The sequence below is a fragment of the Hamadaea sp. NPDC051192 genome (genome assembly GCF_040682475.1).
Lineage (GTDB): Bacteria > Actinomycetota > Actinomycetes > Mycobacteriales > Micromonosporaceae > Hamadaea > Hamadaea flava.
In genome coordinates this window covers 1-48191 of sequence record NZ_JBFBAZ010000058.1, presented here as the reverse complement: position 1 = coordinate 48191, position 48191 = coordinate 1, and the positions used below count along the sequence as shown (strand labels likewise).

The following is a 48191-nucleotide window of genomic DNA, read 5'->3' as shown; positions in this document are numbered from 1 at the left end:
GTCAACCTGTCCACCGAGGTACGCAACGGCACCTGGAACCTGCGCGTCCAGGACGCCGCCAGCGCCGACACCGGCTACATCAACAGCTGGACGCTGACCCTCTAAAGATTTCCACCGGCGGAAGGGAACCGTCTCATGTCGTCGTACGTCGATGGCTGATAGACGGGACCTTTCCTCCCCGCCGGACAGGGCGGGCACGCCACCGCGATCGCCCGCCCTGTCTTACTCGATCCACCCCTTCTTCACCGCGATCACCCCGGCCTGGAAGCGGTTGGCCGCGCCGAGCAGGTCATGCAGGCGGCTGATGCGTCGCCGCATCGTGCGGACGGACCAGCCGAGCTGGCGCGCGATCGCCTCGTCCTTCAGCCCGCTGACCAGCAACGTCAGGAGGGCGCGATCGTCCTCGGCGAGACTGTCGTCGGCCGGGGCGTCCAGCGGGACCGCCTGCCGCCAGGCCAGTTCCCAGTAGTCGACCAGCGCGTCGAGCAACGTCGACGGCCGGATCACCGCCGCGCGTACGCGGGTCAGGTCGAGCGACAGCGGCATCAGGGCCAGCCGCCGGTCGGCGATGGCGACCTTCACCCGCAGTCCTGGCAGCACCCGGGCCTGTTCGCCATGCCGGATCAGTTCGCGGATGTCGCCCAGGACGCCGGGCCACTCCAACGCCTCGGGCGCGTAGATCGCCCGGTACTGCACGCCCCGGGCCATCGCGGTCTTCTCCACCGGGTTGGAGGTCGTCAAGGCGTACGGGGGCCGGTCCAGGGTGATGATCTCCTCGCGCGCCTCCTGTTGCAGCTGGACGAACCAGCGGCCCAGCGCCTCACTGCCGTCGGCGATCTCGATCTCCTCGCCGCGTCCGGCGTGGGCGGAGGCGAACAGCGCCGAGAGCCGGGCGGCCGCCGCCTGCACCTGATCCAGCTCCGCCGCCCGCGTACGCACCAACGCCGTCACCGCGGCCTGCGGCTCGATCGCGGCGTACCGGCGGCGGGAGCCGGACAGCCGCCCGACCAGACCCTGCTCCCGCAGCCGGTCGAGGGCGCGCGCGATCCGGTCGGCCGAATGCCCCAGATCCGTCGCGAGTTCGGCCGGGGAAGCCTGATGCCGAGTGAGGATCGCCCGATAGACCTCCTCGTCGAAGGGGTCGACCCCGGCCGCGGTCAGCTCTCCAGACATGGGCAAGATCTTGGCCCACGTGTGCCACCGGCAGCAATGGGCCAGGGCGAGATCTTGCCCGGCCACCCCGCTCGTCGGTAGGCACAACACCCATGAGGTCCACCCCACCCCGATCCCTCGCCGTCGCCGTGAGCGCGGTCTTGGCGTTCGGCGGGCTGTCGGCGTACGCGCCGACGGGTTCCGCCGCCGCGCCCGACCCCCTGCGACGGGTCATCGTCACACTGGACGGAGCGGCCGCCGCGACCGCGGCCCCGGCCGGCTCGCTGCGCAACGCGCGTGGCGCCGGTGCCGACCAGGTCGGCCAGGCTCGCCGCGCCCTGTCGGACCGGCAGAGCTCGTTCCTGGACACCGCGCGCGGCAAGGGCGTGCATCCGAAGGCCGAGCACCGGTTCACCCTGCTGGTCAACGCCGTCGCCATGACCGTGCCGGCGTCCGAGGTCGCGACGCTGTCCAAGGTGCCGGGCGTCACCGGCGTCTACGACAACCTGCGCGTCCGGGCGTACACCGACGTCAGCGTGCCGCTGATCGGCGCGACCGACGTCTGGCGGCAGCCCGACCCGACCGGTACGCCCGCGACCGGAACCGGAGTCACCGTCGCCGTCATCGACACCGGGGTGGACTACTCGCACCCGGACCTCGGCGGCGGCTTCGGCTCCGGGCACAAGGTCGTCGGCGGGTACGACTTCGTCAACGACGACGCCGATCCCATGGACGACAACGGTCACGGCACGCACGTCGCCGGCATCATCGCCGGCAAGGCCGCCCAGCCCGGTGGGATCACGGGTGTCGCACCCGGTGCGCAGCTCATGGCGTACAAGGTGATGAACGATCAGGGCTTCGGCGAGACCGAGGACATCGTCGCGGCGATCGAGGCCGCGAGCGACCCGGCGAACCCGCACCGCGCGGACGTGATCAACATGAGCCTCGGCGGGTACGCGGACGGCTTGGACCCGCTGGGCCTGGCGGCCTCGGCGGCCAGCGCGGCCGGGATCGTCGTGGTGGCCGCGGCCGGCAACGACGGACCCGGCGCGATGTCGGTCGGCAGCCCGGCGGCGGCCGACGGGGTCATCGCGGTGGGCGCCTCGGTGAGCAACCTTCGGCTGCCCGTGATCTATCGCGACGGCGTCAAGGTGCAGACCTACCGGGGGCAGATCTCGGCGAACCCGTCGGCGAGCCCGGTGACCGCGCCGGTCGTGAGCATCGGGTACGGCACGCCGGAGGAGATCGCCGCGGCCGGTGATCTGCACGGCAAGATCGCGTTGCTCAACGGCTATGTCGCGCACGACTTCAACGACCTGTGGCAGGAGCAGATCGACCTCGCCAAGGACCTGGAGAAGCGCGGGGCCTTGGCCTTGCTCGGCGGCCAGGACCCGACCGGCGGACCGGTGCTGGCCGCGACCTCCGGCGTGCCGGCGACCGCCTCCACCGGGAAGATCACGGCACGGCCTGGCGTGACCGAGTCCGGCGACCTCTACCGGATGGACTCGCTGGTCGTGCTGGGGATGGACGAGACGCAGTACCCCGAACTGGCCCGGCTGCTGGCGGCCGGACCGCTGAGCCTGCAGATTCGCGGCGAGGACGCGACCGACCGGATCGCGTCGTTCTCCTCGCGGGGACCGTCGCTGCGCTGGGGCCTGAAGCCGGACATCGTCGCGCCCGGGTTCGAGATCCGCTCGACCGTCCCCACCAGCCTGTTCGGCCCCGGGCAGTACCGGCTGTCGGGCAGCTCGATGGCCGCGCCGCACGTGGCCGGTGCGGCGGCGCTCTTGCGCCAACTGCACCCGGACCAGCCCGCGTCCGAACTCTCGGCGTCGCTGATCGGTACGGCCGCTCCGCTGAAGGAGTCGCCCACGACGGCGGGCGCGGGCCGGTTGGACGTGGCGGCCGCGGCTCGGACCGTGCTGTCCGCGACCCCGTCGACCCTCTCCTACGGACTCGCCGACCTGGCGTCCGGCACCGTCGGCGGAACCCGCACCGTGGCGCTCCGCAACGGATCGTCGAAGCCGGTGGCCGTGCGGCTCGCCGCGAGCAGCCGTGACGTCTCCGTCAAGCCGGACCGGGTCGCCATTCCGGCGAACGGCACGGCCACGGTGACCGTGACGCTGAAGGCCAAGCGGCCGACGGCGGACACGGAGATCTCCGGGTTCGTCACCGCCACCGCCGCGACCGGCAAGATCACCATCCCGTATCTGCTGGTGGTGCACCCGCTGGTAGTGCAGGCCTCGCCCGATCCCAGCGACGGGCACACCACCGTCTGGGTGCAGTCCTGGGCCGGCCTGAGCGGGCCGCCGGTGATCACTGTGGACCGTCCGCGCGGCCGGTCGTACACGGTGACCACGCGGCCGAGTCCGGCCGGGGGCTACGTCGCGACGCTGGACGAGCCGGCTGACGGCGCGTACGCGGTGACGGCGCAGGCCACGGCGGTCTCCGGCCAGCGGCTCGTCGGCTGGGGCGGTTTCGAGGTGACGCCGGAGTCCACGCGCGGCGCGGCTTGGCAGCCGATCGGGCCCTACAGCGGCGGCGGGTTCCTCGCGACCGGCCCGTCCGGGACCGGCATCCTCGCGACGGAGGACACCACGTCGCCGTGGGTCTCCGGCGACCAGGGCACGACCTGGAAGCAGTCCGCGCGGCTGCCGATCAGCGGCGCGGCCGGTCTCCTGGAGCCGGTCGCGGACGCGACCGACGCCGACCGCATGTGGTACCCCGTCAACGATCCGATGACAGGTGGGCGGATTCTGCGTACGGACGATCGCGGGAAGACCTGGGACGCGGTGCCACTGCCCGCCGACGGCTGGATCGAGCAGCTCGTCTCGGACACCCAGACCAAGGTGCTCGTCGCGCTCGTCGGCGACAGCCGGCTGCAGGTCAGCTGGAACGGCGGCGACAGCTGGACGGCGTACGACACGGGGGTGGCCGACCCGGTCACCAAGATCGGCCTCAGCCAGGGCGATCTCTACCTCGGCACGGCGAGCGGGGTCTGGAAGCGGCCCGGCATCGTCGACGCGGCGGTAAGCGTCTACTCGAACAGCCGGTACGTCTCGCAGCTCGTCGCCGACGACGGCGTGGTCGCGGTCCTGGTCGGGCAGACCGGCGTGGTCGGCTCGCACGACGGCGGCAAGACCTGGAACACCTTGTACGCCAAGTCGTTCGGCCCGTACGAGCTGCGCCAGTCCGGCGGCGACCTCTACGTCATCACCTACATCGGGGCGGGCTTGATCGGGCACGACCACGGGCGTACCTGGGAGACGATCGAACCGCCGTCGGGTGCGGCCATCGACCGGGACTTCGACCACTGGGGACAGTCGACCGTCGTCACCAACACCGCCGGGGTGTACGCCCGGACCGGTTCGGGCTACCAGCGGCTGGGTGTGCAGTCGGCGTCCGTCACCGATCTGGCCGTCGCCGGAACCGAGCTGATCGCCGGGACCAGCAACGGGATCTACCGGACCGCGACGTCGGCGACCACGCCCGAATGGGGTGCGGCCGACGGCGAGGGATACGTCGGGGCGGGCGTACCGCTCGTCGCCGTCTCCCCGCAGGACCCGAAGGTCGTGTGGAAGGTCCGGACCGACGCCTTCGGCGGCTTCGACGTCTCGGTCAGCCGAGACGGCGGTCAGACCTGGGAGCAGAAGGCCCACCAGAACGGCATCCCGCTCGCACTGCTCGTGCACCCGGCCGACCCCGACCGGATCTCGATCAGCTGGGGCCGCATCGACGCCGTGGCCACGTTCAGCACCGTCGACGGCGGTCAGACCTGGAAGAACCTCTACCAGGACCGGTACGCCACGGCGCTGGTCGGTGACCCGGCGAAGCCGAACCGCATGTGGTTCGGTACGCCGGAGGGCCTCTACCGCTCCGACGACGGGGGCGTGACCTCGACGAAGGTGCTCGACGGGCAGATCAACGCGATCTCGTTCGAGGGTCGCCGGATGGTCGTCGGCGGTGCCCAGCTCTGGTCGAGCACCGACGGCGGGCGTACCTTCCGCGCCGGCGACGCCGGGCCGCTGGACCTGTGGGTCTCCGACATCGTCCAGGTCGGCGGCGTCTATTACGCGGCGACGACGAGCTACTCGGCGTACGGGGTGCTCAAGGGCGGTCGCGGCGTGCTGCGGAGCACCGACGGCGGGCGTACGTGGCACAACGTGTCCACCGCGCTGCAGAACCTCGACGTGCTGTCGCTGGCGGTCAGCGCCGACGGTCGGACGCTGTTCGCCGGTACCCAGAACGGCGGCGTCCACCGGCTGCCGCTCCGCTGAGCCTTCCGGCCCTCGGGCGCTAGCCTTCCGGCTTTGGGCGCTGGATCAGGGATATGCATGCCTTCCCGAGCTTGGGAAGCATGCATATCCCTGATCCGCGGCCGGCTAGAGGAGAGCGGCGTACGCGCCGTCCGACCGCACGAGCGATTCGTGCGTACCGGCTTCGACGATCTGCCCGTCGCGCATCACCACGATGCGGTCGGCGGTGCGGATCGTCGACAGGCGGTGTGCCACCACGAAGACCGTACGCCCGCGCACCAGCCGCTCCAGGGCCTGCTGGATGAGGCGTTCGGAGTGGGTGTCCAACGCCGAGGTCGCCTCGTCGAGGACGAGGATGCGGGGGTCGCGGATCAGCGCGCGGGCGATGGCCAGCCGCTGCCGCTGGCCGCCGGACAGCCGCGCCCCGCGTTCGCCGACGACCGTGTCGACCCCGTCGGGCAGGGCGTCGATGAAGTCGAGCGCGTTGGCGTCGGCCAGCGCCTGGCGTACGCGGTCCAGGGAGACGTCGGGCAGTCCGTAGGCGACGTTCTCCCGGATGGTGCCCTCGAACAGGATCGGCTCCTGCGGCACCACCGAGACGAAGGTCCGGTAGGAGCGCAGGTCGAGATCCTGCATGTCCCGGCCGTCCAGCAGAATCCGGCCGGAGGTCGGCCGCAGGAAGCCGATGACGAGGTTGAGCACGGTCGACTTGCCCGCGCCGGAGGCTCCGACGAAGGCGATCCGTTCACCGGCCGACACCGTGAGGGTGAAGTCCCGGACCGCCGTGCCCGATCCACCCGCGTACGCGTACCCGACGGATTCGAAGGCGACCTCGCCCCGCACCTCGGTGACCTTGGCCTTGGTCTCGTTGGTCTCCAGGTCGGGCTCTTGCAGCACCTCGCCGACGGACCGGACCGATTCGAGGCCCCGGACGAAGACCGGGCCGAGGCTCATGAGCCCGGTGGTGGCGCTGGTCAGCGTGGCGAAGAAGGCGCTGAGCATGACGACGTCGCCGGGCGTGATCCAGCCGGAGTACGCCGCGAGCGCCGCCCCGGTGAGGCAGCCCGCGCCGAGGACGTTGAGCGTCGTCCAGGCGAGCGCGCCGAATCGACCGTTGAGCACGTCGACCCGCAGGCCGGCCTCGAAGACCCGCCACAACGTGCCGTCGACCCGGCGCAAGGCGGCCCGTTCGAGGCCGTGCGCTCGGGTGATCGGGATGAGCGTGGTCATCTCGGAGACGCGGGTCGACAACTGCTCGACTTCGCGGCGGAACCGTTCGTTGTCGGTACGCATCCGCCCGCGCAGCTTCGTCGCCAGCAACGCGGCGCACGGCACGATGACGAGGAAGACCGGCAGGAACGCGGGCGCCCGGAAGGCGATCACGATCAGCCCGCCGAGCAGCATCATCACGGCGCCGAGCCCGGTGTCGCCGGTCTGCTGCACCATCTGCTCGACGCTCTCGACGTCGCGGATCACCTTGTTCTGCAACGCCCCGGCGCTCATCCGGGAGTAGTAGCCGATGGACAGCTGCTGCATCCGGTGGCACAGCGCGGACCGCAGCCGCGTGCCCATCCGGCGTACGGTCCCCGCCCAGCAGCGGACGTAGAGGACGTGGAACGGGTAGTTCAGGCTCAGCGACGCGATGAGCAGGCCGGCCGACAGCCACAGTTCGGAGAGCGGCCGATGCTGGACGACGACGTCGATGAGGTTGGCGGTCACGAGCGGCAACAACCAGGTGGGGCTGTGCTTGAGGGCGAAGGCGAGGATGCCGAGCACCAGGCGGCGGCGGTCCTCCCTCAGCAGGTACGCCACACTGCGTACGGGGTGTTCGCCGGAGTAACGATGGTCAAGGGGGTCGGCGTGTGCGGACACGACGTCGATCTTCACCCGAAGCCGGTGGTCCAGGACAAGAGCGGCCGGGTGTTTCCGGACACAGGGACTACAGCGAGTTCGCCAGCTGGTCGATGAGGGTGATGAGCCGTTCGGCCGTGGCGGTGTCGAGCTGACCGTCCTCGGCGAAGTCGGTCACCTTCTTCCGGAGGTCGTCGATCTTGCCGCCCGCCTCCTCCGGCTCCTCGTCCAGCTTCTCGCGGATGTCGTCGATCCGGCGGTTGAGGTCCCGCGCCCGGTTGTTCGGCAGCCCGGCCGACTCGACGACGGCCGCGATCTCGTCGAGGAGGTCCTCCGGCGCCTTTGATTCCTCAGTAGACGGAGACGGGCTGGGCTCGCCCGCCGAGGTGGTGGCCGTCGTGGGCGTCCCGGCCCCCTGGGGCGGACCCTTCGGCGACCGGTCCGAGAAGCTGTAGATCAGCATGATCGCCAACAGGATCGCCAGCGCGCCGCCGGTGATGAGGAACGCCGGGAGCAGCCGCGAGCGCCGGGCCGGTTCGGGCGGCAGGGCCGCCACCATGGTCGGCGGCGACGCCGGGGCCGGTCGGGCCACCCCGGCCGCGTAGGTCCCCGGGATCGGGCCGGCGGCGGTCGCGCCGGCGGAGAGCGAGCCGGCCAACGCGGACGCGGCCGGTCGGCGGTTCGGGTCGGCGGACAGACAGGCCATCGTCAGCGCCGCCAGCTTCGGCGGCACCCCCGGCCGGTCGATCGGTGCGACGTCCGCGATCGGGATGGCGAGCGCCTGCTGCCAGTCCGCGTACGCCCGCGGCGGCCGGCCGGTCAGCATCTCGTAGAGCACCACGCCGAGGGAGTAGACGTCGCCCGCCGGGGTCGTCGCGCCGCCCCGCTGCATCCGTTCCGGTGCGGCGTACGTGGGCGTGCCGATGAGCCGCCCGCCGTCGGAGTCCGGGCCGTGCGCCAGGGTCGCGATGCCGAAGTCCAGGATCTTCACACCGGCCGGGGTCAGCATGATGTTGCCCGGCTTCACGTCGCGGTGCACCACCCCGAGCCGGTGCGCCTCGGCCAACCCGGCCGCGACCTGGGCGGCGATCGTCGCGGCCTCGGCCGGCGGCAGGGGACCGGAGCGCAGCCGCTCGGCCAGCGTCACGCCCTCGACGTACTCCATGACCAGGTAGGGCACGTGCCCGGACGGCGTCGGCACCTCGCCGTAGTCGTGGACCTGGGCGACGTTCGGATGCGCGATGCGGGCGATCGCGCGGGCCTCCCGCAGGGTCGCCTGCCACAGCGTCGGGTCCGCGGCCAGCGAGGAGTCGAGCGCCTTCACCGCCACCGGGCGGCCGAGCACGCCGTCGGTGGCCCGCCAGACCTCGGCCATCCCGCCCCGGCCGATCAGCTCCCGCAGGGTGAATCGGTCGTGAATCCGTTGGCCTGGGCTGAACGCGGACATGCCGGACAGTCTGCCCGGCTCGCCGCCGTCCGCGCCACTCGGGCCGTCACAAGGTAAGCGCGGTCTCGACGGCCCAGTCCACCGCCGCGGCGATATCGACCACGGGATACCGCACCGCCCGGATCGTCCGGTCGCCGTCGACGATCAGGATCAGCCGCTTCAGCCGGTGTCGCTCGCCCGCGCGGAACACCGGCAGCCGCAAGGCCGCGGCCAGCCCCAGCTCCACGTCGCTCAGCAGGCTGAACGGGATGCTCTCGGCCGTGGCGAAGACCTGCTGCTCGTCCGGCCGCTGCGTGCTCACCCCCCGCAGCGCGATCCCCGCCGTCTTCAACCGGGGATACGCCGTGCGGAACAGCCGGTTCTCGAGAGTGCAGCCCACCGCACCGGGTATCTCCGCCCACCCGGACGGCAGGGGAGCGGTGGTGCCCGTCGCGGGATAGGCGAACACGACGGCCGGTCCGGCCAGGGCGTCGACCACGTCACCGGCGGCGCTCGGCAGCCGCACCTCCGGCGCCGGCTGACCGACCAGATCGCGTACGCGATGAGCGGTCGCGGACTCGTCGGCGTCGGCGGCGGTGAGCGAGCCGTCGCCGAGCCGCCAACGGTCGCCCCAGTCCTGCAGGGCGACGATCACCCCGAGCAGATCGCGCCCGGACTCGGTCAGCTCGTACGCGTACCGCACCGGCCCGGTCTGGTAGGGCTCGCGCCGGAGGACCCCGTCGTCGATGAGCCCGGCGAGGCGTTCGGCGAGCACCTTCCGGGAGATGCCCAACTCGGTCACGAGGTCGTCGAACCGCTGATGGCCCCGGGCGACGTCGCGCAGGATCAGCACGCTCCACCCGTCGCCCAGGACACCGACCGTTTGGGCGACCCCACAGGACGGATCGGGCGACCAGGTGTTCCGCGGCATGTCACCTCCCGGTGGGACGAGTGGGTTCCTTCGGGGAACCTACCGCACGCGCCGGGGTCGGCGACAGCGCGCGCTCGGTCTGACGCCTACTGACCGGGGCGGACGGCATGTGTAACGGTCGTGTGACGATCGACCAGGGCTGACAACTGACCCAGGATTCAGCCGCTTTCCACTGTAGGCATCCATCTGTCCTGCGCAGACGGTGCGTGAACCTAGTCATCGATCAGCGGTGCCCCCTGAACGTTCAGTGATGACCACGAGATCATTAATCAGCTGATTCGTGATTGATCCGTTACTCAAAACTCCGAAGCTGAGCGTTAGCTTTGCGCAAGAACGCGGGGGGCGCGGCTGTCAACGGGATTTCCCGTGGTCGCTGGCTGCACATCGGCTGGAGGTACTCCGTGGAACCAGTGATCACTGGGACCGAAACGCTTGTCGAACCCGCGACCGGGGACACGTCCCCGGCGAAGCCGGGTTCGGGAGTGAGCAGGTCGCCGACCCGGATCGCGCTGGAGCGGCTGCGCCGAGACAAGGTCGCCATGACCTGCTTCGGCATCTTCGTCTTCTTCGTGCTGCTGGCCATCTTCGCGCCGCTGCTGGCGAAGCTGGAAGGCCAGGACCCGACCACGTATCACTTCGACCTGATCGACAAGCGCACGACGTTCCCGTTCTCGGGCGCCAGCAGCGACCACTGGTTCGGCGTCGAGCCGCGGATCGGCCGCGACCTGTTCGCGCGCTGGGTCTACGGCGCTCGCCCGTCGCTGCTGGTCGCCGGGCTGGTCACCCTGGTCACCACCGTCGTCGGCGTCGTGATCGGGCTGCTGTCGGGCTTCTTCGGCGGCTGGGTCGACCGGGTGTTCTCGTGGATCATCGACTTCATCCTCAGCCTGCCCTACCTGATCTTCGCCATCGCGTTCCCGGCCGTGATCATCTCGGTCGTCTACGGCGGATCCGAGGGAACCACCCCCGAGCAGGTCGCCCGGGTCAGATTCATCTCGCTCATCGTCGTGCTGTCCTTCTTCGGCTGGGCCGGCCTGGCGCGACTCATCCGGGGCCAGGTCCTGTCGCTGCGCGAGCGCGAGTTCATCGCCGCCGCCCGGGTGCTGGGCATCCCCACCCGCCGGGTCCTGTTCCGGGAGCTGCTGCCGAACCTGATCGCCCCCATCGTCGTCTCCGCGTCGCTCGCGCTGCCCGGTTACATCGTGGCTGAAGCGGGTCTCACCTTCCTCGGCGTCGGGTTGATGGACCCCACGCCGTCCTGGGGCGTGACCATCGCCTCCGCGCAGAACTACTACGACACGTACCCGCTCTACCTGTGGGTGCCCGTGCTCGGCATCACCATCCTGGTCCTCGCTCTGAGCCTGCTCGGCGACGCCGTACGTGATGCGTTCGACCCCAAGACCCGCCGCTAGTCCGGGTCTGGCCAACAAAGAAGATAAGAGGTGACAACTCGTGAGGCGACTCAGGACAACCGTCGTCGTCGGCGCGGTCATCGCGCTTGCCGCGGTGGGCTGTAGCCCGTCGAAGAGCGGGTCCGGCGGCACCAACCCGACGAGCGGTATCGGCCAGGCGCAGACCGCGGTCGACCCGGACGCCAAGGGCCCGGCGCCCGAGGTCTCCGGCGCGAAGAAGGGCGGGACCATCACGGTCTACTCCCAGTCGACGCCGAACACGTTCGACCCGACCGACGTCTACTACGTCGACGCGAACGAGATCGGCAAGCTCATGTGGCGTACGCCGACCCAGATCGCGCTGCGCAACGGCAAGGCGGTCCTCGTTCCGGACCTGACCGACCTGGGCACGCCGTCGGCTGACGGCCTGACCTGGACCTTCAAGATGAAGGGCTCGTTCAAGTACGAGGACGGCAGCGAGGTCAAGGTCGAGGACCTGGCGTACTCGATCAAGCGGTCCTTCGCGCACGACCTGTTCGCCAACGGCCCGACGTACCAGCTGACCTACTTCAAGGACGGCGACAAGTACAAGGGCCCGTGGGCCAGCGGCGACACCTACGCCGGCGTCGAGACCCAGGGCACCGACACCCTCATCGTCCACCTGGCCAAGCCGTTCGCGGACCTCGCCTGGTACATGACCTTCCCGATGTTCACCCCCATCCCGAAGGCCAAGGACACCAAGGACAACTACAAGAACAAGTGGATCTCGACCGGCCCGTACATGCTCGACGCGTACACGCCGGGGACGCAGCTGAAGCTGAAGAAGAACCCGAACTGGGACGCCAACAGCGACGCGGTGCGTCACCAGTACGTCGACAACTGGGACTTCAAGTGGGGCGCTGAGGACGTCGCGAACCAGAAGCAGGTTCTGGCGAGCGCCGGTGGCGACGCGACCGCGCTGAACTACTCCAACATCGACGCCTCGCTGATCCCCGACATCGAGGCCGGCAAGAAGAGCCAGCTCGTCCAGGGCGACAGCCCCTGCACCATCGTGCTGCAGCTCGACACCCGGAAGATCCCGCTCGAGGTCCGCAAGGCGATCGCCAAGGCGTACCCGTCGGACCAGATCTGGCAGGCCGCCGGTCTCAACGACTACGTGGCCGAGCCGGCGACGACGATCATGCCGCCGTCGGTGGCCGGGTACAAGAAGTACCCGCCGGTCGCCGACCTGACCGGCGAGGGCAAGGGTGACCCCGCGGAGGCCAAGAAGCTGCTGGAGGCCGCCGGCAAGGTCGGCTTCGAGCTGAGCTGGTACTACGACAACACCAAGCCGATCTCGCAGCAGACCACCGCCATCCGCAAGGAGGCTCTGGAGAAGGCCGGCTTCACCGTCAAGCCCGTCGGTGTCACCACCGCCGAGCTGCGCAGCAAGACGTCGGACTACGACGCTCCGGTCAACATGGGTCAGTCGCCCGCCGGCTGGTGCTCGGACTGGCCGACCGGTTCCAGCTGGTTCCCGGTGCTGTTCCAGACGCACAGCATCGCCGACGGCACGAGCTGGGGCATGCTGCAGGACACGGCGCTGGACGCGGAGATCGACGCCGTCGCGAAGCTGCCGGCTGCCGAGGCGACCTCGAAGTGGGCCGACCTGGACCAGAAGATCATGGGCCAGTACATCGCCATCCCGCGTTACTACGACAAGCTCGCTTTCGTCATGGGCACCGGCATCGGCGGCGCCGAGGGCGACGGCACCATGGGCATGCCGTTCTTCCTGAACATGTACGTCAAGTAAGCGTTCCACCACCCGGCCGGCGTCTCACGGCGCCGGCCGGGTGCCCCGAAACTCTGCTCAATCGCCAACTCAACGGCACATGGAGGCTCCGGTGCTCCTCTACATCCTGCGGCGGCTCGCCAGCGCGATCTCGGTCATCATCGTGACCCTGGTGGCGAGCTTCGGGCTGTTCTATCTGGCGCCCACCGATCCCGCCGGCGTCATCTGCGGCACCCGCTGCACACCCGCCCGCTACGAGGAGATCTACAAGAGCCTCCACCTGGACCAGCCGGTCTGGCAGCAGATGCTGGACTACCTCCAAGGGCTCGTGGTCGGCCGGACCTACACGTCGGGCGGGATCACCATCAATTGCTCGGCGCCCTGCCTGGGGTACTCGTACGGGCAAGGCCAGCCGGTGACGACGCTGCTCGCCAACGCCCTCCCGGTCACCATCTCGATCGTCTTCGGCTCCGCCATCGCGTACCTGCTGATCGGGGTGGCCGCGGGCACGTTCGCGGCCCGCCGTCGCGGTACCGCCCTCGACCGCGTCATGGTCGGCGGCACGCTGACGATCGGCTCCATCCCCTACTTCGTCGTAGCCCTGGTCGCGTCCCTCTACATCCCGCTGTACCTGGGCTTCATCCCGGACGCCGGCTGGACGCCGCTGACCGACAACCCGTTGAAGTGGTTCAGCGGACTGCTGCTGCCCTGGATCATCCTCGGCATCGTGAACTCCGCCTCGTACACACGATATTCGCGTGCTTCGATGATCGAGTCGCTCAGCGAGGACTACGTGCGTACGGCGCGGTCCAAGGGCATCAGCGAACGACGGGTGATCTACCGGCACGGTCTGCGGGCGGCGATGACGCCGATCGCCACGATCTTCGGCCTCGACGTCGCGTTCGCACTGACCGGCGCGCTGTTCACCGAGAGCATCTTCGGCCTGCCGGGCCTGGGCCTGGTGACGCTGCGCGCGTTCCAGAAGTACGACCTGCCCGTGCTCATGGGCGGCGTACTCGTCGGCGTGGTGGTGCTGGTCCTGATGAACTTGCTGGTCGACCTTCTTTACACGGTCCTCGATCCCCGGGTGAGGCTCGCATGAGCGAAATGTGGGGCGACGCGGTCGACGCGTCCGCAATCTCGGCCGGCTCCGGCACCGGTCCCGTTACCCCGCCGCAGCCGCGTGGCCCGCAGACGGTCGTCCGCGGCCCGCGGGCACAGCGGACGGCCGGCCCCGGTGAGAACGAGCCCTATCTGGAGATCCGCGACCTCACCGTCGCGTTCCCCACCGCCGACGGCGTCGTCCGGGCGGTCCAAGGGCTGACCTACTCGCTGGAGCTGGGCAAGACGCTGGCCGTCGTCGGCGAGTCCGGCTCGGGCAAGTCGGTGTCCAGCATGGCGATCATGGGCCTGCACGACCCGAAGAGCACCCGGATGACGGGCTCGATCCGGCTCGGCGGCCGGGAGATCGTCGGCCTGCCGGCGGACGAGCTGAAGCACGTCCGGGGCAAGGCGTCCGCGATGATCTTCCAGGATCCGCAGTCGTCGCTGCACCCGTTCTTCAAGATCGGCGATCAGATCGTCGAGGCGTACCAGGCGCACAACAACGTGTCCAGGCGTGCGGCGCGCAAGCGGGCCGCCGACATGCTGGGCCGGGTGGGCATCCCCAACCCGGCGCGCCGGCTGGACGACTACCCGCACCAGTTCTCCGGCGGCATGCGCCAGCGCGTGATGATCGCGATGGCGCTGGTCAACGACCCGAAGCTGCTGATCGCGGACGAGCCCACGACAGCCCTGGACGTGACGGTGCAGGCGCAGATCCTGGACCTGATCGCCGACCTGCAGCAGGACTTCGGATCGGCCGTCCTGTTCATCACGCACGACCTGGGTGTGGTCGCCGAGATCGCCGACGACGTGCTCGTGATGTACGGCGGCCGCGCGGTCGAACACGGCACGGTCAAGGACATCCTGGGCGCGCCGCTGCACCCCTACACCTGGGGCCTGCTGGAGAGCATCCCGGCGGTGTCCGGCGAGTCGTCCCGGCTGCACCCCATCCCCGGTACGCCGCCGAGCCTGCTGAACCTGCCGACCGGCTGCTCGTTCCATCCCCGGTGCGAGTTCCGTTCGCAGGTGACCGATGACCTGTGCGCGAAGGAGCTGCCTGACCTGGTGGCCCGGACGGATCAGGCGGGCCGGGCGTCGCGCTGCCACCTGGCCCACCCGGATCTGATCTTCGCCGACGAGATCCTGCCCCGGCTGCCGTGAAGGGAACCCGATGACCACGACTGTCGAACCCCAGACAGGACCGGCCGCGGTCGCCCCGGTCAAGGGCGCGCCGCTGCTGGAGTTGCGCGACGTCGTCATGCACTTCAACGTGCGCGGCGACGGCGTACTCGGGGCGAAGGAGAAGGTGCGCGCCGTCGACGGCGTGTCGCTGACCCTGCACGAGGGCGAGACGCTGGGCCTGGTCGGCGAGTCGGGCTGTGGCAAGTCCACGACCGGCCGGCTGATCACGCGGCTGCTGACCCCGACGTCGGGCCAGATCCTCTACAAGGGACACGACATCGCCCGCCTGAAGGAGAAGGAGCTGCGCCCGTACCGCCGGGAGCTGCAGCTCATCTTCCAGGATCCGTACTCGTCGCTGAACCCGCGGCACACGGTCGGCGCGATCGTCGGCGCGCCGTTGCGCGTCCACAACATCGTGCCCAAGGGCAAGGAGCTGAACCGGGTCCAGGAACTGCTGGAGGTCGTCGGTCTCAACCCGGAGCACTACAACCGGTACCCGCACGAGTTCTCCGGCGGTCAGCGGCAGCGCATCGGCATCGCCCGCGCGCTGGCCATGCAGCCCAAGGTGATCGTGGCCGACGAGCCGGTGTCGGCGCTCGACGTGTCGATCCAGGCGCAGGTCATGAACCTGCTGGAGGATCTGCGCAAGGAGTTCGGCATCGCGTTCGTCTTCATCGCGCACGACCTCGGCGTGGTACGCCACTTCTGCGACCGGGTGGCGGTCATGTACCTGGGCCGCATCGCCGAAGAGGGCCGGCGTGACGAGGTGTACGGCGCGCCGCATCACCCGTACACGCAGGCGCTGCTGTCGGCCGTGCCGGACCTCGGCGTCGTACGCGGAACGCCGCCGAAGGCGCGGATCCGGCTCACCGGCGACGTGCCGAGCCCGATCAATCCGCCGTCGGGCTGCCGGTTCCGGACCCGATGCTGGAAGGCCGAGGACATCTGCGCGACCGAGGAACCGCCGCTGGTCGAGAAGGCGCCGGGGCTGGCCGCCGCGTGCCACTTCGCGGCTGCGCCGGAGCGGTCGATCGTCGCCGAGATTCCGCAGGACTGAAACACCCGACGCGCCCGTCCCTTTTGCCGCTGATCTGCCATTTTGCGGGATAAACACCCGCCAGATTGGTTCAATGGGGCAGAGGGAAGGGAGCGGGGGATGTCCCACGAAGTCACGATCGGCGACCTGCGGGCCAGCCGCTGGAACGTACCCGATTTCGACACGGTCTGGCGCGGGCTGAATCCCGCCCAGGTCGACCGGTTCATCCGCGAGATCCATGCCGACGTGGCCCAGGCGATCTCCGCGTACGAGACGGCGCTGGCGGTCGCGGACGAGGAGCGGCAGCGGCTGGAGTCCGAGGTTCTCCGGCTGCGTGGCCCGTCGGTGGCGGCCGCCGATTACGCGGAGTCGACCGGGGTCGCCGTCGAGCCGGCGGCCGTCGACCCGACCGCCGAGGCCGAGCCCGGTACGCCGGAGGCCGAGCCGGCCGCGCCGCCGGTTCGCGGTCGCCGGGCGAAAACCGCGGTAGCCACGGCCTGACGCGTTCGCCACGGCCTGACACGGTCGTCGCAGCCTGACGCGGTCAGGGGCGGAACAAGCCGACTGCGCCGGATCTCAGAGTCGAGATCCGGCGCAGTTCGCTGTGCTGGGTTCCGGCGGGCTACGAGTTGCCGCCCATCTTGTCGATGCCGGACTTGGCGGCGTCCGCGCCGCCGTCGACCTTGTCGGAGAACTTGCCGCCGGTGGCGTTGTCGGCCGCGTCCGCTGCCTTGTCGACACCGGCCTTGGCCTGGTCGGTCATTCCGCCCGCAGCGTCCTTCGCCTTGTCGGTCAGGCTGCCGCCGGCGTCGCTCGCCTTGTCCTTGGCGTCGTCGGCCGCGTTCTGCGTGTCGTCGCCGTCCATGCCGAGCATTTCCTTGGCCTTGTCGAGAATGCCCATCGTTGCCTGCCCCCTCCAGTGGCGTCGCCGCTCACTCGGCGCTTGCTAAGGGTGACAGTACGTCGCGCGAATCGCTCTCATACCCGCATCTCGGGAAAAACCGGCGGGACAATGACGCCTCATCAGGCATGAACCTCGCAGACGATCGCGTACGCCGTTGCCACGGCGGCTCGGCGGGAGCAGTGATCACCGAACCTCCTTCAGGCGGGGCGTTCATATCGGCATCCGTCAAAACCGCAGCTCACCGGCGGTTCCGCTGGCTACGCTCCAAACATGACGCGGCAGACCGAACCCGGCGACGGGTACGAGGACGACGGACTGTTCCGGACGGTGATGTTCGGCTACGACCGCGCCCAGGTGGACGATTACGTGAACGCGATCTGCGACGAGCTGCAGGTGCTCTCGGTCGCCGTGAAGCGGCTCGCTCCGGTCGAGGAGGAGCTGGCGGCGGCGCACGTCGAGCTGCGGCGACTACAGGGCCAGGTCTCGGCGACCACGCCCAGCGCGACGGCCAGCGCCCGGATCACGCACATGCTGCGGATCGCCGAGGAAGAGGCGGCCGCGCTGCGGGGCGAGGCCGACGAGACGCTGACCAAGGCCCGCCAGGACGCCGACGTGATCCGCCGGGACGCGGAACTGGACACCGAGCACGTGGCGGCGGCACGCCGCCGGGAGAACCAGCGTGCTCGGGAGGACATCATCGCCGGAGCGCGCGCCGAGGCGGCCCGAATACTGTCCGACGCGAACGTGCGCGGCGGGAATCTCGCCGTCAGCGCGATCATCGCCACCAACGGGCACAACGGCTCCGTCAACGGTTCAGTGAACGGCTCGGCCGGCGGTAGCCCGCCCAAGAGCCCGTCGAAGGCCGGCTCGCCCAACGCCGGGCCGATGAGTGCGGGGCCGGTGAGCGCCGTGCCCGCGGACGGTTCCGCCAACGGACCGGTGCATGGCGTCGCCAAGATGCCGGCGAAGAAGAACGCGGCGAAGAGGCGTACGGAGTCGCCGTAGCGCGCTTCGGCATTCCGGCCCCGGTGGTCAGGCGAACACGTACATTCGCTGCATGAGCACCACGCTGCTGGATCTCAAGCTGGACAGGGCGTTCGGGCACCTGGACGTCAACGCCAACGGCCACATCGAACACGACGACGTCGTGGCCCTGGTCGCCCGGCTGGTCGCCGGCTTCCGGGAGACGCCGGCGAGCCCGAAGGCGAAGGCGGTGGCCGACGGCTTCGAGGAGTTCTGGCAGTCGCTGCTGGTCGCGGTGGACGCCGACGGAGATCGGCGGCTGACGCCAGAGGAGTGGAACACCGGGATGGTCCAGGCCTTCGTCGACGCCGACAGCGGATTCGACCGTCATTTCCGGCCCGCCGTCGAAGCGGCCCTGCGCCTCGCCGACACCGACGACGACGAGAAACTCGGCATTGACGAATTTCAGACAATGCAGAAGGCGTTCGGCACTCGGCCGGCGGATGCTCAGGCGGCTTTCGACCATCTCGACGCCGACGGTGACGGCGCGCTGACAGTCGAGGAATTGATAACGGCCGCCCGTCGTTATTACACGGGTCAGGGCGGGGCGGCCGGGGACTGGCTGTTCGGAAAGATCGGCTGATCCCGTTTCCGGCAACGACGCCGGGGGTACGGAGCCGCGCATGTCCGAGCCGCGCAACGCGAGGAGCGCGCTGAACCTGCGGCTGGTGCTGGCCAGTTTCGGGCTCATCTTCACGTTGCCGCTGGCAGTCTGGACGGCGTTGGCGGGTTACCCAGTTCCGGCTATTCTGCTAGGCGCGCTGGCGGTGATCGCCTTCGTCGACCTGATCGTGATTCAGGCGCGCCGCCGCCGACGGCACCGCGAGGAGCCGCCCGGCACGCATCACTCGCTGTTCGAATAGCGGGGTCCGGCGTGGCGCGACGGGGATCACAGAAATCCGAGCACCAGTACGCCAAGATCGGGGAACATACCCGTCGGCGACTTTGTTCGTTAAGCCACCCAGACCATGTGGGGAGGAGGACAAGCAAATGGCCACAGTGACTGATTACGACGCCCCTCGGCGTTCCCTCGGTGAGGTCGAGGAGGACAGCCTGGAGGAACTCAAGTCGCGTCGCACGTCGGCCCAGTCGCCGTCGGTGGATGTCGACGAGACGGAGGCGGCGGAGGGCTTCGAGCTTCCGGGGGCGGACCTCTCGGACGAGGAGCTGACCGTGACGGTCGTCCCGATGCGGACGGACGAGTTCCGCTGCTCGCGGTGCTTCTTGGTGCACCACCGCAGCCAGCTCGCCAAGCAGAAGGGCGACGAGCTCATCTGCTCCGAGTGCGCCTGATCACAGCGGAGTGACGGCCCCCGGCCGACGACGACCGCGCGGCGGCGATCAGGGCGATGACGATCAGGCGTGCAGGACCGCGACACCGTCGACGCGGTCCTCCGCCAGATCCGTCAACGCCCGATCCGCTCGGCTCAACGCGTACCCGATGGTGTGGACGCGGAGCCGGTGCCGCGCCGCGAGGGAGAGGAACTCGCGGCCGTCGTCCCGGGTGTTCGCCGTGACGCTGCGCAGCGTGCGCTCGTAGAAGAGGTGCTGCTCGTAGCCCAACGGCGGGATGTCGCTGAGATGGATGCCGGCGACGGCGAGGGTGCCACCGCGATCGAGCGCCGCCAGGGCGACGGGGACCAGATCTCCGACCGGGGCGAAGAGGATCGCGGAGTCCAGCCGTTCCGGCGGCCGTTCGCCGGCGCCGGTGGCGGACGCGGCACCGAGCGAGAGCGCGAGTTCCTGAGCGGCCTTGGACCGCGTCATGACGTGTACGCGCGCGCCGAGCGCGATGGCGAGTTGAGCGGTGAGATGCGCCGACCCGCCGAACCCATAGACCCCCAGTACGCCGCCCGGCGGCAGATCACTCGACCGCAGCGCCCGGTAGCCGATGATCCCGGCGCACAGCAGCGGCGCGACCTCGTCGTCCGGATAGTTCTCCGGCAGGTGGTACGCGTAGTCGGCCGGAGCGACCGCGTACTGCGCGTATCCGCCGTCGGCGTCCCAGCCGGTGTAGCGGGAGTTGGGGCACAGATTCTCCACACCCCGCCGGCAGTACGCGCATTCGCCACAGGTGTGGCGCAGCCAGGCGACCCCGGCTCGATCGCCGACCGCGAACCCGCGAGCTTCCGATCCCAGTCCGACCACTTCGCCGACGATCTCGTGCCCCGGCACCACCGGGGTCCGGTGCGGCGGCAGGTCTCCCTCGGTGACGTGCAGATCGGTCCGGCACACTGCGCAGACGCTGACCCGGATGAGCAGCTCACCCGGGCCGGGCTCGGGAATCGGGTGCTCGGTCAGCCGCAGCGGTCCGGTACGCATCGGCCCCGGCCGCGCGACCTCCCAGGCGGTCATCGACTCCATGACCCCATCCTGGCCCTCAGACGGGACGCCGGCCCGGGAATCCGCAGTCGACCCGGTGGTACCACTCGATGTCGTCGTCGCCTTCGAGCCAGCACCACAGGACCGCCCGGCCGTCGCGTACGCCCGGGAAGTCGAGCAGCACCGGGGCGTAGCCCTTGACCTGGATGTCCTGCTCGGCGATCTCCTCCAGCAGGGCGTGCAGGCGGGCCTCCAGTGCCTTCGCCTCGGCGCGTCCGCCCAGCGGACTCGCACCGTCGGCGGCGAGGTCGGCGGTCAGCTCGGCCAGGTCGGCTCGGGCGTCGATCAGCTCGTCGATGCGCGGACGGACCTCGGCGTACCGGCGACGGGCCTCCTCCAGCGTGAACACGCTCTCATTATGGGTCACAGCGGCGTGTAGAGGCCGCGTGCGTGGTCGGCTACCGCCGCGCCGGTGATCGTCGCCTCGATCGGCAGCACGTCGAGGCACAGCCGCAGCGCCTCGGTCAGCCTCGCCAGCGGCACCCGCATGGACAGTGTGCAGTGTGGAACCCAGCGGCCCGGCCGGTACAGCTCGGAGGTCTCGATCCCGGCCGCGGTCAGCCGCTCGTGGACCGCGGCGTGGTGCGCCAGCAGCTCCGGCGTGGGCACCGGGCCGAGCCATAGCACCCGGCCCAGAAACTGTCCGATGTAGTCCAGGCTCACGCGCAGCGGCGGCGCCGCGGTCAGCCCGCCCAGTGCGGCCACGACCGCGTCCGCGTCCAGCCGGTCCGCGCCGGTCAGGGAGAGGTGCGGGCGATGCTTGCGGTGGGTCAAGTCCCGCAGCGTCGGCACGCCGGCGGCTTCCAGGGCATCCCACACATTTCGTACGCGCTGGGTCGCGACCGGGTCCAGATACAGCTCGAGCGCGGCGACCATGATCCGGGAGCGTACTCCGGGCGCCCTTCTTTCGGGTGACCCCGGCGTGGCGGTGCGTACCTGGCAAATCCGGCAATTGTTGGGACTTACCCTCCAATCCTGAGAAGCCAGAACAATCAGGACGGTAAGTAGTGCGTACACCATGGATCGGTCGCGGTGCGGCGACCGTTGCAGCGGGCCTCATCTTCTTCTTCGGCAACGCCCCGGCGGCGATGGCGGCCGCCACGATCGAGATCAACGCGGGCAACGTCCCGATCACGGCGCAAGCCGCCACCCGCGGCTGTGACTTCGGCGGCGGGCCGTTCGCGAACCAGGACGTGTGGATCTTCGTCCTGCCCATGCCGAACGTCCAGGGCGACTTCACCTCCCTGACGCTGACCTTCACCGACGCGAGCAACGCTCAGCACGTGCTGAGCATCCCGGCCGACGGCGGCGCGATCGTCGACGACAACGGCACGAGCAAGGCGTACCTGGCGACCCCGGCCGGCTGGACCCTGGTCAACGGCAGCGCCGACATCACGGGCACCGACCCGGAGAACGCCAAGTTCAACCTGACCCATGCCTGCCCGGCGACCGGCTCGCCCAGTGCCAGCCCGAGCGCGAGCAGCAGTCCCAGTACGCCGCCGACGGCCAGCCCGTCGCCGTTCGGCGGAGGCGAGTCGCCGTCCACATCGGCCTCCGGCTCGGCGTCGACCACCCCGGCGGAGAGCGAATCGCCGACGCCTGGCGAATCGACGTCCGTCGCCGGCAGCGGTACGCCGGTGCCGAGCGGCTCGGTCAACACCGGCGGCGGTGGCAGCGCCATGAGCCTGAGCAGCGTCTTCCTCGGTGGCGGGGCGCTGCTGGGCGCGGTCGCGGGCATCGGGTTCCTCGTGCTGGCCCGCCAGCGCCGTGACCTGGCCTAGCCGACCCGGCGGACCGGGGACCGGGCGGCCGCGACCCGGTCCCCGATCCGGCACCGCCTTCCGGATCGGCTGGTGGCTGGCCTGCGTCGGGCTCGTCGGACTCGGCGGCTGGGGCGCCGGCCTGCTGATCGGCGCGGCCGACAAGCCGGGTACGCCGCCGCCGCTCCCGGCCCAGGTGCTCGCGCTGCCGTCGGGCGGCCTCGCGCCACCCGACCGCGGGCCGGCCCCGCTGACCCGGTCGACCCCACGAAAGATCATCATCCCCAAGATCGGGCTGCGCGCCTGGATCGAGGAGATCGGGTTACGCCCGGACGGAGCGATCGAGACACCCTCGTTCGAGCGGGCCAACCACGCCTCCTGGTACAGGCTCGGGCCCAGCCCGGGCGAGGCGGGTGCGGCGGTCGTGATCGGCCACGTCGACTCCCGCAAGAGCGTGGCGGTCTTCTACTACCTGACCCGGCTGCGCCCGGGGGAGGAGATCGAGATCGAACGGGCCGACCGCACGACGGCGATCTTCACGATCGAGGTCATGCAGTCCTTCCCCAAGGCCGACTTCCCGACCGACCGCGTGTACGCCGGCGGCCCCGCGCCCGAGCTGCGGCTCATCACCTGCGGCGGCCACTACGACGCCAAGTCCCACTCGTACTCCGACAACATCGTGGTCTTCGCCCGGCTGACCGGCGTACGCCCACCCCCTCCACCCCAAGTCTGATTCGTGTTCGTGAATGATAACTCTACTTTTAAAAGATTGAGTTATCATTTCCTCCGTGACTCTGGAGAAGCCGGACTATCTGCACGGCCGGGATCGGGAATGGGCGACGTTGAGCGCGTTCGCGACCGATCCGGCGATAGGCGCTCGGCTGGCCCTCGTCTACGGCCGTCGCCGGCAGGGCAAGACGATGCTGCTCGAAGCGTTGGCGCGTGCCGGCGGCGGTTTCGTCTTCACCGGACTGCCGCTGACCGCCCGGCAGAACCTCGTGCGCCTCAGCCGGGCGTACGCAGCGTTCACCGGCGAGGTGGCCACCGCGTTCGCCGATTGGGAACAGGCAGTGGACGCTCTCATGCGACTCGGCGAACGCTCCGACCAGCCCTGCCTGGTCGTCCTTGATGAGTTCCAGTACCTCATGGACGGCGAACCCGCGTTGCCGGGCTTCATCCAACTAGCCCTGGAACCGTTGGGCCGGGCGCAGACCCGCAGCCGGACGCGGCTGGTCCTCTGCGGCAGCGCGCTGCACGTCATGCGAGGTCTTCTCGGCGGCTCGGCGCCCCTGCGCGGCAGGGCCAGCCGGGAGGTCATGATCCGGCCGTTCGGATTCCGCGACACGGCTGACTTCTGGGGTCTGAGTGCTGATCCGCAGCTGGCCTTTCAGGCGCATGCCCTGCTCGGTGGTACACCGGCGTACCGGGGAATGGCGGGAGCGGCCCCGTCTTCGGTCGAGGATTTCGGGCGGTGGGTCGCCGAGGCTCCGCTGGCCGACACGTCGGCGTTGTTCCGCGAGGGCGCGGTCATCCTCCACGAAGACCCGGAACTGTCCGACGTCGGTCTCTACTACGCCGTGTTAGGCGCCATCGCGCGTGGCTCGTGCCGTCGCGGCGAGATTGCCGCCGCCTTGGGGCGTAGCGACCAGTCCCTCGCGCATCCGCTCACTGTGCTCGAACACACGCAGCTCATCGAGCGGGTGGACGACGCGTTCCGGCAGCGCCGTCCGGTGTATCGGATCACCGAACCGGTCATCAGGCTGCATCAACTCCTGATCGCGCCGCACGAGCCTGAGCTAGTGGGTGGGGCGGCGCAACAGGTCTGGGAGGAGAACGCCGACACGGTCACGTCGAAGATCTACGGGCCTCACTTCGAGGAAATCGCGCGGCAGTGGACGTTGTGGCACGCCTCGCCGGAGACGCTCGGCGCCCGGGCCAGCGGCGTCCTCTCCGCCACCCTCGCCTGCCGGCTCCATCAGCAGGGGCACGAACTCGACGTCGTCGCGATCCGCCGCCAGCCTTATGGCCGGGACGCCGTGCTGGCGATCGGGGAGGTCAAGAGCACGGCGAAACCAGTCGGCGACGGCGACCTCGAACGGCTTGACCACTTGCGCGAGCTGATCCCTGCCGACCGGTACGAGGAGCCGCCCCGGTTGCTCCTCTTCGCTCGGCACGGATTCACCCGTGAACTGCGGCAATCCGCAGCGTCGCGGCGGGACGTCGAGCTGGTCGACGTGGCGAGGCTCTACACCGGAGGGTGATTCGGGCTTGACCCGGCGGGGCCGATCACCAACTATCGGCACAACGGATCAATCCGGACAATTCATTCGAGGTGATCGGGCATGATGAAGGTGTCCCGGCGAGCCGCCCTCGGCGGTGGGCTCGCGCTCGTGGCCGCGCCGTTCCTGTCGGCCGGGTTCCCGGCGGCGGCGTCGCGACCGCGTACGGAGTCGGGCATGCAGGGACCGGTACGCCTCGGCGTCCTCACGCATTCGGCCGGGCCGCTGGCCGCGTACGCCCAACGGCAACTGCTCGGCGTGCGTACGCGGGCGGATCAGGTCAACGCCGCCGGGGGGCACGGGTCGGCTCCCGAGATCGAGTTGCTCGTACGCGAAGCGGGCGCGGACGAGAAGGCGGCCGCCGCGGCGGCATCGGCGTTGCTGGACGAGGGCGTGCACGCCGTCATCGTCGCGACCGCGCCCTGGTTGGCGGACGCGGTCGGCGGTCAGTGCACGCTCGGCTGCGTACCGGTGCTGACTCCGGCGACCGGGATCGTCCCGACCAGCCCCTACGCCTTCCAATCCGCGCCTTCGGCGGCACAGGTTCTGCGTACGCTGATGGGCGCGGCCAAGAAGGCGGGGTTGACCAAGCTCGGCCACCTCGCGACGGACAAGCTGGCGCCGCCGCCGGTCGTCGACCTCGTCCAGACCGAGGCGGCCAACCAGGGGCTGAGCATCGCCGGATTCGAGCCCGTGCCCGTCGAGGCGACCGATCTGAAGGACGCCGTGGGCAAGCTCGTCGCCGCCAAGCCGGACGCGTTGGTGATCAGCGCACTCCCACCGCAGAGCGGGGCGGCTGTCCGGGACGCGCGCGCGGCGGGTTGGACCGGCCCGATCCTGCTCACGCCGGAAGGCGTGCACCCCGTGTTCCACTCGACCGCGGGGGACGCTGCTGACGGCGTACAAGCTGTGAGTCCATGGCTGCCTGCCGCGGATTCGGCGCCGGACAGCGTGTCGAATCTCGCCACGGTCCGGCGGTTCGCCGAGGCGTTCGCGCCGAACGGGCCCGCGAACCCGGCGGCCGGATTCGGCGCGGATGCCGTGGCGCTGACGCACCAGGCGTTCCTCGGGCATCGCGACCGGAAGATGGCCCGCGAGCAGTTGGAGAACGCCTGCTGCGTGGGGGTTTGTGGGGTCTACAACCTGACCGCCGCCGATCACAGCGGGCTGGCCGACGACGCCCTGACGGTTCTCACCTCGAAAGCGGGGAAGTGGACCATCTGACATCAGGGTCTGGCGCCGCTGCAACAAACGCGTTAAAGTCTCCGACAACGCTCGTCCGGACGGTTTCCCCCGTGATCGCCCGGACGGGCGTTCCATCGTTCTACAGCTCGTTGCGAACGGCCCAGAGATCGGGAAACGGCCGGTCATGGACCGTTTTCGCGAGCCAGCTCGCGCCGGCCGAACCACCGCTGCCGGGCTTGTCGCCCATGACCCGCCAGACCGCGGTGAGATGCAACTGACGCCAGCGGATGAAGCGTTCGGCGATCTCCATCAGCACCTCGCCCAGCTCGTAGAGATCGGGCTGCTCCGATCCACTGTAGATCTCGAGCCAGCTCGTGCCGCGGCGGGCGACCGCGGCCTTCGCGGCGTCGTCGAGGCTGGGCTCGGCCAGCTGCTTCTCCAGGTCGGTGACGACCGACGGCATCTCCGCGTGCGGGCAGACCATCCCGGACCGCTTGTTGCCGAGCAGGAACTCCAGGTGCCGGTAGCCGTAGGACTGGAAACCGGACGCCTCGCCGAAGGCGTCCCGGAACTCCCCGAACTCGTTCGGCGTCAGCGTGGCGAGCAGCTGCCAGGAACTGATCAGCACGTCCTGGGCGCCGACCGACCGGCGCAACGTCCTCGTCGCAGCGCGCACGTCGTCCGCGTCCAGTTGGGTGCGCGCCGTCTCCCACTCGTGGCGCAGCAGCGTGAACAGCAGCTCCATCACCTGGGTCGCGACGATGAAGGAGTACTCCGCCGGGCTCTGCGTCCGCGGGGTCTGGAGGGAGAGCAGCGTCTCGATGTGGGTGTAGTCCGCGTAGGGGGTGGTTCCCTCGAACTCCACCTTGGGGCCGCTACCTCGTCTGCCGTAGACCATGACTTCATCAAACCGCTCCTCCGGGCCCTCGTTGAAGGGCCGTCGCGGCTCGTTACGGCGGTTTGATCTTGCATTCGGCAGGCGTTCGGCGAACCCGGGTTTACGATCGTCAAGTGGACGCAGTGGATTGGCATATTCTGGACGAACTGCAGCGTGACGCCCGGCTCTCGTTCAACGAACTGTCCCGGCGGGTGAACCTCTCCTCGCCCGCCGTCGCCGAGCGCGTACGCCGTCTGCAGGAGACCGGGGTGATCACCGGCTACCACGCCCACGTCGACCTCGCCAAGGCCGGACGGCAGGCCACGGCGCTCATCCGGATGCACTGCTACGGGCCGACCTGCCTGCTCCGCGAACCTGCCGTCGCCGACTGGCCCGAGGTCCTCCAGATGCATCGGGTCAGCGGCGACGCCTGCTGCGCGCTCAAGGTCTCGGTGGCGTCGATGGCCGACCTCGAACACTTCATCGACCGGCTCGCCGGTTACGGGCGCCCCTCCACCGCGATGATCCTGTCCAGCCCGATCACCTGGCGACCAGTCACGCCACTGTGATGGATGCAGATCACGGTTCTGCAGGCATCCTCGGGCGAAGGATGCCTGCGTAACCGTGATCTGCATGTTCCACCAGCGGTCAGGTGATGCGGGACCGGGTGAGAGGGAAGGCAAGGTGGGCGGAGGCGGCCACGATCGTCCGCAGCCGGGCGAACGCCTCGTACACCTCGGCGAAGGTCGTGTAGAGCGGAGCGAAACCGATCCGGAGCCGGTCGGGCGTACGGAAGTCGGGGATCACGCCAGCGGCCTTCCAGGCCTGACAGATCTGCCAGGCCGCCTCGTGATGCAGCGTCACGTGGGCCCCACGCCGGGCCGGGTCGCGGGGACTCGCCAACCGCAGGCCCAGCGGTGCCAGCCACTCGTCGAACAGCTCGATCGCGTACTGGCCGAGCTGCGCGCCCTTCGCCGCGATCCGGTCGACGCCCGCCTCGGCGGTCAGCTTCGCGCCCTCCCAGGCGGCGTACCCGCCCATCACCGGGGTCGAGCTGACCAGGAAACGCTCCACAGTGGGCACGGGGTCGTAGTCGAAGCCCATGTCGAACTGGTTGGCCTGCCCGAACCAGCCCCAGATCGGCTGGCGCAGCGACTCCTGGAGATCGCGCCGGACGTACAGGAAGCCGGGGGCGCCAGGACCGCCGTTGAGATGCTTATACGTGCAACCGATGGCCAGGTCCGCGCCCGACTCCCGCAGCGGCGTCGGCACCGCGCCGGCCGCGTGGCACAGGTCCCAGAGCATGATCGCGCCCCCGTCGTGCGCGGCCCGCGTGATCGCGGCCATATCCGCGATCGCTCCTGAGCGGTACGCCACATGCTGCAGGCTGATCAACGCGACGTCGTCGGCGGGGCAGGCGGCGATCGCCGCGCGTACCTGGTCGGCGGTGACGCCGAGGTCGAGATCGGTCTTGATCACCTCCAGCCGCATCCCCCGCGCCGCCGCGACGCCCTGGAGCACGTACTGGTCCGACGGGAAGTTGTCGTCGTCGGTGATGATCACCGAGCGGCCGGGCCGGGCCTCGCAAGCGGCGACGGCCAGCTTGTAGAGGTTGACGCTGGCGGTGTCGCACAGCAGCACCTCGCCCGGCTCGACGCCCAGTACGCCGGTCGCCAGCGTGTCTCCGGCGTCGCGCGCCAAGGTGATCCAGCGATCCCAGCCGCGGACCAGGTCGGCGCCCCACTCCTCGTCGAGCAACTTGATCAGCCGCTCCCGGGTGGCCAGCGGCGGGCGGCCGAGCGAGTTGCCGTCGAGGTAGATCAGGTCGGGCTCTTGCTCGGGGTAGAAGAATCGTGCGCGGTACTCGGCCAGCGGGTCGGCGGCGTCGAGGGCCTGGGCACGGGTCAGGAGGTCATCCACGCCGCCGACTCTAGCTGCGCCTATTGAGCTTGGCTCTTTCCCGGCGGATCAGGGATCCAAGTCGAATCTTGACCCAAGATTCGACCCAGATCCCTGATCCGATGCGAGGAGGTCAGCGGACGTAGGCGGCGGTGAGGTTGGGGCGTCCGCTGGTCGGGCTGAGGAACACGCCGCCCAGCCCCGGCCCGCGCAGCAGGAAGGCGCTGGCCGACACGGTCGGGATGAGTGGGGCGTACCGGGACATGATGTCGTGGTCGAGGCGGCCGTAGAGCGGCGCGGCGGCCGCCCGGTCCGTCATCGCGGCCAATTCGTCGAGCCGGGCGTTGACGCAGGGCTGGTCGAACTTCGCGAAGTTCACGCTCCACCCGGCGGCGAGACTGCCGCCGTGGAGCAGCGTGCCGAGGGTGCTCTGCGCGTCGGGGAAGTCGGCCACCCAGGCGCTGTACATCAGGTCGCAGGTCGAATCGGTCGCGCCGATGAGACCCCAGTAGTCACCCGCGTTCAGCGGCGTCGGAGTGATCCGGAAGCCCGCCCGCTGCAACCCCGTCCGCACGACGGCCGCCCCCGTGGCGTCGTCGGGGGTTTCCGGATAGCAGTAGGTGAGCGTGGGCTTCCGCCCGTGCAGGAGCTGCTTGGCGTGGCTGACGTCGCCGTGCCCCGCACTCGGGTACGCGTCGTAGCCGAGCCACCCCGGCATGGTCGGCGAGAGAACGGTGGTCAGCGGCGTGCCGACAGCGGTGCCGCCCTGCGCCTGGAGCAAGGCGCCTCGGTCGAACGCCCAGTTGAGCGCCTTGCGTACGGAGACGTCGGTGATCCGCCGGGTGTTGATGCTGAGGTACTTCGCGAGCCCGGTCGGACCGGCGAGCGTACGGGTCGACAGCGTCGCATCGCCTTGCACGACGGGGATCTGGTCGGCCGCCACGTTCGCGGTCATGATCGCCGCCGCGTCCGTCCCCGTCCCCGCCAGCAGGCGCTGGGTCTGCGCCGCCCGGTCCACCGTCCATTCGATGTGGACGGTGTCGGCGTACTGGTGGCGCAGCGGGTCGGAAGCCGGATCCCAGGCGGGATTGCGGCCCAGCGTCAGCGATACGCCGGGGACCTCGGCGATCCGTCGGTACGGGCCGGTCGCCAGGAAGGTCCGGTCGTAGTCGGCCCGCGTGTCCTGGGCCGCCGGCACCGGCGTGGTCGTCGGGAACGCCACGAGATACGGCAACTCCGGATGCGGCTGCGCGAAGGTGAAGACCAGCGTCCGATCGTCGGGCAGGCTGACGCCCGGCGGCACCGGCGATCCGGCGTACGGGCCGGGGTAGCTCCCGGACGGGTCCAGCGCAGGCTGGAGATAGTGCGGCCCGAACGCGCCCTGCTCGCTGAACGACCGCGCGATCCCGTACGCGATGTCGTGCGAGGTGATCGGGCTGCCGTCGGAGAAAGCGATGCCGGGCCGGAGGTGATAGGTCCAGACGCGGCCGCCGTCACTGGACTCCCCGGCGTTGGTCGCGAGGTCGCCGACCAGCCGGGTCGGCCCGCCGGCCGGATCTTCGAGGTACCCGGTCAGCGTGCGGTGGAAGAGCTGGGTGGACAGCTCGATGACGTCGTAGATCTGCTGCGGGTCGAGGTGGGCCGGGGGAGCGTCCTGCAGCCAGGTCACCTGACCGCCGGTACGCGCACCGGCCACCGCCGGAGCCGGAGCCGGCGTGGTTCCGGCGAAGTCGAGCACGATCTCCGGAGTCGCCGCCGCCGCGGGTGTGCTGTGGCTGACGACCAGCCCGGTCGCCACCAGCGCTAAGGCAAGAAAGCGTCGCATGGCGCGCACCGTATGGCCGGCAGCGGCCGCATCCGGCGTCGCTTAAGCCACGGCTGAAATGAACGGCCCCCGCGCGGGTGCGCGGGGGCCGTCGGACGTGCGGTCAGGCGGACTTCGTCAGGGGCGAGCCCAGGACGAGTCCTCCGACGGCAGGTCGGTGAAACCGTTCTTCTGTGCCGGCGGCTCCAGCAGGTTGGGGCCGGGCGTGGGCTCGGCCTCGGGCAGCTTCTCCGCCGGGGTGCCGAGCTTGCGCGCCCGCTTGGCCGCCTTCCGCTCCTTCCGGCCCTCCACCATGGTGTAGAGGGTCGGCACCAGGATCAGCGTGAGGACGGTCGAGCTGAGCAGACCGCCGATCACCACGACCGCCAGCGGCTGCGAGATGAAGCCGCCCTGACCGGTGATCCCCAGCGCCATCGGCAACAGCGCGAAGATCGTCGCGACCGCCGTCATCAGGATCGGGCGCAGCCGTCGCCGGCCGCCCTCGACCACCGCGTCGACCACGCTCGCGCCCTGGGCCCGGTACTGGTTGACGAGATCCAGCAGCACGATCGCGTTGGTCACCACGATGCCGATGAGCATCAGCATGCCGATCAACGCCGGTACGCCGAGCGCGGTGTCCGTCACGAGCAGGGCCAGGATCGCCCCGGTGGCCGCGAACGGCACCGAGACCAGCAGGATCAGCGGCTGCACCAGGCTCTTGAAGGTAGCCGCCATGATCAGGAAGACGATCGCGATCGCGGCGAGCAGGGCCAGCCCGAGGTTGCCGAAGGCGTCCGCCTGGTCGGCGCTCGCGCCGCCGACGGTGTAGCTGGCGCCGGCCGGCAGCTGGAGTGCCTTGAGCTTGGTGTCCAGGTCCTTGGTCGTCTGGCCGAGGTTGCTGCCGGTCGCCGTGCCGCTCACCGTGACGCTGCGGTCGCCGTCGATCCGGGTGATCTGGGTCGGGCCGTCCACGGTGGCCACCGTGGCGACCTGGTCCAGCGTCAGCGGACCGGCGATGGGCAGCTTCTTGAGCTGGTCGAGCGAGGTCGGCGAGGCCGCCCCGAAGGTCAGCACGACCTGCTGCTGCCGGCCGTCCAGGGCGTACTGCCCGAGCGGAGCGCCGCGGAACACCGCGCCGACCGCCTGGGCCACCTGGGCCTCGGTCAGCCCGACCGCCGCCGCCTTCTGCCGATCCACCGTCACCTGGACCCGCGGCGCGCTCGTCGAGAGGTCGCTGGCGACGTCGGTGACGTCGGCCACCTCGGACATCGCCTGGCGTACCTGGTCACTGGCGGTCTTCAGGGCCGCCTCGTCGTCGGCCTGCACGATGACCTGCAGGGTGCTCGCCGAGAAGCCGCCGCCGCCGTTGCCGGCGTCGACCTTGACCTCGCCGACGTCGGTCAGCTTGGCCATCTCGGCGCGCAGCTTCTCCTGCACGTCGTACGCCTTGGCGTCCTTCTTCAGCGTGATGCTGACCGTCGAGGAGTTGCTGCCCCCGGCGCCCAGGCCGAAGGTGCCCCCGGAACCGACTGTGGCCTGGTAGGTCTCGACGCCCTCGGTGTTCGCCACGACGGACTCGATCTTCTTCGCCGCCGCGTCGGTCACCGCCAGGCTGGTGCCCTTCGGCATCTCCTGGGAGACCGTCAGGGTCGTCTCGCCGGACTGGTCGAGGAAGTTCGTCTTCAGCAGGCTCGCCATCCCCATGGTGAGGAAGAAGACGAGGATCGCCGCCGTCACCGTGAGCCAGCGACGCTTGGTCGCGAACCGGATGATCGGCACGTACGCCCGCTGCAGGATGCTCCGGCGTTCCTTCGCCTCGGCCGCCTCCCGAATCGCCGCGCCGTCCGCCGAGCCGTTGGCCGGCTTGAGGAACCAGTACGCGAGCACCGGGATGATCGTCAGCGACACCGCCAGCGAGGCGAGCAGCGCCACCGTGATCGTGATCGCGAAGCTGGAGAACAGCTGCCCGACCAGGCCGCCGACCAGGGCGATCGGCGAGAACACGGCGACCGTCGTCAGGGTCGACGCCGTGACCGCGCCCGCGACCTCCTTGACCGCGCCGAGGACCGCGTGCTGCTTGTCCTCCCCGTACGCCAGGTGCCGCTTGATGTTCTCGAGGACCACGATCGAGTCGTCGACGACTCGTCCGATCGCGATCGTCAGCGCGCCCAGGGTCAGGATGTTGAGCGAGTAGTCGCCGACCTTCAACGCGATCAACGCGATGATCACCGAGAGCGGGATGGACACCGCGGTGACGATCGTCGACCGGATCGACAGCAGGAAGACCAGGATCACGATGATCGCCATGGCCAGACCGAGGGCACCCTCGGTGGTCAGCCCCTCGATCGACTTCTCGACGTAGGGCGCCTGGTCGAAGACCGCGGTCAGCTGGGCGTCCCCGCCCAGCTTCGACTTCAGATCGGGCAGCATGTCGGAGATCTCGTGCGAGATGCCCACCGCGTTGCCGTCCGGCGCGGCGAACACCATGATGCCGAGGCTCTCCTTGCCGTTCGTCCGGGTGATGGACGTGGCCGGGGCGAGCTGCTCGGTGATGGTCGCGACGTCGCCCAGCTTGACCGGGACGACGACGGTGCCCGGGGCCGCCGAACTCGGCCGCAGGTACAGGTTCTTCAGGTCGTCGATCTTGGTCAGCGGCGTGCCGACCGAGACGGTCAGCGTCTTGTCGCCGTCGGGCAGGGTGCCGGCCGGCATCGCGATGCCGTTGACCTTCAGCACGTTCATCAGGTCGGTGACGGACAGACCCGCCCCGGCCAGCTTCGCCGGGTTCGGCGCGATGACCAGCTGCGCCTGGCGCTGGCCGGTCAGCTGCGCCTCGCGTACGCCCTCGATGCCCTGGATGGCGGGGATGACGTCCTTGGTGATCTTCTCGGCGAGCTGGCGTTCGTCGCCGCCGTTGCTCGCGCTGAGCAGGACCACGGGGAAGTTGTCCGTGCTGAAGGCGAAGACCTGCGGGTCCACGCCGTCGGGCAGGGTGGCCGAGATGCGGTTCAGCGACGACTGCATCTTGGTCGTCGAGTCGTCGAGGTCGGTGCCGAAGTCGAACTCGACCTGCACCGTTGAGACGCCCTCGGAGGAGGTGGAGGTGACCCGCTTGAGGCCCGGCGTCCCCTGCAGGGCGTTCTCGATCGGCTCGGTCACCTGGCTGGCGACCACCTCGGGGGCGGCGCCGGGGTAGGTCGCCGAGACGAAGGCGGCTGGAAAGTCGAGGGAGGGGAAGAGCTGTTGCTTCAGCTGAGGGATCACCATCAAGCCGAACGCGGTGACGATCACCGCGACCAGCGCGGTGAGCCCGCGGTTGGCGAGGCTGAGCCTCGAGAAGAACGACATTTTCAACTCCGGGGGTCCGGTGGGCCCAACCCGTTTAGTTTGCCTGAAGCTAATATTTAGCGTTTCACCGGGTTACTGTTACGCTGCTGTTGCGCGGGGGCCGACCAGCACAGGAGTAGCGGTGACCAGCAAAGACGCGGCGATCGCGCGGATCATGGCCGGTCAGCGGCAGTTCCAGCTGGCGATGGCGCGAGATCGAACCAACCCGTTCTTCGCGGTCAACCTGACGATGTCCCAGCTCAAGATCCTCTTCGCGCTGCGGCTGCACGGCGGCCAAGGCGGGCACGAGCTCGCCCAGAAGATGGGGGTCAGCCCCGCCACCATGACGGGCATCGTCGACCGCCTCGTCGCCGGGCGCTACGTCAGCCGCCGCGAAGACCCCCACGACCGGCGCGTACGCCTCGTCGAGCTGACCGAGCGCGGCACCACGATCGTCGACGACATCATGACCGTCGGCGAGGAGCACTCCCGGCGCATCCTGGCGCGCCTCAGCGTCGACGAACTCAGCGTGGTCGCCGACGCGATGGACATCCTCGGCCGGGCCCTCGTCGAGGACCAGGACCTCGTCCACCACCCCGACGAGTAGCGGAGTCTGGCGAGGCCCGCCCTTGTCGGATGGCCGACTCAAGTCGCCGCCCGAGGTGGACTTCTGTCCGTAGATCCGCGCGTAATCTCCGCTGGTGCTGCTCAGCTACGTCGACGAGAGTTACACCAACGGCAAAGCCTGGTACTACATGGCGGCCGTCCTGGTCCCGGATCGGCAAGCCGTCTCGCTCACCGAGGCGCTGGATCAGGTGGTGTTGAGCGCGGCGGCCAGATTCGGCGTCTCCAGCGCCGCCGAGCTGCACGGACATGAGCTGTTTCAGGCCAACCGGGACTGGGAGCCGCTCGCGAAGATGATCCGAGCCCGGATCGGTGTGTACGCGGCCGCCTTCCGTGCCATCGAGGCCCATGGCGTCCAGATCATCCTCCGCGGTGTGCGGGCCGAGGATCTGAAGCTTCGCTATTCGAGCCCGATGGATCCGCATTCGATCGTCCTGGGGCACGTTCTTGAGCGCATCAACGCCCACGCGGCGGAGCAGGATGAGTTCGCGCTGGTCATCGCCGACGAGGTGGATCAAGCGGCCAAGCACCGTGCTGATGTGTCGAGCTATAAGGCGGGCGGGACGCTCGGGTACCGCTCGTCGACGCTTCGCTCCATCGTCGACACGATCCATTTCGCCCCGTCGAGCGCGAGCCGGCTGGTCCAGGCGGCGGACATGGTCGCCTTCCTCTACAACCGGACCCAGCAGGTGACGAAGGGCGACTCGCGTGCGCTGAAAGCCAGCGCGGAGCTCTGGCGGATCATTCAGCCGAAGATCATTCATCAACATTGCTGGTTGCCGGTCAGCCGGAGCTAGGCGGTCCGGTGCGCTGGGTGCAATAATGTGAGCAGGAGGCCCTCGGGCCTACCGATCCGCCTTAGGCCCCGCGAGGGGCCTTTGTGCTGTGTGGGGCCGTGGCGTCGGGCGATTCGGCGCGGGATCGGGCGGCGGGGTGTGAGCATGATCCAGTGACCTCGTCAACCCTGTTCACGCTGCTGTTGATCACGATCGCGGCGGTCGCTTCGCCGATCGTGGTGGATCGGCTGTCCCGGTGGATCGTGATCCCGGCCATCGTCGTCGAGCTGATCCTCGGGGTCCTGGTCGGACCGTACGTGCTGCACTGGGCGCAGGTTGACGACATCATCAGCGCGCTGTCCAGTCTCGGCCTGGCCGTGCTCATGTTCATGGCCGGCTACGAGATCGACTTCGGCCGGCTTCGGGGGCGGCCGTTGACTCTCGCGGTCGTCGGCTGGCTGTGTTCGCTCGCGCTCGGGCTCGGGCTGGTCGCGCTGCGTACCGGGTTCAGTTTGAAGACGATCGTGATCGGGCTCGCCCTGACCACCACCGCGCTCGGCACGCTGCTGCCGATTCTGCGGGATCGGGGCATGCTCGGTACGCCGTTCGGCAACCGGGTGATGGCAGTGGGCGCGATCGGGGAGTTCGCGCCGATCGTCGCCATCTCGGTCGTGCTGACGACGGACAATCCGGTGCACTCGATGATCCTGCTGGCGGTCTTCGCCGTCGTGGCGATCGTGGCCGCCCACCTGGCCCGGCAGCCTCCGTCGCCGCGGATGTCGCGGCTGGTGGTCCGGACTCTGCATACGTCGGCTCAGCTGGCGATCCGGCTCATTCTGCTGGTCCTGGTCACGATGGTCTGGCTGGCCTATCGGTTCGAGCTGGACACGCTGCTCGGCTCGTTCGCGGCCGGCATCGTCGTACGCCTCGCGATGCGGCCCGCGTCCGAGCACATGACCGAGCAGGTCGAGGCCAAGCTGGACGCGATCGGCTTCGGTTTCCTGATCCCGATCTTCTTCGTGGTGAGCGGGATCAACCTGAACCTCGGCGCGCTCTCCTCGGTCGAGGGGCTGCTGGCGACCGCCCTCTTCGTGGTGGCGTTGCTGGTCGTCCGGGGCGGCCCGATCTTCCTGCTGCACCGGCGGGACCTGCCAGGCGTACGCGATCGGCTGTCGCTGGCCTTGTTCGGGGCGTCGGCGCTGCCGTTGATCGTGGTCATCACCACCATCGGCACGCAGGACGGCGTACTGACGACTCCGCTCGACGCGTCGCTGGTGGCGGCGGGTGCGCTGTCCATTCTGATCTTCCCCCAGGTCGCGATGCGTCTCCTCCGCAGCGATACGCAGGAAACCGGCGCGTCCACGAAGGACACGCCGGTCACCCTGCCCGCCGAGCCGGAGGCTCTCTAGCTCGCCGGAAGTCACCCTGCTGGATCAGGGTTCTCGGTCGAATCTTGCGCCAAGATTCGACTGGGAACCCTGATCCAGCGCCGAAAGAGGGCTGCCGAGAGGGGCTACTGGGTCAGGTCGTAGACGGTGGTGCCGCCGACGGTCTGCGCGGTGAAGTTCTCCGCGACCCAGCTCGCGATCTGCTGCGCCGAGTTGCTGCCGCCGTTCGACATGCCGCCGAATCCGCTGCTGCCGAGGAAGTAGTGGACCTTCTTCTGCTCGACGAGCTGCTGGAAGTCGGCCAGCGAGATCGACGGGTCGCTGCCGTTGAAGCCGCCCAGGCTCATCACCGGTTCGCCACTGCCGAGCTGGTAGCCCGCCGCGTTCTGCGAGCCCACCGCCGCTCCGGCCCAGGCGTACTGGTCGGCGTCGGTCTGCAGCAGCTTGACCAGGGCGCTGTTCGGGGTCGACGCGGAGAGCAGACCGCCTGCGCCGCCGCCTCCGCCCATCCGGCCGCCGCCGTCGGAGCGCGTGCCGGTACCCGGGAACCCGTTCTGGCCGTTGCCCGGCTGGGTCGCGCCGTTCTGCGTACCCATATTCGGCGGGGCCTGCATGCCCCCGTTGCCGAAGCCGCCCCGCTGACCGCCACCGCCCATCCGGCCGCCGCCGAAGCCCGAGCCTTGCACGGACGGACCGGCCGTGGGAATCGAGCCGGTGTGCGCGGTCGCGGCCGTGTCCAGCGCGTAGGCCGCGGGGCCTGCCAGGCCGGTCGCGATGCTCGCGACCGCGACCACAGTGGCCACTCGGCGCCACCGCAACCAGGGCAACGCGAGGAGCGCGGCGGCCGCGAGCAGGCCTACCACGACCACACTGGTACGCAGCCAGGGCACGAAGTCGGCGCTGCGACCGAGCAGCACGCTCGACCAGACGGCGGTGATCGCCAGCGCGACCGCCAGGATCGAGCGGGCCACGATGTGGGCCCGATGCTGCCAGAGCGAGACGGCGCCGATGCCGATGAGCGCGCCGATCGCGGGCGCCAGCGCCACCGTGTAGTACGCGTGGAAGATGCCGGCCATGAAGCTGAACGTGCCGGCGGTGACCAGCAGCCAGCCGCCCCAGAGGATCAGCCCGGCCCGCATCCGGGAGGTACGCGCGGCGCGGGCGCTCAACGCCAGCCCGCCGACCAGGAAGATCAGCGCGGCGGGCAGCAACCAGGCGACCTGGCCGCCGATCTCGCCGTCGAACAGGCGGGTGAGCCCGGTGGAGCCCCACATGCCGCCGTTGCCGCCGCCTCCGCCGCCGACGCTGCCGACCTCCTCGCCGGTCAGCCGGCCGAAGCCGTTGTAGCCGAGGGTCAGTTCCAGGATGCTGTTGGACTGCGAGCCGCCGATGTACGGGCGGGACGAGGCGGGCCACAGCGACACGATCGCGATCCACCAGCCGGCGCCGGCGATCATCGCGCCGAGCGCGGCCAGCAGCTGCCAGATCCGCTTCCAGAAGCCCACCGGGGCCGCGATCAGGTAGACCAGGCCGAACGCCGGGACGACCAGGAGCGCTTGCAGCATCTTGGCCAGGTACGCGAAGCCGACGAGCCCGCCCGCCAGCAACAGCCACTTCGTCTTGCCCTGCTCGACCGCGCGGGTCACGGCGTACGCGCCCGCCACGAGCAGCAGCACCAGCAGCGCGTCGGGGTTGTTGAACCGGAACATCAGCACGGCGACCGGGGTCAACGCCATCACGCCACCCGCGAGCAGTCCGGCCGCCGGACCGAACCAGCGGCGTACGGCGGCGTAGAGCAGGCCGACGGCGGCCACTCCTTCGAGCGCCTGCGGAACGAGGATGCTCCACGAGTTGACGCCGAAAATGCGCGCGGAGAGTGACATCGCCCACAGCGACGCCGGCGTCTTGTCCACGGTGATGAAGTTCGACGAGTCGAACGAGCCGAAGAACATCGCCTTCCAGCTCTGCGAGCCGGCCTGCGCCGCGGCCGAGTAGTACGCGTTGGCCCAGCCGGACTTGCCCAGGCCCCAGATGTAGAGGACGCCGGTCGCGACCAGGAGAGCCAGCAGCGCGGGACGCTCCCATCTCCGACGGTTCGGCCCCGTCGCCGGCTTTGCGGCCGTCGCGGGCTCCAGAGCGGTGACAGGCGTGTCCTGGACGCGGTCTTCTGCGATGGTCATGCCCCCAGGCTGGGCTGATCGGATGGGCGTCTCGTCGGACCGGTCTGTGTGGCGCCTGTGAAACTCTGGAGTTTTATGGAAAAGAAACCTTACTGATGCGAACGAATCGCGCTCATCGGCGCGTTCTGTCGACATGCGTAAATCTGTGCTGATCTTGTCCTTGCTGGTGGCGCTGGCGGGCTGCGGGAACGCCGGTACGCCGTCCTCATCCCCGTCGGCGTCCGACCCGAGCGCGGCGGCCCGGGAGATGCGGGTGCAGTCGGCCAACGCCGTCTGCGTCGCCGACCAGAACCGGGCCCGCCTCGTGACCTACCCGAGCGCGGGCGGCGAGCTGGGCGCGGGCTACCTCACCGGCACCGGCGACACCGCGGTCGTCCTGTTGCACCAGGCCGGCGGCGGGCTGTGCCAATGGCTCGGCTACGCCGACGCGTACGCCGCCAGGGGGATGCGCGGCTTCGCGGTCGACATCCGGAACGAGTCCCGGGTCGACGACACCGTCGCGGCGGTCGCGTACCTGCGGTCGTCGGGCGTACGGAAGGTCTTCCTCGTCGGTGCGTCGATGGGCGGCACGACGGCGTTGGCCGCCGCCACGTCGATCCAGCCCCCGGTCGACGGCATCGTCAGCCTCTCGGGCCCGGCGATCTACGCCGGGGCGGACGCCGCCTCGGCCGTGCAGAAGCTGGCGATGCCGGTCGTGTTCGCCGCCGGTACCAACGACGGGAACTTCGCCACCGACGCCCAGTCGCTGTATCAGGACTGCGCCTCGAAGCAGAAGAAGCTGATCCTGCTGCCCGCCAGCGATCACGGCGTCCTGCTGATGTCGCGGGGCATGGGCGACTTCGTGCTCGCCTTCGTCGCCGACCCCGTCGCCGCCCTCTCGCTCACCGTCTGACCCTTATGGGTGCAGAGCACGGTCGTGCAGGCTTCCCACCGAGGTTTCGGCCTGCGTAACCGTGATCTGCACCCAGATGAAGGTGCAGGGCTACTTGTTGAGGGCGCGGAGGAAGGATTCAGCCAGGGGGACCGCGGACGAGGTGGAGTCGCCGCCGTTCTCGACGAACACGGCGAACGCGATGTCGCCCTGCCAGCCCACGAACCAGGCATGCGTGTGCGCCGGGTTCGCGTCGTACTCCGCGGTGCCGGTCTTACCGCTGACCGCACCGCCGGGGACGTCCGCGAGCGCCTTGCCGGTGCCGCTCGTGACCACCTCACGCAGCGCCGGGCGCAGCTGGTTCAGGGTGCTCGTCTTCAGCGTCGGGCCGTCGGGGGCGACGGCGGCCGGGGCCGGGTCCAGCAGCACGATCGGCTGCTTCCACTGGCCCCGGGCGACGGCGGCGATCGCGCCCACCATGGCGACCGGGGAGACGATCGTGGTGCCCTGACCGAACGAGGCCGCGGCCCGCTCGGCGGCGGAGCCGCCGGAGGAGACCGCACCGGTGAAGCAGTCGACGCCCATGTCCCACTTGGTGCCGAGGCCGAGCGCGGTGCCCGCGGCGGCCAGCCCGTCGGGGCCGAGCTTCGGAGCCAGCGACGCGAACGCGGTGTTGCACGACTTCGCGATGTCGGTGTGGAACGGGACCGCGCCGAGTTCGAAATCGTGCGAGTTCTTGAACGTACGCCCGTCGACCGTGAACGTCTTCGGACAGTTGACCACGGTGTTCGACGTGATCGAGCCGTTGTCCAGCACCCCGTACGCCGTGACGACCTTGAACGTGGAGCCCGGCGGCACCTGGGCGACGAAGGCCAGGTTGTCGCCGCCGCCGTCCGGTCCGTTCGCCACCGCGATGACGTGCCCGTCGCTGATGCGCATCGCCACGATCGCCGTACGCCGGTCGGTCTTGGTGGCGAGGGCGGCGTCGGCGGCGTTCTGCGCCTTGGTCTCCAGGGTCACCTTCAGCGGCTGCCCGTTGACCGCGTCGGTGTCGTAGACCTGCTGTTCCCGGGTCGTGCCCGCGGACGTCTTGCTGGTGATGAAGACCTGGAAGCCGTCGGTGCCGCGCAGCCGTTCGTCGTACTTCTTCTCCAGCCCGAACAGCCCGACCTGGTCGCCGGCCTGGTACTTGCCCGGGTTGGCGTCCATGATCTCCTTGGTCGCCTCGCCGACCGAGCCGAACAGGGCGCGGCCGAAGACGCGGTTCGGGGCCAGCTCCCGGGTCTCCTCCCGGAAGACGGTGCCGTCGAGGTCGCGGATGTCCTTCCGGATCTGGTCGTACGCCTCCCGCCGCAGCGTCACGAGTTCGACGAAGGAGTCCGGCTTGGCCTCCTTCACCCGGGCGGCCAGGTCGCCGAGGTCCACCCCGACCTTGATCGACTTGAACGCGGCGTCGAGCAGGGCGGTCAGCGCGGGCAGGTTGGTGATCTTCTGCGGCTCGACGCCGACCACGACGACCTGCCGCGACGAGACCAGCGGCTCGCCCTTGGCGTCGACGATGCCGCCCCGCTGGGCCTTGACCTGCTTGGTCGCCAGCGACGCCCCGGGCTGCAGGTCGGGATGGACCACCTGCGGCTGCCAGACGATGTTCCAGGCGTCCTCGCCGCCGACCTTGCCCTTGGCGAGCTTGACGTCCGTCGAGTACTCCCAATGGGCGCCGTCCGGCAGCGTCCAGTTCAGGTGCAGCTTCCCGGCCGCGGAATCCTTGGTGACCGTGGGCTTGCCCTCGACCTTCACCGTCGGCGGCGTGAGCGTGCCCGCGTACGCCTTGAGCTGCGCGGCGACGTCTGTGCCCGAAACAGTCTTGCTGTCCGGGTCGACGAAGGTGACCTTGCCGTCCCAGGAGCCGGACTCCATGCCCGGCCAGCCGGCGGCGAACGCGTCGAGTGCGGAGCCCGGCTCGGGTTCCTTCGTGCAGGCGGCGAGCGAGGTGGCCGCGAGGAGCGCGGCGAGAGTGGCGGTGAGCAGGCGGCGCGAGGGGGCGTACATGCCGACCATTCTGCGCGAAGAGCACCAACTCGCGCAGCCGCGTATGCCCGGGGTGCCGATGTCGCCCTCGTTGTGCGGCCCTGGGCGCCCCTGGAGCGTTGTAATCACTGCACTCCTGGCGGCTCGCCCGTGGGGCTCCCCGGCTAGGGTGGAAGTGACGGACGAGCCCACAGCGTGGTGGGTGAGGGGAGCGGTTGTGATGTCACCAGACGGTGGCCTGCTGAGCGGCGAGAGCGTGGACGCTGACGCCGATTCCATGGAAGAGGTCGTGGACGACTCCGCCGACCTCGACGACGATCTGCCCAATGCCGAGCGCCTGGTGGCCACCGCGGTCGCGCTGGCCGGCGAGGACCTCGACACCGCCCAGCTGGTGAGCCGCTACTGGCGGTTCGCGCCGGACGAGGAACTGGTGGGGCAGACCCCCAGCGCGATGCTCGCCGCGGTGCGCGCGCACCGCGAGCTGGCGAGCAGTCGCGTCGCCGGGGAACTCAAGCTGCGCATCGCGCTCACTCCCGACGGCCATCACACGGCCATCGAGATCGTCACCGACGACATGCCCTTCCTCGTCGACTCCATCACCGCGGCCCTGTCGGCCCGCAACCTCGACGTGCACATGCTGGTCCATCCACTTCTAGTGGTACGCAGAGAGCCGCTGGGCGAGTTGGTGGAGGCCTGCGCCGACGTCGAGCCCGACGACGCGATCGCCGGCGACCAGATCGAGAGCTGGATGCGGATCGAGACCGATCCGATCCGCGACGCGGCCGAGACCGAGCAGGTCGGCGAGGAACTGCGCCGCGTGCTGACCGACGTCCGGGAAGCCGTCGAGGACTGGCCGTCGATGCGCGCCCGCGCCCTGGAACTGGCCGACGACCTGGCCACCGCCGAGCTGCCGGTGCCGGACAAGGACATCACCGACTCGGTCGAGCTGCTGCGCTGGCTGGCCGACAACCACTTCACCTTCCTCGGCTTCCGCGAGTACAAGCTGGTCGAGGGGCACCTGCTGACCGCCGTCCCGGGCACCGGCCTGGGCATCCTGCGCAACGATCAGGCGCACCCGCGCGAGCTGGCCTCGATGACGCCGGAGGCGTACCGCAAGGCGCTGGAGAAGCGGCTGCTCATCATCACCAAGGCGAACTCGCGGGCGACCGTCCACCGGTCGGCGTACCTGGACTACATCGGCTTCAAGACCTTCAACGCCGAGGGTCAGGTCGACGGCGAGATCCGGTTCCTCGGTCTGTTCAGTTCGGCCGCCTACCGGGGCAGCGTCCGGGATCTGCCGGTGGTCCGCCGCAAGGTCGCCGAGGTGCTCGACCGGTCCGGGCTGAGCCCGCGCAGCCACTCCGGCAAGGACCTGCTGGAGATCCTGGAGAGCTACCCGCGCGACGAGCTGTTCCAGATCAGCACCGAGGACCTCTACCAGGCGTCGGTGGGTGTGCTGCGGATGGCCGGCCGCCGGCAGTTGCGCGCGTTCCTGCGGCGCGACGCGTACGGGCGGTTCATCTCGTGCCTGGTCTACCTGCCCCGCGACCGGTTCACCACCCAACACCGGCTGGCCATGCAGGAGATCCTGCTCCAGGAGCTGCACGGCGTCGGGCTCGACTACACGACCAAGGTCACCGAGGGTCCGCTGGCCCGGGTGCACTTCATCGTCCGGGTCGACCCGACCGCGCCGCCAGGGGCGATCGACGCCGACGCGCTCGCGGAGAAGCTCGCCGACGCCACCCGGGCCTGGGACGACGACTTCAAGCTCGTGCTCGCCCGCAAACTCGGCGACGAGCAGGCCAAGTTCCTGTTCGGCCGGTACGCCGACGCGCTGCCGGAGACGTACAAGGACGGCTACAACGCGTACGAGGCGATGCAGGACCTCGCCAAGCTGGAGCTGCTGGAGGAACCGGGCCAGCTCGAACTGCACCTGTTCCGCCGCCGGAAGGACGACCGGGACGTCCGGTTCAAGATCTTCCGCTTCGGGGAGCCGATGGTGCTCTCCGCCGTCCTGCCGGTGCTGCACTCGCTCGGCGTGAGCGTCACCGACGAGCGGCCCTACGAGCTGCATCGGGACGACGGCCGGGTCTTCGTCTACGACTTCGGTCTCCAGCTGCCCGAGAACTCCCGGGAGATGGCCGAGGTCCGGGCCCATGTCGAGAACGCCTTCGCCGCCGCCTGGCGGGGCGAGGCGGAGATCGACGGGTTCAACGAGCTGGTGCTGCGGGCCGGGCTCACCTGGCGGCAGGTCATCGTGCTCCGGGCGTACGCGAAATATCTGCGGCAGACCGGGACGGTCTACACGCAGGAGTCGATGGAGCAGACCTTCATCGCGTACCCGCAGCTGGCCGCCGCGCTGGTCGCGCTGTTCGAGACGCGGTGCGACCCGCAGCTGAAGCTGGCCGACGAGGACCGGTCGTTGCAGGGCAAGGAGCTGATCGCGTCGATCAACCGGCAACTGGACGCGGTGACCAGCCTCGACCAGGACCGGATCCTGCGCCACTACCTGACGCTGATCCAGGCCACCCTGCGGACGTCGTTCTTCCAGAAGGGCATCGACGGCCGGCCGAAGTCGTACGTGGCGTTCAAGCTGGACCCGCGCGCGATCCCCGAGCTGCCCGCGCCCCGGCCGAAGTACGAGATCTTCGTGTACTCGCCCCGGTTCGAGGGCGTGCACCTGCGCTTCGGCGCGGTCGCCCGCGGTGGTCTGCGCTGGTCCGACCGCCGCGACGACTTCCGGACCGAGATCCTCGGCCTGGTCAAGGCGCAGATGGTGAAGAACGCCGTCATCGTGCCGGTCGGTGCGAAGGGCGGCTTCGTCCTCAAGCAGGCGCCCGCGCCGACCGACCGCGACGCGTTCATGGCCGAAGGCGTGGCCTGCTACCGGCTGTTCATCTCGGCCCTGCTCGACGTCACGGACAACCTCGACGCAGGCAAGGTCGTGCCCCCGGTCGACGTCGTCCGCCACGACAGCGACGACACGTACCTCGTGGTGGCGGCGGACAAGGGCACGGCGACGTTCTCCGACATCGCCAACGAGATCTCGCTGAGCTACGGATTCTGGCTCGGCGACGCCTTCGCCTCCGGTGGCTCGGCCGGATACGACCACAAGAAGATGGGCATCACCGCCCGGGGCGCGTGGGAGTCGGTCAAGCGGCACTTCCGTGATCTGGGTAAGGACATCCAGAACGAGGACTTCACGGTCGTCGGCGTCGGTGACATGTCCGGCGACGTGTTCGGCAACGGAATGCTGCTGTCGCAACACATCCGGCTGGTCGGTGCGTTCGACCACCGGCACATCTTCGTCGACCCGAACCCGGACTCGGCCACCTCGTGGGCCGAACGCAAGCGGCTGTTCGACCTGCCGCGTTCGTCCTGGGCCGACTACGACGCCTCGCTCATCTCCGCCGGCGGCGGCGTGTTCCCGCGTACGGCGAAGTCGATCGAGGTGTCCCCGCAGATGCGGGAGGTCCTCGGGCTGGCCGACACGGTCACCTCGATGAGCCCGACCGAACTGATGAAGGCGATCCTGCTCGCGCCGGTGGAACTGTTCTGGAACGGCGGCATCGGCACCTACGTCAAGGCGACCACCGAATCGCACGCGGAGGTCGGCGACAAGGCGAACGACGCCATCCGGGTCAACGGCGGCCACCTGCGCGTGACCGTCGTCGGCGAGGGCGGCAACCTCGGCTGCACCCAGCGCGGCCGGATCGAGTTCGCCCAGACCGGCGGGCACGTCTACACCGACTTCATCGACAACTCGGCCGGGGTGGACTGCTCCGACCACGAGGTCAACATCAAGATCCTGCTGTCGGCCCAGGCGGAGCTGAGCCTGGAGGACCGCAACGCCCTGCTCGCCGAGATGACCGACGAGGTCGGCGACCTGGTGCTGCGCGACAACTACCAGCAGGCGACCGCGCTGGGGACGGCTCGTTCCCAGGCGCATTCGCTGCTGCCGGTGCACCGTCGCCTGATCACCGCGCTGGAACAGTCCGGCCGGCTCGACCGGGCGCTGGAAGGGCTGCCGACCGACGACGAGCTGGCCGGCCGGTTCGCCGCCGGACAGGGGCTGGCCACGCCGGAGTTCGCGGTGCTCATGGCGTACGTGAAGATCGCGCTGGAGGAGGACATCCTCCACTCCGACCTGCCGGACGAGACCTGGACCCATCAGCTGCTGTCGGACTACTTCCCGACCCCGCTGCGGGACCGGTGCACCGAGGCGATGGCGCAGCACGCGCTGCGGCGGGAGATCGTCACCACGGGGATCGTCAACGAGGTGGTCAACCGGGGCGGCATCTCCTTCGTCTTCCGGGCGATGGAGGAGAGCGGCGCTCATGCCGCCGACGTGCTCCGGGCGTACGTGATCGTCCGCGACGTCTTCGACCTGCCCCGGTTGTGGGCGGCCGTCGAGGAGCAGGACAACCGCATCCCCACGGACGCGCAGACGATCATCTACCTCCAGGCGCGGCGGCTCCTCGACCGGGCCGTGCGCTGGCTCGTGCAGTCCCGCCGTCAGCTGGACGTCCCAGCCGAGATCGAACGGCTCCAGCCGGGCGTCGCGGCGCTGTTGCCGCAGCTCACGCACCTGTTCCTGGGCGTCGAGCGGGACGCGCTGGCCAAGCACTCGCAGAAGCTCGAGGAACTGGACGTCCCGGTGGAGCTGGCCGAGTGGGGCACCCAGATCCTGCACAGCTTCGGGCTGCTCGACGTGGTCGAGGTCGGCAACCAGACCAGCCGGAGCCTCGACGACGTGGCGGGGGTCTACTTCGTCCTGTCCGAGCGGTTCCGGGTGGACGACCTGCTCACGAAGATCTCGATGCTGCCGCGGGAAGACCGCTGGCAGACCCTGGCCCGGATGGCGCTGCGCTACGACCTGTACGCCGCCCTCGCCGCCCTCACCGCGGAGGTGCTCGCCGCGTCGCCGGACGACGCGGACCTCACCCCGGAGGAGCGGGTCAACCAGTGGGAGCAGGTCAACGAGGCCTCCATCACCCGGGCGTTCAACGCCATCGGCGAGTTCGACTCGTCGCGGGCCGATCTCGCCGCGTTGTCGGTGCTGCTCCGGCAGATCCGCACGCTCGTCATGCGATAGCTCCGCGATGCCCGGCTTGGCGCTTTTGCGCCAGGCCGGGCTTGCGCCCACTGCGTTACATTGAGCGAATGGTGGCTCGATATCTCGCGATCGGCGCGATGGCGGTGGCGTTCCTCGCCGGGTGCTCCTCGGGTACGCCGTCCGCGTCCTCGTCGTCCTCCGCGTCGGCCGCTCCGTCGGCCTCGCCGTCCGAAGCCACCGGCAGCCCCACCTCGGGCGTGGGATCACCGACGCCGAGCCGGCTGTTGCCGTCGACCAAACCGCCCGCGTCGCCGAAGGCGGGCACGGTGCTGACCGGGACCGTCGTCAAATCCGAAGTCGAGGGCGGCTGCCTGGGGCTGAACGCCGACAACGGCAAGACCTACCAGATCCTCGGCACGGCCGACCGCGACGTGCTGGTGCCCGGCGCCCGCGTACGCGTGACCGGTCGGGTACGCGACGACATCGCGACGATCTGCCAGATCGGCACTCCGTTCGAGGTGGCGTCGGCAGAACGTCTCTGACCGTCGTCCAGGTTGATCGGCTACCGTTCGCTGCATGACGATCGCTCTGGTCACCGACTCGACGGCGGGTCTGCCCGCGGAGTTCGCCGGCCGGATCCGGGTCGTTCCGCTGGCCGTGGTGATCGACGGCGTCGCCCGCGCCGAAGGCGTCGAGGTCTCCTCCGCCGAGGTGGCTGCCGCCCTGCGCAATCCCAAGCTCAGCGTCACGACGTCCCGACCGGCCCCGACGGAGTTCGCCGAGGCGTACCAGGCGCTGCTGGACGACGGAGCCACCGGCGTGGTCTCCGTGCACCTGTCGGCCGCCCTCTCCGGTACGCACGAATCCGCTGAACTGGCGGCCCGCGACTTCGCCGGCCGCGTACGCGTCGTCGACTCCCGCTCGACCGCGATGGGCCTGGGCTTCCCCGTCCTGGCCGCCGTCTCCGCCGCCGCATCCGGGGCCACCGTCGACGAGGTGGCCGACGCGGCGACCACGGCGGTCGGGCGTACCGAGACTTACTTCGTCGTCGACACCCTGGAGCACCTGCGCCGGGGCGGCCGGATCGGAGCGGCGTCCGCCCTGCTCGGCACGGCGCTGGCAGTGAAGCCGATCCTGCACGTCGTCGACGGCTCGATCGTCTCCCAGGACCGCGTACGCACAACGTCCCGGGCGCTCGATCGCATGGTGGAACTGGCGATGGCCGCCGCCGGCGACGAACCCGAGGTCGAGATCGCCGTCCAGCATCTCGACACCCCCGAGCGCGCCGAGCAGATCGCCGCGATCGTCCGGGAGCGGCTGGGGGACCGGCTGCGGGCGCTCTACACCTCCGAGGTGAGTGCGGTGATCGGCGCGCACGTCGGGCCGGGCGTCGTCGGGGTCATCGTCCACCGCTGACCCCGCCTGTCCCGCCCGCCTGTCCCGCCCCGCGGGCCGCTCTGCCTCGTGGGCCGCTCTGCCTCGTGGGCCGCTTCGCCTCGCGGGCCGCTTCGCCTCGCGGCGCCCCGCTGCGCGGCGCCGGGGGCGTGATGATCTCCGGAATGCCAGCTACCTGATCTTGGCGCCGATAGGTGCGTAGCCCTCCGGAGATCACGAAGCTTCCCGGCGGACGGGGCGCGCGCTCGGGCGGACGGGCCGCGCGCTCGGGCGGACGGGCCGCGCGCTCGGGCGGACGGGCCGCGCGCTCGGGCGGACGGGCCGCGCGCTCGG

At 69.9% G+C, this 48191-nt stretch carries 38 protein-coding genes; 24 read left to right on the top strand and 14 right to left on the bottom strand.

What is annotated here, in order from left to right:
* Positions 1 to 105: proprotein convertase P-domain-containing protein (locus AB0M47_RS23790; protein WP_363417620.1), on the top strand; the 105-nt coding region annotated here is incomplete at its 5' end.
* Positions 106 to 222: 117 nt separating this feature from the next.
* Here the strand turns inward: AB0M47_RS23790 and AB0M47_RS23785 are convergent.
* Entirely contained in the window at positions 223 to 1173 is a 951-nt protein-coding gene (locus AB0M47_RS23785) for a helix-turn-helix domain-containing protein (protein ID WP_253760851.1), read from the bottom strand.
* A 92-nt stretch (positions 1174 to 1265) separates the two neighbouring features.
* On the opposite strand from AB0M47_RS23785, the gene AB0M47_RS23780 reads away from it, so the two are divergent.
* The gene (locus AB0M47_RS23780) at positions 1266 to 5429 is read left to right on the top strand and encodes a S8 family serine peptidase (RefSeq protein ID WP_363417615.1); all 4164 of its coding nucleotides are present in this window, start codon (positions 1266 to 1268) and stop codon (positions 5427 to 5429) included.
* A 105-nt stretch (positions 5430 to 5534) separates the two neighbouring features.
* On the opposite strand, the gene AB0M47_RS23775 is transcribed toward AB0M47_RS23780, so the two are convergent.
* From AB0M47_RS23775 to AB0M47_RS23765, 3 genes are all read right to left on the bottom strand, one after another.
* A complete protein-coding gene (locus AB0M47_RS23775; protein ID WP_363417612.1) occupies positions 5535 to 7280 on the bottom strand; it encodes an ABC transporter ATP-binding protein in 1746 nt (581 codons plus the stop codon).
* 67 nt (positions 7281 to 7347) lie between these two features.
* Positions 7348 to 8706 carry a serine/threonine-protein kinase gene (locus AB0M47_RS23770; protein WP_363417609.1) on the bottom strand — a complete coding sequence of 453 codons (1359 nt, stop codon included), beginning with the start codon at positions 8704 to 8706 and terminating at the stop codon, positions 7348 to 7350.
* 46 nt (positions 8707 to 8752) lie between these two features.
* On the bottom strand, positions 8753 to 9616 hold the full coding sequence (locus AB0M47_RS23765; protein ID WP_363417607.1) for a winged helix-turn-helix transcriptional regulator: 864 nt from the start codon (positions 9614 to 9616) through the stop codon (positions 8753 to 8755).
* Positions 9617 to 10098: 482 nt separating this feature from the next.
* Here AB0M47_RS23765 and AB0M47_RS23760 point away from each other — a divergent pair, with 482 nt between their 5' ends.
* The 6 genes from AB0M47_RS23760 (at position 10099) to AB0M47_RS23735 (ending at position 16601) form a co-directional block, all read left to right on the top strand.
* A complete protein-coding gene (locus tag AB0M47_RS23760; protein WP_363417604.1) occupies positions 10099 to 11028 on the top strand; it encodes an ABC transporter permease in 930 nt (309 codons plus the stop codon).
* A gap of 40 nt (positions 11029 to 11068) precedes the next feature.
* Positions 11069 to 12799, top strand: coding sequence for an ABC transporter substrate-binding protein (locus AB0M47_RS23755; RefSeq protein ID WP_363417601.1), 1731 nt, complete (start codon positions 11069 to 11071; stop codon positions 12797 to 12799).
* A gap of 91 nt (positions 12800 to 12890) precedes the next feature.
* A complete protein-coding gene (locus AB0M47_RS23750; RefSeq protein WP_253760857.1) occupies positions 12891 to 13880 on the top strand; it encodes an ABC transporter permease in 990 nt (329 codons plus the stop codon).
* Positions 13877 to 15043 (top strand): ABC transporter ATP-binding protein, encoded by a 1167-nt coding sequence (locus AB0M47_RS23745; protein WP_363417598.1) that lies wholly within the window; start codon positions 13877 to 13879, stop codon positions 15041 to 15043. Before AB0M47_RS23750 ends, AB0M47_RS23745 begins: the two co-directional genes overlap by 4 nt.
* Before the next feature lie 10 nt (positions 15044 to 15053).
* Complete coding sequence (locus AB0M47_RS23740; protein ID WP_363417596.1) at positions 15054 to 16121, top strand: dipeptide ABC transporter ATP-binding protein; 1068 nt, start codon at positions 15054 to 15056, stop codon at positions 16119 to 16121.
* 99 nt (positions 16122 to 16220) lie between these two features.
* Positions 16221 to 16601, top strand: coding sequence for a hypothetical protein (locus AB0M47_RS23735; RefSeq protein WP_363417593.1), 381 nt, complete (start codon positions 16221 to 16223; stop codon positions 16599 to 16601).
* A 121-nt stretch (positions 16602 to 16722) separates the two neighbouring features.
* Here AB0M47_RS23735 and AB0M47_RS23730 read toward each other — a convergent pair whose 3' ends face one another.
* Positions 16723 to 17001 (bottom strand): Rv0909 family putative TA system antitoxin, encoded by a 279-nt coding sequence (locus AB0M47_RS23730; protein ID WP_363417590.1) that lies wholly within the window; start codon positions 16999 to 17001, stop codon positions 16723 to 16725.
* Between the two features lie 273 nt (positions 17002 to 17274).
* On the opposite strand from AB0M47_RS23730, the gene AB0M47_RS23725 reads away from it, so the two are divergent.
* From AB0M47_RS23725 to AB0M47_RS23710, 4 genes are all read left to right on the top strand, one after another.
* On the top strand, positions 17275 to 18009 hold the full coding sequence (locus AB0M47_RS23725) for a hypothetical protein (protein WP_363417587.1): 735 nt from the start codon (positions 17275 to 17277) through the stop codon (positions 18007 to 18009).
* A gap of 52 nt (positions 18010 to 18061) precedes the next feature.
* Positions 18062 to 18610: a hypothetical protein gene (locus AB0M47_RS23720; RefSeq protein ID WP_363417584.1), complete on the top strand. Its 549-nt coding sequence runs from the start codon at positions 18062 to 18064 to the stop codon at positions 18608 to 18610.
* 40 nt (positions 18611 to 18650) lie between these two features.
* Complete coding sequence (locus tag AB0M47_RS23715) at positions 18651 to 18890, top strand: DUF6343 family protein (protein WP_253760863.1); 240 nt, start codon at positions 18651 to 18653, stop codon at positions 18888 to 18890.
* A gap of 127 nt (positions 18891 to 19017) precedes the next feature.
* Positions 19018 to 19320: a DUF4193 domain-containing protein gene (locus tag AB0M47_RS23710; RefSeq protein WP_253760864.1), complete on the top strand. Its 303-nt coding sequence runs from the start codon at positions 19018 to 19020 to the stop codon at positions 19318 to 19320.
* A 63-nt stretch (positions 19321 to 19383) separates the two neighbouring features.
* On the opposite strand, the gene AB0M47_RS23705 is transcribed toward AB0M47_RS23710, so the two are convergent.
* Genes AB0M47_RS23705 through AB0M47_RS23695 form a run of 3 tightly spaced genes read right to left on the bottom strand, consistent with a single transcriptional unit; the run spans position 19384 to position 21285 of the window.
* Positions 19384 to 20391: a zinc-binding alcohol dehydrogenase family protein gene (locus AB0M47_RS23705; protein WP_363417580.1), complete on the bottom strand. Its 1008-nt coding sequence runs from the start codon at positions 20389 to 20391 to the stop codon at positions 19384 to 19386.
* A 16-nt stretch (positions 20392 to 20407) separates the two neighbouring features.
* Positions 20408 to 20758: a DUF2203 domain-containing protein gene (locus tag AB0M47_RS23700; protein ID WP_253760866.1), complete on the bottom strand. Its 351-nt coding sequence runs from the start codon at positions 20756 to 20758 to the stop codon at positions 20408 to 20410.
* Between the two features lie 14 nt (positions 20759 to 20772).
* Entirely contained in the window at positions 20773 to 21285 is a 513-nt protein-coding gene (locus tag AB0M47_RS23695; protein WP_363417577.1) for a 2'-5' RNA ligase family protein, read from the bottom strand.
* 131 nt (positions 21286 to 21416) lie between these two features.
* Here AB0M47_RS23695 and AB0M47_RS23690 point away from each other — a divergent pair, with 131 nt between their 5' ends.
* The 4 genes from AB0M47_RS23690 to AB0M47_RS23675 all read left to right on the top strand — a co-directional run bounded on the left by AB0M47_RS23690 (position 21417) and on the right by AB0M47_RS23675 (position 25672).
* Complete coding sequence (locus AB0M47_RS23690; protein ID WP_363417574.1) at positions 21417 to 22190, top strand: hypothetical protein; 774 nt, start codon at positions 21417 to 21419, stop codon at positions 22188 to 22190.
* Positions 22177 to 22902: a class F sortase gene (locus tag AB0M47_RS23685; RefSeq protein ID WP_363417571.1), complete on the top strand. Its 726-nt coding sequence runs from the start codon at positions 22177 to 22179 to the stop codon at positions 22900 to 22902. The genes AB0M47_RS23690 and AB0M47_RS23685 overlap by 14 nt, the downstream gene beginning before the upstream one ends.
* A 55-nt stretch (positions 22903 to 22957) precedes the next feature.
* Positions 22958 to 24430: an ATP-binding protein gene (locus AB0M47_RS23680; protein ID WP_363417568.1), complete on the top strand. Its 1473-nt coding sequence runs from the start codon at positions 22958 to 22960 to the stop codon at positions 24428 to 24430.
* A gap of 81 nt (positions 24431 to 24511) precedes the next feature.
* On the top strand, positions 24512 to 25672 hold the full coding sequence (locus tag AB0M47_RS23675) for an ABC transporter substrate-binding protein (protein WP_363417566.1): 1161 nt from the start codon (positions 24512 to 24514) through the stop codon (positions 25670 to 25672).
* Positions 25673 to 25772: 100 nt separating this feature from the next.
* Here the strand turns inward: AB0M47_RS23675 and AB0M47_RS23670 are convergent, their stop codons facing one another.
* A complete protein-coding gene (locus AB0M47_RS23670) occupies positions 25773 to 26531 on the bottom strand; it encodes a tryptophan 2,3-dioxygenase family protein (protein WP_363417563.1) in 759 nt (252 codons plus the stop codon).
* Between the two features lie 113 nt (positions 26532 to 26644).
* Between AB0M47_RS23670 and AB0M47_RS23665 the strand changes: the two genes are divergently transcribed.
* Positions 26645 to 27079 carry an Lrp/AsnC family transcriptional regulator gene (locus AB0M47_RS23665; RefSeq protein WP_363417560.1) on the top strand — a complete coding sequence of 145 codons (435 nt, stop codon included), beginning with the start codon at positions 26645 to 26647 and terminating at the stop codon, positions 27077 to 27079.
* A 79-nt stretch (positions 27080 to 27158) separates the two neighbouring features.
* Here the strand turns inward: AB0M47_RS23665 and kynU are convergent, their stop codons facing one another.
* From kynU to AB0M47_RS23650, 3 genes are all read right to left on the bottom strand, one after another.
* A complete protein-coding gene (gene kynU, locus AB0M47_RS23660) occupies positions 27159 to 28430 on the bottom strand; it encodes a kynureninase (protein WP_363417557.1) in 1272 nt (423 codons plus the stop codon).
* A 112-nt stretch (positions 28431 to 28542) separates the two neighbouring features.
* Entirely contained in the window at positions 28543 to 30234 is a 1692-nt protein-coding gene (locus tag AB0M47_RS23655; protein ID WP_363417554.1) for an ABC transporter substrate-binding protein, read from the bottom strand.
* Between the two features lie 117 nt (positions 30235 to 30351).
* A complete protein-coding gene (locus tag AB0M47_RS23650; RefSeq protein ID WP_363417551.1) occupies positions 30352 to 33561 on the bottom strand; it encodes an efflux RND transporter permease subunit in 3210 nt (1069 codons plus the stop codon).
* 121 nt (positions 33562 to 33682) lie between these two features.
* Between AB0M47_RS23650 and AB0M47_RS23645 the strand changes: the two genes are divergently transcribed.
* The 3 genes from AB0M47_RS23645 (at position 33683) to AB0M47_RS23635 (ending at position 36349) form a co-directional block, all read left to right on the top strand.
* Entirely contained in the window at positions 33683 to 34147 is a 465-nt protein-coding gene (locus tag AB0M47_RS23645; RefSeq protein ID WP_363417549.1) for a MarR family transcriptional regulator, read from the top strand.
* Between the two features lie 94 nt (positions 34148 to 34241).
* The gene (locus AB0M47_RS23640) at positions 34242 to 34961 is read left to right on the top strand and encodes a DUF3800 domain-containing protein (protein WP_363417546.1); all 720 of its coding nucleotides are present in this window, start codon (positions 34242 to 34244) and stop codon (positions 34959 to 34961) included.
* A gap of 152 nt (positions 34962 to 35113) precedes the next feature.
* A complete protein-coding gene (locus AB0M47_RS23635; protein WP_363417543.1) occupies positions 35114 to 36349 on the top strand; it encodes a cation:proton antiporter in 1236 nt (411 codons plus the stop codon).
* A 104-nt stretch (positions 36350 to 36453) separates the two neighbouring features.
* On the opposite strand, the gene AB0M47_RS23630 is transcribed toward AB0M47_RS23635, so the two are convergent.
* Complete coding sequence (locus AB0M47_RS23630) at positions 36454 to 38508, bottom strand: glycosyltransferase family 39 protein (RefSeq protein WP_363417540.1); 2055 nt, start codon at positions 38506 to 38508, stop codon at positions 36454 to 36456.
* A gap of 133 nt (positions 38509 to 38641) precedes the next feature.
* On the opposite strand from AB0M47_RS23630, the gene AB0M47_RS23625 reads away from it, so the two are divergent.
* Entirely contained in the window at positions 38642 to 39400 is a 759-nt protein-coding gene (locus AB0M47_RS23625) for an alpha/beta fold hydrolase (RefSeq protein ID WP_363417537.1), read from the top strand.
* Between the two features lie 90 nt (positions 39401 to 39490).
* Here the strand turns inward: AB0M47_RS23625 and AB0M47_RS23620 are convergent, their stop codons facing one another.
* Positions 39491 to 41428: a penicillin-binding transpeptidase domain-containing protein gene (locus tag AB0M47_RS23620; protein WP_363417534.1), complete on the bottom strand. Its 1938-nt coding sequence runs from the start codon at positions 41426 to 41428 to the stop codon at positions 39491 to 39493.
* A gap of 199 nt (positions 41429 to 41627) precedes the next feature.
* Between AB0M47_RS23620 and AB0M47_RS23615 the strand changes: the two genes are divergently transcribed.
* The 3 genes from AB0M47_RS23615 (at position 41628) to AB0M47_RS23605 (ending at position 47879) form a co-directional block, all read left to right on the top strand.
* On the top strand, positions 41628 to 46502 hold the full coding sequence (locus AB0M47_RS23615; RefSeq protein WP_363417618.1) for an NAD-glutamate dehydrogenase: 4875 nt from the start codon (positions 41628 to 41630) through the stop codon (positions 46500 to 46502).
* A 68-nt stretch (positions 46503 to 46570) separates the two neighbouring features.
* Positions 46571 to 47005 carry a hypothetical protein gene (locus AB0M47_RS23610; protein WP_363417531.1) on the top strand — a complete coding sequence of 145 codons (435 nt, stop codon included), beginning with the start codon at positions 46571 to 46573 and terminating at the stop codon, positions 47003 to 47005.
* A gap of 34 nt (positions 47006 to 47039) precedes the next feature.
* The gene (locus tag AB0M47_RS23605; RefSeq protein ID WP_363417528.1) at positions 47040 to 47879 is read left to right on the top strand and encodes a DegV family protein; all 840 of its coding nucleotides are present in this window, start codon (positions 47040 to 47042) and stop codon (positions 47877 to 47879) included.
* Positions 47880 to 48191: the final 312 nt, after the last annotated feature.

Bases quoted from the DNA above. Each gene is read 5' to 3' on its own strand.
- AB0M47_RS23785 (WP_253760851.1), bottom strand. From the start codon at position 1,173: ATGTCTGGAGAGCTGACCGCGGCCGGGGTCGACCCCTTCGACGAGGAG.
- AB0M47_RS23780 (WP_363417615.1), top strand. From the start codon at position 1,266: ATGAGGTCCACCCCACCCCGATCCCTCGCCGTCGCCGTGAGCGCGGTC.
- AB0M47_RS23770 (WP_363417609.1), bottom strand. From the start codon at position 8,706: ATGTCCGCGTTCAGCCCAGGCCAACGGATTCACGACCGATTCACCCTG.
- AB0M47_RS23765 (WP_363417607.1), bottom strand. From the start codon at position 9,616: ATGCCGCGGAACACCTGGTCGCCCGATCCGTCCTGTGGGGTCGCCCAA.
- AB0M47_RS23745 (WP_363417598.1), top strand. From the start codon at position 13,877: ATGAGCGAAATGTGGGGCGACGCGGTCGACGCGTCCGCAATCTCGGCC.
- AB0M47_RS23740 (WP_363417596.1), top strand. From the start codon at position 15,054: ATGACCACGACTGTCGAACCCCAGACAGGACCGGCCGCGGTCGCCCCG.
- AB0M47_RS23735 (WP_363417593.1), top strand. From the start codon at position 16,221: ATGTCCCACGAAGTCACGATCGGCGACCTGCGGGCCAGCCGCTGGAAC.
- AB0M47_RS23730 (WP_363417590.1), bottom strand. From the start codon at position 17,001: ATGGGCATTCTCGACAAGGCCAAGGAAATGCTCGGCATGGACGGCGAC.
- AB0M47_RS23725 (WP_363417587.1), top strand. From the start codon at position 17,275: ATGACGCGGCAGACCGAACCCGGCGACGGGTACGAGGACGACGGACTG.
- AB0M47_RS23720 (WP_363417584.1), top strand. From the start codon at position 18,062: ATGAGCACCACGCTGCTGGATCTCAAGCTGGACAGGGCGTTCGGGCAC.
- AB0M47_RS23715 (WP_253760863.1), top strand. From the start codon at position 18,651: ATGTCCGAGCCGCGCAACGCGAGGAGCGCGCTGAACCTGCGGCTGGTG.
- AB0M47_RS23710 (WP_253760864.1), top strand. From the start codon at position 19,018: ATGGCCACAGTGACTGATTACGACGCCCCTCGGCGTTCCCTCGGTGAG.
- AB0M47_RS23705 (WP_363417580.1), bottom strand. From the start codon at position 20,391: ATGGAGTCGATGACCGCCTGGGAGGTCGCGCGGCCGGGGCCGATGCGT.
- AB0M47_RS23695 (WP_363417577.1), bottom strand. From the start codon at position 21,285: ATGGTCGCCGCGCTCGAGCTGTATCTGGACCCGGTCGCGACCCAGCGC.
- AB0M47_RS23675 (WP_363417566.1), top strand. From the start codon at position 24,512: ATGATGAAGGTGTCCCGGCGAGCCGCCCTCGGCGGTGGGCTCGCGCTC.
- AB0M47_RS23670 (WP_363417563.1), bottom strand. From the start codon at position 26,531: ATGGTCTACGGCAGACGAGGTAGCGGCCCCAAGGTGGAGTTCGAGGGA.
- AB0M47_RS23655 (WP_363417554.1), bottom strand. From the start codon at position 30,234: ATGCGACGCTTTCTTGCCTTAGCGCTGGTGGCGACCGGGCTGGTCGTC.
- AB0M47_RS23650 (WP_363417551.1), bottom strand. From the start codon at position 33,561: ATGTCGTTCTTCTCGAGGCTCAGCCTCGCCAACCGCGGGCTCACCGCG.
- AB0M47_RS23630 (WP_363417540.1), bottom strand. From the start codon at position 38,508: ATGACCATCGCAGAAGACCGCGTCCAGGACACGCCTGTCACCGCTCTG.
- AB0M47_RS23625 (WP_363417537.1), top strand. From the start codon at position 38,642: ATGCGTAAATCTGTGCTGATCTTGTCCTTGCTGGTGGCGCTGGCGGGC.
- AB0M47_RS23620 (WP_363417534.1), bottom strand. From the start codon at position 41,428: ATGTACGCCCCCTCGCGCCGCCTGCTCACCGCCACTCTCGCCGCGCTC.
- AB0M47_RS23615 (WP_363417618.1), top strand. From the start codon at position 41,628: ATGTCACCAGACGGTGGCCTGCTGAGCGGCGAGAGCGTGGACGCTGAC.
- AB0M47_RS23610 (WP_363417531.1), top strand. From the start codon at position 46,571: ATGGTGGCTCGATATCTCGCGATCGGCGCGATGGCGGTGGCGTTCCTC.
- AB0M47_RS23605 (WP_363417528.1), top strand. From the start codon at position 47,040: ATGACGATCGCTCTGGTCACCGACTCGACGGCGGGTCTGCCCGCGGAG.